Raw genomic sequence first — 57,671 nt, 5'->3', positions numbered from 1 at the left:
CTTACAAGTCCATATAATGATGTAACACTTAAGGATATCGCTCATTTATGTGACGTCTTTTATATTGGTGGCACAAAATGTGGGGCGCTTTTTGGTGAAGCGGTTGTGATTAGTTCCAATCCATTAAAAAGAGACTTCCGCTATATTATGAAACAACGTGGTGGTGTACTTGCAAAAGGAAGGCTATTAGGGATTCAGTTTGGTACACTCTTTGAAGACGAGCTATATTTAAAAATTTGTGGAAGTGCTGTAGAGTACGCATTAAAATTGCGGCAGGCATTTGAAGAAAAAGGAATCGAGCTTTACGGGAACTCGCTAGCGAATCAACAATTTCCAATTTTAACAAATACACAAATGGATGTCCTTAGAAAGAATTATGGTTTTGAGGTATGGGGTAATTTAGATGAAAATTATACGATTACCCGTTTCTGTACAAGCTGGGCAACTAAATTAGAGGATATTGAAGCACTAATTAAAGATGTAAAATTATTGTAGAATATTTAATTTTACTAAAGGATGAATATGGATATAAAACAGTTCCGATTGATTCATATTCCATTAGCATATAAAAAGTGAAAATGAAGTGGGGTGAAAAGAAATGGGGTAACGGTAAAAGATTTGCTACAATTGCCATCATTTAGAGGGGCAGAAGTGTTGACCGGTAAAAATAATCTTAATCGAACTGTCTCCTCTTTATCCGTGTTAGAAGTTTCAAATGTAGATTTTTTCTCTCAGATTATTCAATCTGTTCAGGATGAGTGGTACGCGGAAGAACTAGTTATTAGCTCATTTTATTCAATTAGAGATAGTGTTGAAAAACAATGTGAAGCGATTCAGCACTTACATGATCTAGGGGAATTAGGGCTTATCTTATATTATGTGGGAATCGTCCTGCCAGAGATACCTGAGGAAGTTCTGCAATTAGCAGATTCCCAGGGCTTTATAATCATTTGTATGCCGAAAAACGATTATTCACTTCGTTATAATGAAGTGATTTATGAAGTAATGGAATCGATTGTAAGTAATCAAGCTGTGAATGATCATTTTGTTAAGGAGACACTAGAAAAGGTTTCCTTGTTGCCAGAACATCTGCAGAGTGTGGAAATCACACTTAAAATGTTATCGGATCGTCTGAAGGCGAATATCCTTTTGACAAATACCAATTTTGAGATTGTGAATCAAGTAATGTGGCCGCGTAATTCTTCTTTAGACGTGTCGGAAATCATTCAAGAATATACTCGATCGGATCTGAATGGGGGCAAGGGGACACAAGAATTAGAAAGAACGGTTCCCAATGGTTTTGTAGAACATAAAAGTATTCATCAAAAAAATGGAGAGATGCTTCATCTATTTCTTATTAAAGAGAATACGAGATTGCAGGCGAAAATTATAGAAAAAATCAGTGAAATCGTACAAGTTGCAATCAATTTATGGGGAGACAAGCATGATGAAGTGAGCGAATATGCCTTGGTAAAAGCGATTATTAATGATGAAAGTGAAAAAATGCGTAGATTAGCAAAGAAGCTTCATATTGATGTCTCCGCTATTCAAATGATGTGGTTAGTTTATATAAACGATTTGTCGGAAGAACGGGAGATTAGAGAAGAGCTGGAAGAGCAGCTTTCGAAATATTATAAAACGAGAGTAATTCAAAACATCGATCAATGTATTGTAGTCCTTCTAGGAAATTGCTTATATAAATACAATGAGTTTGACATTGCTAGTGAGTTTATCGAAACGACGAATTACTTCTCTCAATTGTCGGAAATAGTCTATTCTCCAAAAATGAGACATACAACTGATGTTCGTCGTATGTATCAATTGGTCAATCAAGTAGGAAAAAAAGTACATTCAATCTATCCTAAGAGAAAACTGTATACAGCTGCAGAGGTTCGGTCAATGAAGCGTGCCATTGACTTCAGTAAGCAGGGAGAAGAAATGATTGAAGAATGTTTTTCAGTTATTTCTCCTATTCTAAATGATGAAGAATCTATGAGAACTTTGATGACCTTCCTCTTAGATGCAAATGGAAATTTTGATACATGTGGAAAGCTTTTATATATTCATAAAAATACAGTGAAATATCGGATCAAAAAGATTAGTGAACAGATCGGAAATGATGTAACGATGTATTCTGAATTTTATGATGTGTATATCGCTTGCATGATTTATCGATTAATTAACAATGACATTTTTTAAACTTTCAAGCCATCATTGGTTATATCCGGAGTTTTGTCAGAAACGACAAAATTTCGGATTTTTTTTTCATTTTTGAAAAAGACTCACCCCCATTGTTTCTTTTATAATGGGAAATAAATTTACTAGTCACTTTTCAAAAGGATGTTTTCGTATAGTTTTGTTGCTTTTGTAAATACGTTGCTGTCTAATTTTCTAAACAAAAATCGGAGTGTGATTTTTAAGATTGTTAACAGTTGAACAAAGTAGAAAATCAGATTTATTTAGGTTTTTAATACTTACGAAAATCAACACTTTATATGAAAAGAGGAATGAATGGAGTAAAGGAGGGGCTACAATATGAGAAATAATGGCGAGCATCAATCATGGTATAGTCTAGGAATTGTCTGGGCTGGTGCAATGATTAGCATACCAAGTCTATTAGTAGGAAATACACTTATTTCTGGTATGAGTTTACCTAAGGCATTATTCGTAGCATTTGTCGGTTATTTCATTGTCGTCGCCATCATGATTTTGCAAGGCATGCAAAGTAGTGATCTGGGAAAGCCAACTGTTCATATTGCCGGACAAGTATTTGGTAAAAAGGGCTCACGAACAATATTATCAATTATTTTAGCCATTGCTTGCTTAGGATGGTTTGGAATTCAAGCCAATGTTTGTGGGGCTGCATTAGCGAATTTACTGGCGAATTATGATATGAATATGCCAATACCATTAGCCTCTTTCCTTTGTGGTTTGGTAATGGTGGTCTCAGCTATCTATGGAATTAAGGTGCTACGCGTAATAAGCTATATTGCAGTTCCATTATTGGTCATCATTTCTATAGTTGGTTTAGTTCAAACATTGAGTGGAGATCATTTACAAGCAATTCAGAACTATAAACCTAGTGGTAATATGAGTTTTATGGATGGGCTTTCAGTCACAATGGGGTCATTTGCATTAGGAGCAGTGATAGCGGGTGATTATTCCCAATTTTCCAAAAAACGTTCAGATGTTTTTAAAGCAGCCATCTTTGGAATTATTCCAGCTGGAGTTCTGATGATTGGCGTAGGTGCAGTTTTAACGATTGCATATCAGACGAGCGATATTACTGCGGTCTTTTTGAATATAGCAACCCCATTCATTGGTGGTGTCATTTTAATCTTAGCTACATGGAAAACAAATTTGGTTAATGCAATATCTGGTGGAATTGCCTTGATTAATGTTTTTAACATTTCTAAGCAAAAAGAAAAAATGGCAGTTGGAATTGCTGGTACGGTGGGAACTTTACTTGCCGTGGTGGGAATATTAAATTATTTCACACCTATCATGTCTATATTATCAGCAATGATTCCACCAGTTGCAGGGGTAATGATTGCCTCCTATTGGATAATGAATAAGGGCAATATGAATAATTGGAGACAAGTGGAGGGTGTGAACCGTTTAGGCGTTTTCTCTTGGCTAGTAGGTGCTGTCATTGCTAGTATTCCAGTTGTTTTTTCTTTATTCCCTAGCTTGCCTCAAGTACCTAATCAGCCATTAACTGGGATTATTATTTCATTTGTAATTTATTATTTTGGCAATCGTTTTTCTATACAGAAATCTATCATGTTGGAGGAGAATAAATGAGATATTTAGATAAAGATGCGATTGAACGAATTGCTATTGGAGCAGCCTTTTTAGGAACAGGTGGTGGAGGAGACCCTTATATTGGGAAAATGATGGCTCTTTCCGCTATTGAGAAAAATGGACCAGTACGACTATATTCAGTTGATGAAATCGAGGATGAGGACTTTTTCATTCCAGCCGCGATGATGGGGGCACCATCAGTTTTAGTAGAAAAGTTTCCACGTGGAGATGAGTTTGTAAAAGTTTTTCAAAAGCTAGCGAAATATATAGGGAAGGAAAAGATTACAGGAACTTATCCAATGGAAGCAGGTGGGGTAAATTCGATGATCCCGATTGTGGTAGCTGCACAATTGGATTTACCTCTCATTGACTGTGATGGAATGGGGCGGGCGTTTCCAGAACTCCAAATGGTGACCTTTAACTTGGATGGGATTTCAGCAACGCCAATGGCCATCACTGATGAAAAAGGAAATATCGGGATATTTGAAACAATAGATAATAAATGGACAGAACGTTTGGCTCGAACAGAAACGGTTGAGATGGGTGCTAGTTCCTTGGTTAGTTTGTACCCAACGACTGGTGCACAGATTAAGAAGAGTGGCGTCCATCATATCATTACACTTTCCGAAAAGATCGGTGAAATTATTTCTTCAAAGGAACAAAATGCAAAAGAAAAACTTCAGGAATTGCTAAAGTTAGTCTCTGGATATGAGTTATTCCAAGGGAAAATTGTGGATGTGATTCGAGAAACCAAGGGTGGCTTTAACCTTGGGAAAATGAACCTTGAAGGTATTGAAGAAAATAAAGATGAAAATATGAAGGTCCATTTTCAAAATGAAAATCTTATTGCAGAAAAAGATGGTCAAGTAGTTGCTATGACTCCGGACTTAATTTGTTTAGTGGATTATGAAACCTTATTACCAGTAACAACTGAAAGTCTAAAATATGGGAAAAGGGTACGTGTGATTGGGTTGCCAGCACATGAAAAATGGAGAACGGATAAAGGAATCGAAACAGCTGGTCCAAACTATTTCGGATACGATTATGATTATGTTCCAATTGAGGAATTGGTTAAAAAGGTGGTAGTAAAACATGTATAAGATTGGTATAGATGTTGGTGGAACAAATACAGATGCTATTATTTTAGATGAACATCGTCATCTAATTCATAGTGTAAAATCTCCTACAAGTTTAGATATTAAAACGGGGATTGAAACAGCTTTAAGAAACGTTTTAAAAGAAGCAAATATTGATAAAACGAAGATCACTCATGCGATGCTAGGGACAACCCAGTGTACAAACGCAATAGTAGAACGGAAGAAATTAGCCCGAGTTGGTGTCATTCGGCTTGGCTATCCAGCAACTGCCTCTGTTCTTCCTTTTACCGCCTGGCCGAAAGATATGGTTGAAGAACTTTCTGGAAATTATGCATTAGTACATGGTGGTTATGAATACGATGGTCAATTATTGGGAGCGCTTGATGATAATGAAATTAAGAGTCTACTAGAGGAATGGCAGGAAAAAGTAGAATCGATCGCTGTAGTTGGTGTATTCTCTTCGATCAAAAATGATCAAGAACTAAAGGTACGTGATCTCATCCAAGAAGTATATGGAGAAGAATTCCCGGTTTCTTGCTCTTCATTGATTGGTTCTGTAGGGTTAATTGAACGTGAAAATGCAACCATTCTCAATGCAGCCTTATGTAAAGTAATTGAAACAACAACACAAGGATTTATTCATGCATTGGAAGAGGAAGGGATTGCTAACGCGGAAGTCTATTTATGTCAAAACGATGGAACCTTGATGTCAATCGAATATGCGAAACAATTTCCTATTTTAACAATTGCATGTGGACCAACAAACAGCATCCGGGGTGCTTCCTATTTAGCGCAAATCAAAAATACAATGGTTCTTGATGTAGGAGGTACGACCTCTGATATTGGGGTTTTACAGGACGGATTTCCGAGAGAGTCTTCTGTAGCAGTTGAGGTTGGAGATATCCGCACCAATTTTAGAATGCCGGATATTATTTCTGTAGGTCTGGGTGGAGGAAGTATTGTTCGTGTAAACAACGGCAAGATTACCATTGGTCCCGATAGTGTAGGATACAAAATTAGTCAGGAAGCACTTGTATTTGGTGGAAGTACCCTGACTACAACCGACATTGCGGTTCGTCTAGGCTTAGCTGATGTAGGTGATAAAAACTTAGTCGAGCACATTGATGAAGCTTTCGCTAAAGATGTGCTAATAGAAATTTCCTCATTAATTGAGCAGGCCATCGATAAAATGAAAACCTCCTCAGAAGATGTTCAGCTTGTTATCGTAGGAGGAGGAAGTATTATTGTTCCTGATACGATTCGTGGGGTATCGAATATGATTAAAGCGGAAAATGGTACAGTAGCCAATGCAATTGGTGCATCAATTGCTCAAATTAGTGGGCAATATGAGCAGATCTATATCTATTCTAAAGAATCACGTGAGGATTCCTTGAAAGATGCTCAGGAAAAGGCAGTGAAACAAGCTGTATTAGCTGGTGCGGTTGCTGAAACGATTGAGTTAGTTGAGGTAGAAGAAACCCCGCTTGCGTATCATCCGGAAAATGCAACAAGACTAAGAGTGAAAGTGGTAGGGAAGATGGAATAGACGCCAGTATCTTGTAGGTTTGTCTACCAATAAATTTTTATATCATATTGGTAAAAAGAAAAGTAGACCTTAATTTAAAACGGTTGTGAGACTAATTTGATTCAATAAAAGGGTTCAGAATATACCCATTCTGAGCCCTTTCATTTTTACTGTTTCGTATAGAATGTTGCTTTTATAAAAGCCCAATTGCTTAGCTTCTAAACCCAAAAGGGATTTATCCATATGTGAGCCTACCATCTACAATAAATTTAGAAATCATGCGTTGTTACAGTTAATTGAATAATTATTCCAAATGGATCTTTCACCACTCCGTAACCGGGGCTAAATGAATTTTTATTAAAAGGGATGAGAGTATGGACTTGATGATGTCTAATAAGGCTATGAAAGATGGTTTCAATTTCTGAGTAATCCTTAGATTGGAAACATAATGATGAACTATTACCTAATTGCCAAGGACGTGTTGAGTCCATTTCTTCTTCTGCAATCATGATTTTATTTCTACCAATTTGTAAGACAGAATGCGTAATATAGTCGTCCTGGCCGTTGTCATAGGTGAACTCCGGATCCATTTCTTTCATTTCTTTATAAGTTTTTTTAAATAATACTTTAGCTCCTAGATACTGTTCATAAAATGAAATTGCCTCAGCCCCCTGCCCCTTAAATGATAAAAATGGAATAACTTCAATATTCATTGTATTGCCTCCTTCGTTATGATCTTTTACACTTTAAGTATAAATTTAAAAGGTGACAATAAATGGCACCTATAAGGAGAGTCCTATGAAAAAAAGTGAACGTTTAAATCAGATGCTTCGCTTTATTAATAAAATGCAAATGTTCACATTGAAGGATTTAATAAATGAATTTGAAATATCAAAACGGACAGCACTTCGTGATATTGCATCACTAGAGGAAATGGGTGTCCCATTATTTGTAGACTACGGTAGGTATGGTGGGTACCGGTTACTGAAACCAATGGCATTGCCTCCAATATCGTTTACAAGCCAAGAGGTCTTTGCGCTTTATTTTGCTATGCAAGCATTAAACAGTTTTGCAAGTACTCCATTCCATATATCACTTGCTTCGATTAATAGGAAGTTTTTAGAAGCCGTTTCATTAAAAGAACATGAGCAAATTGAAAATTTAAAAAAGAGAGTAGCTTTTTACCATACAGAACAAATACATGAATGTGTGTATCTAGAAGAACTTCTGTTAAACGCAGTTCAAAATAAGGGAATTAAAATAAAGTACGAGACACCGAAACAAACGACCGTGAGGAGTATTCAACCACTCTCCATATATGCAATGAAAGGGTATTGGTATTGTCAAGCATTTGATTTGGATAAATCTGCTTATCGTGTTTTTCGTTGCGACCGCATTACTGAATTAGAGGAAATAGAATATGATCATCGTCTTGATCTAAATGAAGTAACCATTCATAATACCCATTCCTTATGGAAATCAACAGATCAAGCCATTTCATTTAAATGTTTACTTACTGAAACTGGAGTAGAAAAATATAAGCAACAACCATTTCCTTCTATGAAGGTGATAGATGAAAATGAAAAGAAGTATCTAACGGGGACATATGAGCCTAGTGAAATGAATTTCATGATTTCCTACCTAGCCAGTTTCGGAAAAACTATAAAAATAATTGAGCCGTCTTCCTTAAAAGAGCAGATGAAAGAATACTATTTAGACTTAATTAATCATTTGTGATGAATATGAAAGTGGGTCTATGATTCACATGATTGCTGTTTATTAGTTCGAAGAATTGTTATGAATGAAGAACAATATAGCTTAAAAATAACGAGTAGGGATTCAATTAAAAGTAAAAAAGAGGAAAATGGCGGAATTGTTCATTTTCCTCTTTTTAAGTTATGAAAAATTATTTAGACTAGATTGCCCAGTCTCCATTTCGGAAGATAGGTACAATCGTGCCGTCTTTTTTGATTCCATCGATATCCATTTGGTTAGAGCCGATCATGAAGTCAACATGAACGTTTGAAGTGTTCATCCCATTCTTCAATAATTCTTCTTCGTTCATTTTTGTTCCACCTTGAATGGTCGTTGGATATGCTGCCCCAATGGCCAAATGATTGGATGCATTTTCATCAAATAGTGTATTAAAGAAAGTAATATTGGATTGAGAAATTGGTGATGGGTCTGGTACTAAGGCAACTTCACCTAAGCCTGTTCCACCGTCATTGTCGAATACTAGCTTTTTGATTGCTTCATTTCCTTTTTCAGCGGAAATATCCACGATTTTTCCATCTTTAAAATGAACTTCAATGCCCTCAATGAGCGTACCTGCATAACTAAGTGGCTTTGTGCTGCGAACAACACCTTCCATACGATGTGTATCAGGAGCAGTGAAAACCTCCTCTGTAGGCATGTTAGCAATAAATTCTTCCCCTTTTGGGTTATAGCTTTCAGCACATGCCCAAATATGGTTCTTCGGTAAGCCTAATGTTAAATCAGTCCCTGGTGCTGTGTAGTGAAGGGCATCAAATTGAATTTCATTTAATATAGCTGCTTTCTCATTTAAAATCTTTTTATGCTCATCCCATGCGGCGATTGGATCTTCTTCATAAACACGGCATGTTTTGAAAATTTGATCCCATAAGGCATCCACTTGTTCTTCAGATGTTGATAAATCAGGAAACACTTGCTTTGCCCAGCCAGCTCCAGCAGCAGCAGCTACCGTCCATTTCAAATCATCATTCTGCGTTGCTATTCGCTGTGCCTTGAATGCTTTACCGGCTACATTTTGATAAGCTGCAACTTTAGAAGGATCCACTTCATTAAGTAATCCTGGATCACTGGATACAATCGAAAGTCGGCTAACGCGATGATTTAACACATGGTCTTCTGATTCTTGGATTTCATATTCAGGAATGTTGGTTAATACTTCTACAGGTTGATGTATGTAATTCAGCTTGCTGATTTCATCATCAGACCATTTAATAATGACCTTTTCAGCCCCTAAATCATAAGCCTCTTTCGTGATAAGACGTGCTAAAGGAGCTTGATCAACTGTGATCGTCATTTTCACCCAGTCACCTGGCTGAACATTGATCCCTTTTGCAACTAAAAGCTTTGCATATTTTTGTAAGTTTTCTTCGAAATTTGGCAGCACCATTTTATTACCTCCTAAATAGTAAGGGAAAAATTATCCCAGTAATTATTCTTATGTAACAATGAAGTTATGTAAGTTAGTTTAACCTTGATAACTAATGGTATTATACTCTACCTTGTTCCTTGAATATACTAATTTGTTTTTCAATTTTGACAGAAATTTTCTCACTTCAAAAAACATGTAAAGAGAAGCGGAAAAATTACCTTTCTAATAACAAAAAAGTATGAATATGTTAAGAGGATTGATGCCTTTACAAAAATTACAAGTATAATAGATTTAATGATTCACAAGTTGGAATGTAATAAGAGCAATTTCTGATTAATAAAGGAATGGTGACTAGTATGAGTAAAACTAGAGAAAAAAGTCAATTTGAAAGTCGATTTAAGGAACAGGTGATGGAAGTAATAGCTGTTACAGGAGCTTCGGGAATTAGTGCGGGAAGAGCCGGAGGAAATCAAATGTGGAATGCCTCAATCCCGTTAATTGCCTGGAAAGCCTTGGGGAGCAATGAACCTTCTATAAAAGAAGAGCTGCGACTTGAATGGTTGGTAGATGATGAGGAATGGGAAAAAACAAGAGACCTATTGGGTATGAATTCAATCGCAAGACTTCAGGTACGTAAGGCTGAAAAGTCGATGATGCTTGTTAGCGTAATCGAAAAGGATTATCGCGATGATGAATTAGAAATCATCTTACAGGAATCGCTAAAGCCCGTTTTTTATAATGATGATGTATTAGGTATTTTTGAGCTTAATAAGGGTATAAAGGTTTTTGAAAAGGATATTTCCTGGGCTGTTGAAGAGGGATATTTATATTTTGATTGGAATGAAGATAGGACGGTTATGCATTCTGCATTGAAAACTGCCTATGAGCTTTTTAAGGAGCAGGATAAATGGAATAGGAAAATTAGAGGTTATGCTGCTGAAGAACTGGTTGAATTGGCAAATGAATGGCTCGAGGATAATGAAGAGGCAGAAATGAATAAGATTACAAAGGAAATATTTGTTGGGCTTATGAAATTAAGTAGTATTAGTGTTTATCCAGATGGTGATTTTGACCTATTTTTTGATGATGGAGATATGTTTTGGGGGCATTCAATTATAGTAACTGGAAATATTAATGGGGAATTTAGTTCTGCTGAAATTGCTGGGTAAATAGAGATTCTACTGTAGTTTAACTGATGTTTGAAATGGAAAAAACGGAGATTTTTTGAGAGGTTATCCACATGTTAAAACAATGGGTCTCAAAGCCTTGAAGCATATATGAAACAGGTGTAATATAGTCTTGGGATATGAAAACGGAATCATTGTTTTAAATTGCTGTAGATGTTTTGGACAAACTGATAAATTGGAAGCAGGTCAGGAGTCCTGTATCCCGCTAGAAAGTGATTGAACGATTCCTTTTAATAGGATGATTAATGAGTATACTATTTTTTTAGTTTTTTCTATTTAATAGAGGAGAGAGATTAATATGTCAACGATAAAAGAGCATATTCGAATTGAGAAGGATTTTTTAGGATCAAAGGAAGTACCTGTTGATGCTTACTATGGGGTTCAAACTTTACGTGCAGTTGAAAATTTCCCAATCACTGGGTATAGAATACATGAAGAATTAATTAAAGCTATGGCAATCGTGAAAAAGGCAGCGGCACAAGCAAATATGGACGTGAAACGTTTATATTCAGGAATTGGAGATGCGATTGTACAAGCGGCGGAAGAATTGATGGAAGGGAAATGGCATGATCAAATTATCGTAGATCCTATTCAAGGTGGAGCAGGGACATCGATAAACATGAATGTTAATGAAGTCATTGCCAATCGTGCCATCGAAATTCTTGGGAAAGAAAAAGGGGATTACTTCCATTGCAGTCCGAATACTCATGTGAATATGTCTCAATCAACCAATGATGCATTTCCGACAGCTATTCATATAGCCGTATTAAATCTACTCGAAAAATTACTGAAAACAATGGAAGATATGCATAGCGTATTCCAACAAAAAGCAAAAGAATTTAATCATGTAATCAAAATGGGGCGTACCCATCTTCAAGATGCTGTACCGATTCGTCTTGGTCAGGAGTTTGAGGCATATGGACGCGTCATTGATCGTGATATTAAGCGGATTAAACAATCCCGCCAACATTTATATGAATTAAATATGGGAGCGACAGCAGTCGGAACCGGATTAAATGCAGATCCACGTTATATCGAATTAGTAGTCAAACATCTCTCAGATATTAGTGGTTTACCACTAGTGGGTGCAGAGCATCTTGTTGATGCAACACAGAATACGGATGCTTACACAGAAGTATCTGCAGCATTAAAAGTATGTATGATGAATATGTCAAAAATCGCAAATGATTTACGTTTAATGGCATCTGGCCCTAGAGCTGGATTAGGAGAAATTACGCTACCAGCACGTCAGCCAGGTTCATCAATTATGCCTGGTAAAGTAAACCCAGTTATGGCGGAGTTAATCAATCAAGTAGCATTCCAAGTAATTGGTAATGACCATACAATTTGTCTTGCATCAGAAGCAGGTCAGCTTGAATTAAATGTCATGGAGCCAGTACTTGTATTTAATCTGCTTCAATCAATAAGTATTATGAATAATGCCTTCCGCGTCTTCACAGATAATTGCTTAAAAGATATTAAAGCAAATGAAGATCGGTTAAAGGAATATGTAGAAAAGAGTGTGGGTGTGATTACAGCGGTTAACCCTCATATTGGTTACGAGGTGGCTGCTCGAATTGCCAGAGAGGCAATTTTAAGTGGGGCTCCAATCAGAGAACTTTGTCTGAAATATGATGTTTTAACCGAGGAAGAGCTTGACTTAATTCTAGATCCGTATGAAATGACACATCCTGGAATTGCCGGTGCAGCATTGCTAGATAGAGAGTAGATAGTGGATGCTAATAAATGATGAGTTATAGGATCTGAGATTTAAAATATCGATAGTAATTGCTAAAAGAATGACCTATGTATTGAAACGGGGTCATTCTTTTCTATTAAAATTTAAATGGATGTTAAAGGAGCAGTTTGAACATCAAGTGAAATGAACGGTTATCGTAACAGAATGCTTGAAAAAGGTAATCGTTTCGGTCAGCTTTTTTTATTGAGTAATTAGGAAAAAATAACATAAAAAATAAATCTTTACTTTTAGCGATGAGTTCTATATAATACTTACTAAGAAATAGCTAATAACTTTTAGTAACTTAATTTTACAATGAATTTACTAATATATTTTTTTGTATTATATCTTGAATTCAAGATTTTTATATTCCGAAATAAAAAAGAGGGTTGATTAAATGACTCAATTTATCGATTTGGTGAATAAAAGAAGATCTGCAGGTAACTTTCTTGATAATATTCCTATCACTAAAGAGGAACTTAATGAAATTTTTGAACTTGTAAAACTGGCACCATCTGCGTTTAATCTACAACATACTAAGTATTTTGTTGTCATTGATTCTGAGATAAAAGAAAAAATGAGAAAAGCAGCTAATGGACAATATAAAGTTAAAAGTTCATCTGCGGTTATTTTAGTATTAGGTGATAGGAATTCGTTTTATGAAGCTCCGAAAATCTATGAAGGTTTGAAAATGTTAGGGATTATCAATAAGCAAGAATATGATCATTTGGTTTCAGACACCATATCCTTTTATGAATTAAGGGGACAAGAATTTCAAAAAGAGGATGCGATAAGAAATGCATCTTTGTCAGCTATGCTCTTTATGTTAGCTGCTAAGGAAAAAGGTTGGGATACTTGCCCGATGATTGGATTTGATCCAAAAGCAGTAAAAGAATTGTTAAATATTGATGATGAACACGAAGTAGTTATGATGATCACAATAGGAAAAGAGAAAGTAGAAAGCAGAAAACCAAGGGGCTATCGAAAACCTGTTAGTGAATTTGTATCTTATTTTTAAAGAAATATTATTCGAAATTGCTACAGTTCCTCCAGGTTTCACTCATGATGAATCATACGGAACAATGGGTGAGAAATTAATGTTGCCACCTCAATATGAAATGTACCGAAGTCGTCTAAATGATGTATTGATTACGTTACAAGTAAGAAAAATAGATTAGTTCTACGAAAGGAATGATTTTCTAATGTTGTCAATTGACCCATCCTTAAATACTGAAAGAGAAAATTACAAACTTTTAATTGGAAGCATCATTCCAAGACCAATCGCGTTTGTAACGTCGCTTTCAGACAATGGGACCTTAAATGGTGCACCTTTTAGCTATTTCAATATTGTCTCATCGAACCCACCGATGATTTCTCTTTCTATACAGCGTTCTGGAGGAAACCAAAAGGATACAGCCCGTAATATTATCCATTCCAAAGAGTTTGTTGTTCATATTGTGGATGAACAAAATGTTGAAAAGGTAAATCTTACGGCTGCTAGTCTTCCACCAAATCAAAGTGAAATTAAATTAGCTGAGTTAACACTAGTTAATAGTGAAAAGCTAAAGGTGCCAGGGGTGAATGAATCTAAGGTTCGGATGGAGTGTACTTTGGAACACTCCTTAGAGATAGGAGAGAACGGCTCAATAGGCTGTGACCTTATTATTGGGAAAATAGTTCATTTTCATATAGATGAGGAAATTTATGAAGATGGAAGAATCAATCAAGCAGGTTTAGCAGCGGTGAGTAGATTGGCTGGTACAAACTATTCTAAAATCGGAAAGGTTTTTTCTATAAAAAGACCAAAGTAAAGGGAGGTGTACAGATGTTAAAAACGGATGGGATCCATCATATCTCAGCAATGGTGAATGATGCTCAAAGAACTATTGATTTTTATACGGGTGTACTAGGATTAAGGCTGATAAAAAAAACAGTCAATTTTGATCGTCCAGAAGTTTATCATCTTTACTTTGGAAATGTAACAGGAGATCCTGGTACAGTTATTACCTTCTTTCCATGGGCCAAACAATTGAAAGGACGTATAGGAACAGGACAGGTCGGTGTTACAGCATATATGATCCCAAAAGGTTCTATCTCCTTCTGGGAAAGTCGCTTGCAAAAATATCAAGTATCTTATCAATCTTCTTCTCGATTTGGTGAAACCTATTTGGAATTAAATGATCCTGATGGACTACAAATAGAGTTAGTGGAGCGAGCAGAGGGAGAAAGAAACAGATGGAAATTATCAGACATCCCTGCTGAATATGCAATTAAAGGATTTGCGGGAGCGACTCTATTATCAAAATTCCCTCATAAGACCGCAGAAGTTCTAGAAAATGTATTAGGATTTACCTGCCTTGGTCAAGAAGGTGAATTTCTGAGGTTTAAGGCTGACGGAAAGTTTGGAAATATCATTGACACTAAGTTATCAGCATCTGTAAGAGGGCTGATGGGTGCGGGAACTGTCCACCATATCGCCTGGAGAGCTAAGGATGAGGAACAACATCAGAAGTGGAGAGAATTGCTTGAACAAGAAGGATATTTTCCAACTGAGATTTTAGACCGTAACTATTTTAAAGCATTATATTTTCATGAAGGCGGAGGGATTCTTTTTGAAATCGCAACGGATCTACCTGGATTTACTGTTGATGAACCACTGTCCGAACTAGGGAATAAACTTATGTTGCCTACATGGCTTGAGGATAAACGAGAAGAAATGGTAGAACTACTTCCGCATATAGAGGTTAAGAGTTTGAAAGGAGAATAAAAGATGAAGCATTTCTTTCAAAAAGGGAAGGATCCCTCAAGACCCACGTTACTATTGCTCCATGGTACAGGTGGTAATGAATCAGATTTATTACCAATTGCAGGGAGAGTTGACGATCAAGCATCCGTATTAAGTGTAAGGGGAAATGTACTGGAAAATGGAATGCCTCGATTCTTTCGTAGATTAGCTGAAGGGGTTTTTGATGAAGAGGATCTAATTTTTCGAACAAAGGAGTTAAAAGACTTCCTCGATGATTCAGCTGAAAAATATCAGTTTAAGAGAAATAATGTAATTGCAATTGGTTACTCCAATGGTGCTAATATAGCTGCAAGTTTATTATTTCATTATCAGAATGCTTTAAAAGGAGCAATTCTTCATCATCCTATGGTTCCAAGAAAAGGAATTGATCTACCTAATTTATCAGGGAAATCAGTATTTATTGCTGCAGGAACAAACGATCCAATTTGTTCTCCATTAGAATCTGCAGAATTACAATCATTATTGCAGAATGCTAATGCTGATGTGGAACTTCATTGGGAAAATAGAGGTCATCAGTTAACAATTGATGAAGTTGAAGCAGCTGCTCAATGGTATAAACAAAAATTTAATTAGTAACATTTCGTATCCTAGGTGGGATTGTGTTCTTCTTAATTTTTACCAGTTCGAGCCTTATTTATTGTCATTAATAATGTTTGGCGCAATTGTGAAAGTGTTATGGATCCAATTTTAATAGGTTTAGGGGAACTTTCTTTAGCTATATTACTAGGATAAGATATGTCTGCTAAGTAAAGAAATCCTTTAAAGTTAGACATGTTATTTCATAGATCCTTGGGCATGAGTATGGTACTAAACCGGACTCATGTCTTTTAATTTTCACTCATTATATTGTGATTATAAGTATTAATTACTTCTTGAATTTGTATTTAAAATACTGCATACTAAATAGTTCTAAAATCATTAGTTTAGTCGACCATTTTTTTAAAATATTTTTTCATAAGCCGATTTATAATTTTACTCCCCAATCTGTATCTATTAAATCTAAGTAGGTCAATTGTTATAATAATCTACATATGATTGCAAGATATCATCCGTAAAACTTATCATTGACAAACCTAATAAACTTGTATTAATATACCTTTAAACTTCAATACATAAAAGCATAAAAGCATAAAAGCGTTGAACTAATAAAGTAACTGATTGTTTAGGAGTATAAGAGACTTAGTGGGTGGTGTGAACTAAGCCAGGCATTTAGTGAATTACAATTAGGGAGCTGACATTTTGTCCGGCATTGTCGTTAATCGAATGAGTGAACAGTTAATTATTGTTAATCAGGGTGGTATCGCGGAGCTTCCGTCCCTTTATAGGGGTGGAAGCTTTTTTTATTTAGGAATTTTGCCGAATTTTAAGAAATCTTACTATTGCACTTGCAGCATATTTAGTAATAGAAAAAGTGCATTGATAGATAGGCATATTAAAAAAGGAGACATTTATGATGAGGAAAAACATTTCAATTAGTTTAGCTTTTTTACCTATTTTAACTTTAATTGCTTCAGGAGCTGCATCTATTTTTATTTGGAAAGCAGGGATGTTCATCCCATTAATAATTGGGATCATTACAACAGTTCTTGTTGGCTTGATAAGTGGATATAAATGGGATGATCTCCAGCAAATGATGGTAAATGGTGTTTCAAAAGCTTTGCCTGCCATTTTTATTTTATTGGTGATTGGGTTGATTGTAGGGACGTGGATTTCTAGTGGGGTGATTCCGACAATGATTTATTATGGCTTATCATTTATTCATCCATCGATCTTCGTTCCAGCAGTTGCCCTTGTTACAGGAATCGTTGCAGTTACTCTGGGAAGTTCATTTACTTCTATTGCTACAATTGGTTTAGCATTTATAGTGATCGGTGAGGGGATGGGGTTTCCCCCAGGCATCATTGCTGGTGCAGTTATGTCCGGTGCATTTTTTGGCGATAAATTATCACCTTTATCAGACACGACCAATATTGCACCTGCGATGGCAGAAACAGATTTATTTAGTCATGTTCGTCATATGCTGTGGGATACGATTCCTGCATTTATCATTTCATTGATTTTATACGGTATATTTAGTGGTGGTTCTCATCAGCATACGATTGATACAGACAAAATTGATATGATTTTAACAGGGATTCAGAAGTCATTTTTTATTCATCCATTACTGCTTTTATTACCTGTTCTTACTATTATTCTTATGATGAAACGTTTACCTTCTTTACCTACATTAATGATTGTTGGATTGTTTGGTGGTGTCCTCGCCTATTTCATACAGGGCCAGTCTCTCACTTCTATTGTAAATACAATGACGAATGGCTTCCATGCTGAATCTGGTATAAAGGAAGTAGATGCCTTGTTAAATAGTGGTGGAATCGCTTCGATGTTGAATACAATTGGATTGTTAACGATTGCTACCGCTTTAGGTGGTCTTTTAGAAGGAACGAGTGTTTTTCAAACACTCATACGACCGATCGTTAAAAAAATCAAGTCTGCTAGTTCATTGATTGTTACAACCATTGTATCAACATTTGTCGTGGCATTTGCAAGCGGTGCACAATTTTTAGCGATTATCCTGCCGGCAAGAACGTTTGTTGAAACATATAAAGATTTAAAAATTGATACTAAAAATTTATCTAGATGTGTGGAAGCTGCAGGAACAGTAGGGATTACTTTGGTTCCTTGGGGAGTGCCTGCTGTTTTCGCAGCGAATATGTTAGGGGTAGGCGTTGAGCAATTTATACCTTATCTTTTCTTTGCATTCCTTGTGCCAGTTATTAATATCATTTATGGGATTACGGGATGGACCATTACGAAAAAAGATTATCAAGAAAAGTCGCTGCAAGAAACCGAATCATTAGGAGGAAATTAACATGTGCGATGTGATCGTGAATATTATTGGTACTGCACAAGATGCGGGTATCCCCCATCCAAATTGCTTTTGCAAAAACTGTATGAGAGCAATAGAAGATAGAAGATATCGGAGGTTTGCTGCCTCTTTAGCGATTATTCTACCTCACTCAAAGGAATGGCATTTGATAGATGCTACTCCTGACCTAAGAGAGCAAATGACAGCTATTCAATTGAAATATCGGCTACAAAAACAATTGATGAACAATATTTGGCTCACACATGCACATATTGGCCATTATCCCGGATTAATGTTCTTAGGGAGGGAGGCTATTGGAGCAAACGGAGTAGCGGTTTATTGTGGTGGGAAAATGAAGCAGCTAGTAGAAACACATGCCCCATGGAGGCAGTTAGTGGATCTAAACAATATTAACCCGATAGAAATTATCCAGGATGAATCGATGGAACTTTCTTCTGGTATAGAAATAATTCCTGTTGAGGTTCCACACCGTAATGAATTTTCAGAGACGTTTGGTTATTGGATTAAAGGACCAACTCGTAAACTCTTATATATCCCGGATATCGATAGATGGGAGGAATGGGACCGTGATATTTATGATATGGCGAAGGAAGCAGATATTTGCCTATTGGACGGCACGTTCTATTCAATTGAAGAAATTGAGCAAATGGGAAGAAGCTATAACGAAATACCTCACCCAATCATGACAGAAACCATGGACCGTCTCCAAAACCTAGTAGAAGAAACAGACATATATTTCACCCATTTTAATCACTCTAACCCGGCAATCGATTCAAAAAATGCCGAATTTAAAGAAGTAAAAAACAGAGGATTCCATATAGCGGTGGATGGAATGGAAATTCGATTATAGGTGTATAGTTGGGGTCAGACCCCCAGTGCGTTAAAGCTTTAAAGTAGTGGGGGTCTGACCCCACTTATTTAATTTTTATAACAATTTTCCCTTTTGCATGATGGGATTCGCTGAGTGCATGTGCCTCTCGTACTCCTTGTTCACTAAATTCAAAAATTGAACCTACCACGGGTTTTAATTTCCCTTTTTCCATTAAATCCGCCAGCTTTTTTAGTTGTTCACCATTTGGAATTAACCAATGGTACTTTGCGTTAACCTCCAATTTTTCTGCCTTTTTTTCATCTGGAGGCTGAACGATTGAAACAAGGGTTCCCCCTTTTTTTAACACTTGAAAACTTTTATCCTGGATGTCTCCTCCCATCGTGTCTACAACGAGATCGTACTCCTTAAGCTCCTGTTCAAAATCCTGTTGATCATACTTAATTACAATATCTGCACCGATGGATTTCAGAAACTCTTCATTTTTTTTGCTCCCAGTCGTTGCAACGAAGTAGCCAAGACTTTTTGCTATTTGAATGCCTAAACTTCCAACACCACCAGAACCCGCATGAATAAGCACTTTATCACCTTTATTTAAATGTGTAAAATTAACTAGACATTGATAGGCAGTCAAACCTGCAAGTGGGACTGCTGCAGCTTCTTCAAAAGTGATATTGTCAGGAATTTTTGCAAGAAGTTTTTCCTCAGTAACGATATATTCTGCATAGGTACCTTGAGCAGTAGTTTCAGGTCTAACAAATACTCGGTCACCGATGCTGACTGTAGATACATTTGAACCAATTTCAGAAACGATTCCTGCTGCATCCCAACCTAAAATGATAGGAAAGTCAAATGGTAGCATTTCCTTAAGATAGCCTTCTCGAAGTTTCCAATCAATAGGATTCACGGAAGTGGCGTGCAACTCAATTAATACTTCTCCTTCCATAATAGTAGGTTTTGGCATTTCTCTTTCCTTTAATTCTTCTTTACCGCCATATTGATCAATAACAATTGCCTTCATTTATTAGTCAACACCTTTTTTTAGTTTCCCTTATAACTTAATGATTAGTGTGTATTGAAAAAATTCTTTTATACGAATGAGTCAAGAGCTTTCAACGATTACACATTATTTTGCGTAAAAAGTATACAATAAGTAAAGGATGCACCCTTCTGTTAGAAGGGTTTATACTAGTAAAAAGATGTTAGATTTTATTAGAATATCGTTATTTTTTATAGAAAAAAGGTGACATAATGGAAAATAGTAAAGAGATGGGATGGAATTTGGAAAATAGCTATTCACGCCTTCCGAATTCCCTTTTTACTACTCTAAACCCCACTCCTGTTCGTTCGCCAAGGTTAGTTATATTAAATCATCATTTGGCAAACTCATTAGGGTTTAGTGTAGAAGAGCTAAAAAGTGAAGAGGGTATAGCAATTCTTGCTGGAAATCAACTACCCGAGGGTGCATTACCGCTTGCACAGGCTTATGCAGGACATCAATTTGGCCATTTCAATAGATTGGGTGACGGTCGAGCAGTCCTTCTTGGTGAGCAACGATCTCCTCGTGGAAAACTGCTTGATATACAACTCAAGGGTTCTGGACCAACCCCTTATTCTCGCGGTGGTGACGGTCGAGCAGCACTTGGTCCGATGTTACGTGAATATATCATCAGTGAGGCGATGCAAGCTTTGGGCATTCCTACGACACGTAGTTTGGCTGTAGTGACAACTGGAGAAGCAATTATACGTGAGAAAGTTTTGCCTGGTGCGATATTGAGCAGAGTAGCGTCCAGTCATTTAAGGGTAGGAACCTTTCAATATATTGCTCAGTGGGGAACAGTAGAAGAATTGAAGGAATTGGCGGATTATGCTATCGAGCGTCACTACCCGGAATTAAGTACAGATGGTAATCAATATTTGTTTTTTCTTCAAGAGGTAATCAAACGTCAAGCTAAACTAATTGCCAAGTGGCAGCTCGTTGGGTTTATCCATGGAGTCATGAATACGGACAATATGACGATTAGTGGAGAGACGATTGACTATGGCCCTTGTGCTTTTATGGATACGTACGATCCTGCTACTGTGTTTAGTTCGATTGATACGCAAGGTCGCTATGCTTTTGGGAATCAGCCGTATATAGGTGGGTGGAATTTAGCACGATTTGCTGAAAGTCTTTTGCCATTATTAGATAAAAATTTAGAACATGCTCTAAAGCTAGCACAGGATGCAATTTCAAATTACTCTAAGCAATATCATGACTATTGGCTTGAAGGAATGAGAGCAAAGCTAGGATTGTTTAACATAGAAAAAGAAGATGAATCACTAATTGAGGATTTACTTAACTTGATGCAAAAGTATCAAGCAGATTATACAAATACCTTCCGTGCTTTAACGATCCAAATAGAAGATGAATCGAAGTTGTTTAAAGCACCAGAATTTATAAAGTGGAAAGATGTTTGGGAATCAAGAAGAGACAGACAAAAGGAATCAAAAGATTCGTCGCAGGAATTAATGCAAAGAAGCAATCCAGCCATTATTCCCCGAAATCATCGAGTTGAAGAAGCACTAGACGCAGCAGTGGAGAGGGAAGATAACAGTGTAATGGAGAAGTTGCTCAATGTTCTCTCAATCCCCTATGCCTATACAACAGAACAGGAGAAATATGTATCACTTCCTGAGCCTAATTGCCAACCTTATCAAACATTTTGTGGTACATGAAATAGTGGGGGTCAGACCCCCACTACTGTAAAGCTTTAAAGTGATGGGGGTCTGACCCCAAAAAAAATCGTGTGGTACGCACGATTTTTTTATTATTTTTGGTGTAACTTTTGACTATTTTATTCGTTGTTTAAGTGAGTGGTAAAGGGGGAGGGTCTTGGATAGGCAGAGTTATAATGAGCTGGATCAGATTTACCGGCGATATGCGGAGGGATTGTATTATTATCTTCTTCATTTGTCTGGTTCTCCTTCTTTATCAGAAGAGCTGGTACAGGAAACTTTTTATCGAGCAACAATTTCTTTAGGAGTTTTAAACATCAAGAGGTTAAACCGTGGCTCTATAAAATAGCAAGGAATACTTATATTGATGAGTGGAGAAGGAGAAAAAGATGGAAGTGGGTTCCTTTCTTTGAGAGAAAAGAAATGGTTAGTCCGTATGGAATCCCTGAAGTAGAAATGGTAAATAAAGAAAATATACAAGAACTAGAGGAAATACTGCAATTATTGCCTGAGAACTATCGAACGATTATTTATTTAAGAGAATACGCAGGGTTTTCTTATGAAGATATACAGGAAGCAATGGATCTAAGTGAAGGACAAGTCAAGATCACTCTTTTTCGCGCAAGGAAAAGGATGAAGGAATTAAGTAAGCGGTGGAGGGGGTAAAAAACATAATGCAGGAATGGACAAAGGATAAGGAAAAAAAGGTGTTATGGAAATATAGGTTTTTACTAACTGTCAGGATTATTAGAATTATTTTCATCCTTTTATTTATATATGCTATTTATATGATGATTTTGTCTATTATTTATGATCAAACAAATTGGGGAAGAAAGCACGAATTTCAAATGAAGCTAGCATTAGATTGGACTCAGGCTGGGAATTATGGAGAAGTTAGTGAAGTCACTTCCGGAAAGATTACACCTTTTCTCACTCAAAAAATAGAATTTCCACTCTATCAAACCATTGGAAAAGAAGAGCAACCGGTAGGAACAGTGAAAATGAAGAAAACTCTATTTAATTCCTTTTCCAATTATGAAATAAACTATTTAAATCCATCTGATTCAAAACGGTTTACTTTCTATTTACCAGAAGACCCTCGAACAGGGAAGACAATAAAATTAGCAGATACAGCCGAAGTGTGGGATACATTGGATAAAATTCATGAAGGAACAGTGGCTAATTTAGCCTTTTCGACTACTTCATTTTTAAAACCCAAAGAGCTTCTTAAGCAATTGGAAAACGTTGATGTTGATGTTCTTTGGATGCCTCTATATGCAGGTGAGCTTAAATCAATAAAAAAAGTAGATTATATGGAAAGCGGTAAGGGGAATGTGTCTGTAGAAACATTAGGTTTATCTTGGGCACGGAAAACGGATGATTACCATTCTTCTTCTTTAATGAATATTAGTAAGGAAACAATAAGCGAGAATGAAAAAATTATGCTAGCAAATATGAAAAATTTATTAGACCATGAGAGTGATACCTATATAGATAGAGTTTTAGGCTTGTCTCATTTAGAGAAAAGATATAATTATTTAAAGAAAAATGGCTTTCAGGTATATGGTGCAGTTGTTACTGGTCCTGTAAAGGAATTATTAAAATTAAAAAACTATCCATTCATTCAAGGTGCTGAATTAGGTAAATTTGAATATTGGAACTGGGAAGGGTGACTCTAAGAAAACAGTATCAGCATAATCAGAGCAAACATGCAAAGGGAGTGGTATTCTGGAAAGGAAGAAGTAATTTTGTTTTGCAAAATAAGTACCGTGCTCCTTCTAAAAAATGAAACTTTTTATAAAATAAAACAGTATAGTGTATTAATAAGTTTTTCTATATCTATTTTACTAATAAAAATAAGGGATTAGATTACGAAAGACGAATGCTGAAAAATATTGGAGGTATGTAAAAGATGAGTATTATTACAAGATTTAAAGATATTATGTCCAGTAATATTAATGCATTATTAGATAAGGCAGAAAATCCAGAAAAAATGATCGATCAATACTTAAGAAACTTAAATAAAGATTTAGGAAAGGTTAAATCTGAGACAGCATCAGTTATGGCAGAGGAACAGCGGGCGAAAAGAGTATTAAATGAGTGTCAAGAAGAAATGGAAAAAATGGAACGCTATGCAATAAAGGCTTTAGAAGCAGGAAATGAAGGAGATGCTAGGAAGTTTTTAGAGAAGAAGGGAACCCTGGCAACAAAATTATCCGAATTAGAAGCAGCGTATCAATTAGCAGCAACAAACTCAAAGCAAATGAAACAAATGCATGACAAGTTGGTTGGTGATATCGGAGAATTGGAATCCAGAAGAAGTATGCTGAAAGCAAAATGGTCAGTTGCTAAGACACAAGAAAAAATGAATAAGCTTGGGGCTTCTGCTGCGGACTCAAGTAATACCATTTCTGCATTTGGACGAATGGAGGATAAGGTGAATCGTGCGCTAGATGAAGCGAATGCGATGGCAGAATTAAATGCTGGTCCAAAAGATGATATCGAGGAGCTAACTGCTAAATATGACGAAACGAGCAGTGTGGATAATGAACTTGCTGCATTGAAGGCTAAAATACAAAATAATGGATAGGTGAATAACTAAAGGGGTTGTCTTATTGTAAGGAGTCAGACTCCTAAATAGACAACCCCTTTGGAACGCTATCTCTTTTCATTTTACCCTTTGCTTGATAAATAAGAGGTGAGTAAAACATGATACTTCATTATAAATGCCCTAGCTGTGGCAGTGATATGAGTTTTGATAGTGAATCAGGAAATTTATCCTGTCAAAGCTGTGGAAGTCAAGAAAATATAGAAAATTACCCCGAAGAGCTGATTACCGCGAGATTTTCGGAGGAAGAGGCAAATGAATACCATTGTGAGAATTGTGGTGCTGTTTTAATTACGGAAGCGGAAACAGCTGCAACGACTTGTAGTTTTTGTGGAGCGGGTGTAGTCATTGCGGATCGATTGTCAGGCCATCTTGCACCTAGGAAGGTGATCCCTTTTACGATCAGCAAGGAGGAGGCAGGAAGTGCCTTTCAAAAATGGTGTAGAAAAGGTCTTTTAACCCCAAAAGGTTTTATGACTGCGGATCGAATAAAGAGTGTAACAGGGATGTATGTTCCTTTTTGGCTATTTGACTTGAATAGTAAGGTCCAAGTAAGTGCGGAGTGTACAAAGGTAAGGACATATACACGGGGAGATTATATCTATACAGAAACGAATTATTATGATGTTTATCGTGATATTAACTTGGAGTATGACAAGGTTCCTGTTGATGCATCAGAGAAGATGGATGATAAATTGATGGATAAATTGGAACCATTCCCATATGATCAACTAAAAGATTTTAAAACCCCGTATTTGGCAGGATATATTGCTGAGAAATACAATTATACAGATAAAGAACTACTCCCGCGGGCAGAAGATAAAATTAGTGGCTATATTGAATCCTATATTTCTTCGACACTATCAGGCTATCATTCCGTTCGTTATTTGAATAAGCAAATTCATACGAGAAATATAAATAGCGATTATGTGTTACTGCCTGTTTGGATGGTCAGCTATAATTATAATAATACTATCTATACATTCGCGATGAACGGACAGACAGGAAAAATTGTAGGAAAACCGCCAATCAGTACTGGAAAAGTGGCGACATGGTTTAGTGGTATCGCAGCGGGAACCTTCCTCGCCTTAAAATGTGTTTCCTATTTTATGGGAGGTGGCTTCTGGTGAGTACAATTCGTATGCAAAAGCAGGGCTTCCTTTTCTTATTGATGTCTCTAGTGCTTATCTTGTCCATGGGTATCACCGCTAAGGCGGAAACCTTTGACCGCCATAAGTATATTTATGATGATGCAGGTCTGTTGACAGATCAAGAAGAGTCAAAGCTTCAAGAATTATCTAGTCGGCTAAGTGAGGAAAGAGATACTGCTTTCATGATAATAACGGTAAATGGAACTGATGGGAAAGATCCTGAACAATACGTAGAGGATTTTTACGATAAGAATGGCCCTGGATATGATCAGCCGTTTGGAAATACTGCTATTTTATTTCTAGATATGCAGGGTCGGGATATATATTTAGCAGGCTATAAAAAAGCAGAGGATTATTTGACTAAGGAACGTCTCGATCTCATTCGTGATGAAATTACCCCTGCTCTATCAGAGGGGAACTATTTTGAAGCATTTTCGGACTATATCACTACTTCTCACGAGTATATGGGTGAAGAGCCAAGCAGCGGTTCGGAAGAGTATAATGGATATGATTCTGATGCGGACCATCAGGAGTATGCGAATGAAGACACGAATGTTGATTCAGAAAATATTCTTTTTCAATGGTGGTTTCAAGTCATAGCTGCTTTAGTTGTAGCTGGCATTGTTGTTGCTATCATGATTTATAGCTCTGGTGGTAGAGTAACAGTAAATGGTCAAACCTATATAAATAATAAACATTCAAAAGTGCTTAGCAGGTCTGATAGATTTGTAAGACAAACTGTAACGAAACAGAAGAAACCTTCAAATAATACAAATAACACAAGTGGTGGAGGCGGAATTTCAAGAGGTGGTCATTCGCATAGCGGAAGTGGAGGTAAGTTTTAAATATATTTGTTTAGCCAACGATTGTTGAAAGGAGCACAAGCTAGATGTCTTTTTTTAGAAACCAATTTGCTAATGTTGTAGAATGGGAAGAATTTAGAGATGATATGATCTTCTATAAATGGAGTAATCGTGAAATTAAAAAGGGAAGTAAATTGATTATTCGCCCAGGTCAGGATGCTATATTTTTAAACAATGGAAAAATCGAAGGGGTGTTCGAGGATGAAGGGGAGTATGATATCGAATCTCAAATCATCCCCTTTCTATCGACTTTAAAAGGCTTTAAGTTCGGCTTTAATAGTGGTATGCGGGTAGAAGTGCTATTTGTAAATACGAAAGAGTTTAATGTTAAATGGGGAACTAGAAATCCGATTAATATTCCTTCTCCTGGATTTCCGGGTGGGATTCCGATTCGAGCAAATGGCACGTTTAACTTTAAAGTAAATGATTATATCGCATTGATTGATAAAATTGCTGGTGTGAAAGATCGTTACTTAGTTGAAGATGTCAGAATACGTATTACGTCTATTCTTGATCAGTTACTCATGAAATGGATTTCGAAGGAAGGAAGGGATATGTTTAATCTGCAGGCCAACTCCTTCGAAATATCCAAGGGGATTCAAGAGGACTTAGATATGCAGCTGATGGAAATTGGTATTTCAATTACAGGATTTAATGTCATGAGTTTCAATTATCCAAAAGAAATTCAAGACATGATTAACAAAAATGCCTCATATGGAATGGTTGGTAATATTGATAAATATCAGCAGATTTCAATGATAGATGGTATGGCATCTGGAAAAATGAAGGGTGGTGGGACTGCAACTGATATGGCAGGGATGATGATGGGAATGAATATCGCTAATCAAATGATGAATCAAATGAATCAAAATACCCCAAATCAGCCTGCAGTATCACAAGATGATCAATCCCATTCGCCACAGCAGACAGCTGAACAAAAAAGGCCTAACTTTTGCCCGAATTGTGGGACAAAAACAGGAAATGCGAATTTCTGTTCAAACTGTGGGCAAAAGCTTATTTAAAAATCATCTGTTAAAGGCAATACTAGTGTATTTTTATCAATATATGGAAAAAGGGACTTGTTTCTTAATGAAATAAGTCCCTTTTTCCATATAGCTTCTTTTTTTCAAACATTGAGTTTTAATTAATAACTATCAGCTAAAGATCACTACACCTTTCATTTTACTGAGAAAAGAGCTGCAATCTCCATAAGAACCGCTGGAACCCTTTATTGTGTGTTTGTAAAATCCGGCAGTTGGGCTTCTACAAAAGCAACAAACGATAAGAAAACAGCCTTCATATGAATGATTAGTAAATATCCATAGATTTCTGTCTACATATCGAAATTCCTACTAACTCCCAATGTACAAAGCAAAAGGGGATAGACGTTTGCATGAATTTTGAAATAGGAATTGACTTTTTGATTCATTACATGTATGGTTAATTACATAAGTAACTAACCAATCAGGTGGTGAGGGAATGAGCATGTTAATCGATGATAGTCGTCCTATCTTTGTTCAAATAGCTGAACGGATTGAGGATGACATCATTAATGGAGGGTTACTTGAGGAATCACAGGTACCATCCACTAATCAATTCGCTTCCTTTTACCAAATCAACCCAGCAACAGCGGCGAAAGGTGTCAATCTCTTAGTAGATCAAGGAATTTTATATAAAAAACGCGGCATCGGAATGTTTGTCGCAGAAGGGGCACGAGCAAAGTTGATGGAAAAAAGAAAGGAACAGTTTTTTGAACAGTATGTAATTAAAATGTTGCAAGAGGCGGATAAGTTAGGGATTTCGGTAGAAGAGCTTACGGATATGATCAAAAAGGGGGATAAGTAAAATGGGGAATGCGGTAGAGGTTAAGAATTTAACTAAATCATATGGAAATATGAATGCTGTGAATAATGTTTCATTTTTATTTGAGCCCAATAAAATATATGGGCTACTTGGGAGGAATGGTGCAGGAAAAACAACAATCATGCACATGATCACTGCCCAACTATTTGCAACGAGCGGAGAAGTAAAGGTTTTTGGAGAGGTTCCTTATGAAAATAATCAAGCACTTAGTAAAATTTGCTTTATCAAGGAAAGTCAAAAATATCCACCAAATTTTACTGTACAGGATGTATTAAACATTTCTTCGGAACTCTTTCCTAATTGGGATCAATCTTATGCTGAATTATTGATTAATGATTTCCAACTGCCACTATCCCGAAGAATAAAAAGGTTATCTCGAGGGATGTTATCGTCGGTAGGAATAATCATAGGTCTTGCAAGTCGTTCACCCCTTACAATTTTTGACGAACCCTATCTCGGTCTAGACGCAGTATCCAGAACATTGTTTTATAATCGTTTAATTGAAGATTATGCAGAACATCCACGTACAATTGTTTTATCCACACATTTAATCGATGAAGTAAGTAAAATACTAGAGCATGTTATTGTCATAGAAAAGGGCGAGCTTATTATTAATGAAGATGCAGATATGCTGCGGGGACGTGCTTTTACGGTTACAGGTTTGGCTAACAAAGTAGACACATTTATTTCAGGGAAAACAGTGATCAATCATACACCATTAGGTGGGTTTCATTCAGCTATTATTATGGGTAGCCTCGGAATGGATGATCGCAAACAAGCTGAATCACTTGGTCTTGAACTTACCCCAGTATCTTTACAACAATTAATTATCTACCTTACAAATGGTAATTCCCAAGGAAGGGCGGTCGGTTACGAATGAGTCAAGTAATGGGTGTTATGAAAATGCATGTTCGTGAAAAGTGGGGATGGATTTACACTCCGTGGATCATATTATTCTTCAGCTTTTTCGTCAACCTAGTTATTAGCTCACTAATAGATGGGAACGACCCAATGTACACCGGGGGCTTGATGTCCATTTATATATACATGCTTGTAATGGGAATGGTTACGATATCTCAGATGTTTCAATTTGCGATTGGTTTAAGTATTAGTAGAAAAGACTTTTATCTTGGAACGTTGGGAATTTTTGTTGCAATGAGTGCAGGTATATCCATTGTTTTGTTAATACTTAATAATATTGAACAGTGGAGTGGAGGATGGGGAGTTAACCTGCATTTTTTTCATCTTCCCTATTTAAATGATGGCTTACAAATTGAACAAATTTCCATCTCCTTTATTGTCATGTTGCATATGTGTTATTTGGGTTTTGTAATATCAAGTGTGTTTCAACGATTTGGACGTAGCGGATTACTCATTTTTCTTGGGGTGCTGTTTGTATTGTCCAGCATTCTTGCCTTTCTTTGTACTTATTATGAATGGTGGATGGATATATTTTATTGGATCGCTAAGCATACTGCATTCGAACTTGCATTATGGATGATACCTTTAGTAATTATTTATATGGTGGTTTCTTATTGGTTGCTTCGAAAAGCTACAGTATAGCCTTAGGGAGTTTAAAGAGCAATCCACAGAAGTTCATACTAACTTCTGTGGATTGCTTTTTTATATTAAAAATTGACTATAATATTTTGATTATGCTAAAATTTGATTGAACAATCAATCAAAAAAATAAATAACTATTCAATAGGTGAGTAAGTGAACAATATTTTTTTAAATATTACGATGAATACAAAGGAGAACTGAATAATGGAAAAGGGAAAGCAATCCTTTATAGCAGAAGCACGACGTGATCAAATTATTGAAGCAGCAATTAAAACACTGGATGAAGTTGGATATGTTAAATCAAGCCTTTCGCAAATAGCTAAGCGAGCAGGGATCAGTACAGCATTGATTTCATACCATTTTTCCAATAAAGAGGACCTAATGAATCATCTGTTGACAAAGCTTTTGGAAGAATCCACTTCATATATTATGGATCATGTACTTGCGGCAAATTCAGCACAGGAGAAATTAAATGCATTTATAAAGGCAAGTCTATCCTATCAAAATACACATCCTGCACATAATACAGCGCTTATAGAAATCGTTTTTAATGCTAGAACACCTGAAAACATTCCCTACTATAAATTAGTGGATGATGAGGAAGAAGATCCGATTTTGGCAGAGCTTAAACTAATTTTATATGAAGGACAGAAAAGTGGGGAATTTAAATCCTTTCATGTAGACGTGATGGCAAATGTTATTCAAGGGGCAATTAACGAATATATGTTTACCAATCCTGTCCTTACTAAGAAAGTTGATTTAAGTACGTATATAAATGAAGTGGTTCACATCATTAGCAGCGCAGTAAAAAAATAAAACTATATCATAGCTGGTTTCAAACAAGTCAATCAAGACTTTACGAATATATGATGGATGAAAGGAAGTGTTCTATTTGATGTCAGGTGAAATAAATTCTAGTTCGAAAACTATTCTAGGATATTCAAAAGCTCTTGGAATCTTACTATATGGAGGATTTAGTATACTAGGTTTACTATTAGGATACTTTTTGCCAAGGATTGCGGATTGGGCATTAAAACTTCCTTGGCTGCCGTTTGAAGGACCAATAAAACTAATCCACGCTTTGAATGGTCCGTGGTTACCAATTATTTTAGCAGCTCTTGGTTGTATTGCTGGTATAGTGATTGCGTATATAGCGATTAAAGAAATTCTGATTATCACATTGACAGATCAAGAGATCTTATTGGAAAAAGATGAGCAAAAAACTAGGCTATTAAATGAACAAATCGAATCAGTATTTTTAGATGGAAGGGAACTAGTGATACTCGGAAAATCAGGACATGAATTAGTAAGGGAGAAACATGATGATTCCCCCAAAAAAATATGTGATGCATTTATCAAGCACGGCTATTCTTGGTTAGCAGAAGGTGATCCATTCAAAGACGAATATAGAAGGTGGGTACCGGATTCACCAGAATTATCATTATCAGCCAATGCATTAATGAAAGCAAGAGAAATGGCATTAAAAAATAATGAAGTGAAGGATGTTAAAGAATTAAGAAAGGAACTTGAAAAGCTCGGCTATATCGTTCGTGATGAAGAGACATGTCAATACTGGAGAAAAGTGGAGAAGATTGGATAATAACTTTTTAGAGGGGGCCACAGGTTATGAACCCGCATATTACTGTCATTACTTTGGGTGTAGATGATTTAGAAAGATCGCTGTTATTTTATCGAGATGGACTGGGACTACCTACAAAAGGTATAGTTGGACAGGAATTTGAGCATGGTGCAGTCGCCTTTTTTGATTTACAAGCGGGTGTAAAGCTTGCTATTTGGAACCGGAAAGATATAGCTTATGATACAAAGATCAGTCAAAGCGCACCAAGTCCAACTGAATTTACGATTGGGCATAATGTTGGAAGCAAGGAAGATGTAGATAGGGTAATGGAGCAAGCAAGGAAAGCAAATGCAACGATAACAGTACCTCCTCATGATACTTTTTGGGGTGGATACTCTGGCTATTTTCAAGATCCAGATGGTCATTTATGGGAGATAGTTTGGAATCCTAATATGGAGGGATAGCATAGAAGTGAAGAGGGAGGATTCATTAGTTATCACTTGATTTTCTTCGAATTTCTTATTCCTGTCCCATTAAAAAGCACACTAAACTTTATATTAGTGTGCTTTCTATATACAGATTTATCTTACCTTTTTCATTTCCTTCAAGTTACTTTCATAACGGTTGATACGTATAAAAGTTTTATCTTATTTCTATTTAAGTGAATTGATGAAACAATTGCCAAATTTTCTACAAATGGTATAGTAATTTCTGAATATGAATTTACGAAACAAAAAGCGGCTCCTTTTAGTTTTTTAGAACGAGGAGAACCGTTTCATTTCTTGTTGGAGGTGCACGATGTACAATAATGAACCGATTTTTTTACAGCCGGTCTTTCAAGAACGAATTTGGGGAGGGCAGAAATTAAAAACAGAATTTTCTTATGAGATCCCGTTTGAGAAGACGGGTGAGGCATGGGCGATTTCTGCGCATTTACATGGGCCAAGTGTCATTACTAATGGTCCTCTAACTGGGAAAACATTAGCTGATGCATGGAATGAACATAAGGAGCTTTTTAATAGGGAGACCGTCGATTCTGGAGAGTATCCATTATTAGTTAAAATTCTTGATGCAGCTGATGATTTATCTGTTCAAGTTCATCCAAATGATCAGTTTGCACGTGAAGTTGAAGGTGTCCCCTTAGGTAAAACAGAATGCTGGTATGTATTAAGCGCCGAAGAAGGGGCGGAGCTTGTGCTAGGCCATCATGCTAAAACATCTGAGGAATTTACTCGAATGGTCGATAAGGGAGAATGGGATAAGCTCTTAAGGCGAGTAAAAGTAAAAGCAGGAGATTTTGTCTATGTTCCAAGTGGGACAATTCATGCGATTGGAAAGGGGATTGTCATTCTAGAAACTCAACAGAGCTCAGATATTACCTATCGCGTATACGACTATGATCGTATGGATTCCGATGGGAATAAAAGAGAGTTGCATTTGGAGCGCGCAAAGCAAGTAACGACTATTCCACACCAAGATGCTTATGTTAAGCCAGTAGAAACGATTCAAGGTGGTCTATGTGAAAAGAAGCTGGTACAGGAACAGTATTTTACCGTTCATCACTGGCAATTGAATGGACAGGCTACTTGCAAAATGACTGCGAATTTTTTACAGGTGAGTGTTATTAAGGGGCATGCAGTTCTCGATATTGATGGAAAGTCTTTCGTGTTAACAAAGGGTAGTCATTTTATCCTTCCATACGGAATTCGGGAGTATACGTTAGATGGGGAAGCAGAATTTATAGTATCACATGAATAAAAATAAACTGTTATACGTTTAATAACGGTGAGTACTTCTCCGGAAATTGTGCTTGATTTGTACGTAGATAAAATACTATTTTAGCAGCGATACTATATATTTAGGGTGATAATTTTTATGAGTTCGATACAAGTATCTAGTGAATATGCGAAGCCCAATTGTACGAAATGTCTTTAGTTTATAAATTCCCATTATGCTCCAGGATATCATTTAAAACATTGGGCCAACAGTTGATACGACCTATCATATATAAGCAATTTAAGAAGAATGCTGGAGCTACACCCCATGAAAACAATACATATAATGAGAGAAAACAGTAATAGATTATTGTAGAAGGGGTGATGAACGTTGCTAAATAATTTACAAGGTACGAAAGAAACCTATCGCTTTCCAAAGAATTTCTGGTGGGGAAGTGCTGCATCAGGTCCACAAACAGAAGGTGCCTCACAATGTGACGGTCGAAAACCGAGCATATGGGATTATTGGTTCAGTGTCGAGCCAGGGTGTTTCTATAATGAAGTGGGCCCAGAGCATACATCTGATTTCTATCATCGGTATAAGCAAGACATTAAACTAATGAAAGAAACGGGACATAATTCCTTTCGAACGTCTATACAATGGTCGCGATTGATTCCAGATGGGATCGGACAAGTGAACCAGAAGGCGGTTGATTTTTATAATAACGTCATCGATGAACTAATTGCTAATGATATAGAACCTTTCTTGAATTTATACCATTTTGATATGCCTATGTGTATGCAGGAGAAGGGTGGCTGGGAAAGTAGGGAAGTCATTGAGGCATACGTGAAATTTGCAGAAAATTGTTTTCAATTATTTGGGGATAGAGTGAAGTATTGGTTTACATTTAATGAACCTATTGTCCCAGTCGAGGCAGGATATTTATATGATTTACATTATCCAAGAGTAGTAGATTTCAAAAGAGGAGCACAGGTTGCTCATCATACCATTGTCGCTCATGCAAAGGCAGTTGAGGTTTTTAAAAAATTAAATATAGATGGAAAAATAGGTATTATTCTTAATTTGACCCCATCTTATCCACGCTGTTTGGATGCTGTCGACGTAAAAGCTGCTCATATTGCGGATTTATTCTTTAACCGTAGTTTCCTTGATCCTGTAACAAAAGGAGAGTATCCGAAAGAATTAATTGATATCTTACGTGAAAGAGAACTACTACCAAACGTAGAAGCTGAGGATTTATCTGTCATAAAAAACAATCCAATTGATATTTTAGGAGTGAACTATTATCAGCCACGCCGAGTAAAAGCAAAGGAATCCCCCGTACCAGAAGATGAAGCCTTTATGCCTGAACATCTATTTGATCCTTATATTATGCCTGGAAGGAAAATCAATCCTCATCGTGGCTGGGAAATATGCGAGGAAGTTATATATGACATAATGATCGATCTTCGTGACCATTATGAGAATATCCCATTTTTTATTTCAGAGAATGGAATGGGTGTTGAGGGAGAAGAAAAATTCCGTAATGATGAAGGGTATATTGAGGATGATTATCGGATTGAGTTTATCCAAGAACACTTAAAGTGGGTGCATAAAGGTATTGGTGAGGGAGCGAATTGCTTAGGTTATCACCTTTGGACGTTCATGGATAACTGGTCATGGACAAATGCCTATAAGAATCGATATGGATTAGTCGAAGTAGATTTGAATAATAATTTAAAAAGAACGATTAAGAAATCAGGGAAATGGTATAAAGAAGTCTCACAAAATAATGGATTTTAAACTAAGGCTCTTTTTTCAACTATTATTGTTATTTAGGTAAAGATTTAACAAATATCGTTGAAGACTGTCATTCCCTTCATTTGTTCGAGAAAAGATCTTTAGCACTATTGAAGCGTGTCAGTTCGAGAATGATGCAAATTTAATTGGTGCCCTGTTTCATTTCCTACGGGTATTTGACAAAACATCAATATAAATAAGAAATAGTGGAGGAAGCTGAAATGTTTGGTGCAATTGAAGCTGGTGGAACAAAATTCGTTTGTGCAGTAGGAGATGAAAGGGGGAATATTATTGACCGGTTGCAGATCCCAACAACAGTGCCTGAAGAGACAATGACTGAGGTCATCGGATTTTTTAAGAAACATTCATTAAATGCTATCGGGGTCGGTTCATTTGGACCAATTGATGTAAATTCTGAAAGTCCAAACTATGGAATGATCACCACTACACCTAAACTACCGTGGAGAAACTATCCAATTGTACAAGCATTAAAGGATGCATTTTCTCTTCCGATTGGTTTCAATACTGATGTAAATGCAGCTGCCTTAGGGGAAGCGACTCTTGGAGCGGCTAAGGGATTGGACAGTTGCATATATATTACAGTTGGTACTGGAATTGGTGCAGGTGCTGTTGTTCAGGGGAAACTTCTTCAAGGTCTATCCCATCCTGAAATGGGACATATCTTAGTAAGGCGTCATCATAATGATAAGTATCATGGGAAATGCCCTTATCATAAAGATTGCTTAGAGGGGCTCGCAGCCGGACCTGCTATTGAGGAGCGATGGGGCAAAAAAGGAATCGATTTAGTAGATCAGAAGGAAGTATGGGATTTAGAAGGTTACTATATTGCACAAGCTCTTATGCAATATATTTTAATCATATCACCAAAACGAATCATTTTAGGTGGTGGAGTGATGAAGCAGAAGCAAGTGTTTGCTTCTATATATAAGTATCTTCAGGAGTTGCTAAATGATTATGTCACCTTACCTGATCTAAAGACATATATCGTAAGTCCAGGGCTAGGAGATCACGCAGGGATTACAGGCGCTCTTTTGCTGGCATATCAAGCTGTCAAAGAAGAGATTCAGAGCTAATGGGGAAAAAATATAAGTAAAAAATACGAGAAATGAAAAGTCCATTTCTCGCTACCGTCAAAATAATGGTTAATAAATATAAGGATGGGTTCCATATTTCTTATAAAATTGGAACCCATTTGAATTTATAATTTATTACTTATTTTCTTCGCTTTCATAGCTTAACTGCCATGGGATACCAAATTTGTCTGTTACTTGTCCGTAGCACTTACTCCAAAATGTTTCTTGGAGCTCCATATCCACCGTTCCTCCTTCTTTTAATCGATGAAAATATGTTGTAATTTCATCTTTACTTTGACTAATGATGGATAGATTAATATTGTTTCCAACAGTGAATGGCATACCAGGAAATGTATCAGAAAACATGACAGTACTTCCGTTTATAGTAAGACGCGCATGCATGACTAAATTTTTTGCTTCCTCTGGTAATGGGTATTCCGGATTCGGTGGTGAATCCGCAAAACTCATTATTTGTGGTGTTTCTGTATCGAAAACTTTCGCATAGAATTCGACTGCTTCACGACAATTTCCATTAAAGACTAAATATACGTTAAGAGACATTAACTTCACTCCTTTAGTGAATTCATGATCATTCAGAAGACTATTTTCGATTAAATTGTAAGTATGTATATCCAATTAAAATAGTAGACACAAAATAGTAGATAACATTCATAAAAAATGATGTACATTTATTTTAACCAGTAGTTTGCGGAATTAAAATATTTTTCAGAATAAATATCTGCCATGATATAAAAAACTTTTCGACATTTGTACAGTAAAATAGTCGAATGATTAAATTGACTTTGGGTTTGATATGAAGTACTATTTTATTATACTTTTTATACATTTTAATATAAAAAGTATAAAACATAATATTGGAGGTAACTGGAGAATGGGGAAATATGAACTACCAAAATTAAAATATACATTTGATGCATTGGAACCATACATAGACAAGCAAACAATGGAAATTCACTATGGCAAACATCATCAAACATATGTAGATAAGTTAAATGCTGCACTAGAAGGGAAAAGTGAGTTACAAAGTAAATCATTAAAAGAATTACTTAGTGATTTAGGTTCATTACCTGAAGATATTAGAACAGCCATTAGAAATAATGGTGGAGGACATTTTAATCACACACTTTTCTGGGAGATTATTGCTCCGTTTAAAGAGGCATCTGCCCCTTCAGGAAAATTAGCAGAGGTGTTAAATGAAACGTTCGGAAATATTAGCATCTTTGAACAACAATTTGCTGATGCTTCAACCACTCGTTTTGGTTCTGGTTGGGCATGGCTTGTTGTTAATAAGAATGGTCAATTGGAAGTAATGAGCACACCAAATCAGGATAATCCGATTATGGAAGGCAAAACACCTATTCTTGGTCTTGATGTCTGGGAGCATGCATATTATTTAAGCTATCAAAATAGAAGACCGGAATATATTGAGAGTTTTTTCAATATTATTGATTGGGATGTAGTAGCTGAAAAATATGAGCAAGCCATAAACTAATAGAAGATGAATGGAGGAGGGAGAATATGGCCTTCGTTATTACAAGTCCATGTGAAGCGGAGAAAGCAGGAGAATGTGTAACCGTTTGTCCAGTCGATTGCATTGAGAAAGGTCCTGACCAATACTTTATCAATCCAGATCTATGTATTGATTGTGGGGCTTGTGTATCTGTATGTCCGGTAGATGCAATTTTTGAAGAATATGATTTAACTGATCAACAACAACCTTATTTAGAAAAAGCAGAAAGGTTTTTTGGGATTCTTTGATTAAACTGTAAAGTTTTCTATGTGGAGCGAAGGTGTCTATAGAGACACCTTTTAATTGCTTCCTAATTGTTATTATAATTTTTGAAATAGATTTGGGATGTCCTCTCCAGGTATCGGACGGCTAAAAAGATAGCCTTGGCCAATTGGGCAGGAAACGTCCATTAAAAACTGTAATTGTTCTTTCGTTTCGATACCTTCAGCAATAACATTTAATCCTAAATGAGTAGCCATCATAATAATGGTTTCTACAAGTACTCCATCATCATTTTTAATATCCCCAATAAAAGATCGATCAATTTTCAACGTATCTATAGGGAAACGTCTTAAGTAGGAAAGAGAAGAATATCCTGTACCGAAATCATCAATTGAAAGTGAAACTCCTAGGGATTTGAGTTCTTTTAATATAAACAAGGCCCTATCGGGATCTTGCATAATACTCTCAGTAATTTCAAGTTCAAGTAATTTGGGTTTAATTTCATATTGCTGAATCATCCTTTGAATTGTCTTGGCTAGTCCATCTATTTCGAATAAATAGGGAGACAGATTTAGGGCGATATTGATAGGAGGTAAACCTGAATTCTGCCAATGCTGAATTTGCTGACATGCAGCATCTAGAACCCATTCGCTTATTGGAATAATGAGCCCTGTTTCCTCAGCTATTGGTATAAACTCTGATGGTGGAATAATGCCCAATGTTGGGTGATTCCAACGGATTAAACCTTCTACGCCGATGATTGCTTGATTATTTAAGTCAACAAGGGGTTGATAGTGTAGAATAAATTCTTTTTTTTCAATTGCCTGTCTTAATGCCGATTCGATTTTCATATTTTTAGATAAAGCTTCATGTGCTTCATTTTTAAAAAATTGAACTGAATTATTTCCAGCTTCCTTTGCTCTATACATAGCAATATCTGCCTTTTTAACTAATGTTTCGATATCCGATCCGTCCTGTGGTGAAAGGCTAATGCCAATACTTACACTAAAGTAATATGGATTATTATGTAATGTAAATGGTTTTTTAAATAGTGCTTTTACTCGTCGAGTAATTTCTTTTACTTCATCTAGTGATCGATTTTTTACAACAATGGTAAATTCATCACCACCAAACCGATAAACATCTGCAATCCCATTAAAATGCCGGGATAAGCGCTTAGAAATTGATTTTAGTAGATAATCTCCTTTCGAATGCCCTAATGTATCTGTGACATTTTTAAATCGATCAATATCAAGAAAGATAATTGCTAGTTGGTTTGTTTGGCTTTTCATACTTAACCAAGTATTGAGTTCTTCATTGAAATAGCGACGATTGGGTAATCCGGTTAATTCATCATGATATGAATGATAAATCAATTGTTCTTCGAGTTTTTTTAGCTCAGAAATATCATAACGTATGGAAATATATTGATAAGGCCTCCCTTTTTCATTTAAAAAAGGGACGATGGTCGTATGAACCCAATAGAAGGACCCGTCCTTTGCCATGTTTTTAATTTCTCCAGACCAAACTTCACCAATACCAATCGTTTTCCACATGTTTTTAAAAAAGCTTTTTGGGTGGTACCCAGAATTGAGTATTCGATGATTTTGCCCAATTAGTTCTTCCTTCTTGTATTTTGAAATGTCACAGAATTTCTGATTAGCATAAATGATCGTTCCTTTTTGATCTGTAATTGCCACAATAGTTGATTGGTCTAAGGCAAATCTGATATCAATCATTTCTTTAATTAATTCGGGAGAAGGTTGGTTACTAAGTTTATTTATGTTAAGATATTGCATTTCGTGGTTTCTACGGTTGGATTCATTCATAAAAGATCCCTCTCTCCATTTATATAACGTAAACATTTATATCAATATGCTTAATTATACTTAATTTTCACTTAGGATAAAGTGATTAAAATTATGCATGATGTGCTAATGTGGGTGAGGGAAGTATGTATTCTATAGTTTTAAAATGGGTGTTTCTTTAAAAAAGTGATACAATAATGTAAATCATTTCTTGGAGGAACATATGAAAATAGTTAAGACGAATGCCATGCGGATATTGGATAAAGAAAAAGTTCATTATAGGGTGCTATCCTATATGGCCGATGATGGAAAAATTGATGGTCTGTCTGTTGCATGTAAAATTAATAAGGAATCTAAAATGGTTTATAAAACCTTGATTTCACAAAGTACAAGTGGATCATATTATGTTTATATTATTCCCGTAGAATTGGAGCTTGACCTAAAAAAAGCTGCTAAAGCTGTCGGAGAGAAAAAAATAGAAATGATACCTGTTAAGGATATTATGAAAGTTTCAGGATATATTCGTGGTGGATGTTCCCCCATAGGTATGAAAAAACGATATCCTACTTGTGTTGATGAAAGTATAAGAAACTTAGAAACAATTATTATTAGTGGTGGGAAAATTGGTGCTCAGATTGAAATGAATATAGAAGATTTCATAAAAGTAACAAATGCTCAAGTAGATCATTTAACTAAGTAAAGGTGATTTATTTGAGTTTTTTTAGTTATAGCGATTATTTTATATTTTTACTTTTGCCCCTTAAATGATTAAGATTTACAGTTACATTCTCCATCATGTTGACCTATACGCTATTTTATCGTAGGAATGTAGAGAAAATGTAGAGTTCAACATGTCATAGTACAAACTAATATCATATAAGGGGAGAAAGATATTGAATATTTCTTCAATAAAAAATCAAAGCAAACAAATTTTGGATAATGTAGCGGTATTATCCGCATTGGAAATAAATTTAGCGATGGTTGAATTCAATATGAAGGGCGAAGTGATCTGGGTAAATGATAACTTTGCACAAACATTAGGTTATCAACCTTATGAAATGATACATATGAAGCATAAACAATTCTGTACACTTGAATTTAGCACCAGTAAAGAATATGAGGAATTATGGGAGAAACTCAGTAAAGGTGAAAAATTTCAAGGAAAGATTGAACGTGTTGGGAAAACAGGAAATCGATTATGGCTTGAAGCGACATATGTTCCTATTCTAGATGAAAAAGGTCAAGTGGAAGCTGTCTTAAAAATAGCTACAAATATTACAGAAAGGGAAAACAAAACAACTGAAATTGTCTCAAAATTAAAGGCGATGCCTGAAAATCTAGTAAATAAAGTAATGGCGAATTCTCAGGAAAATATGAAAGCACTTCAATCATTAAAAAGCCAAACTGAGCTAATTAGTGAAGTATCTAGGTTGATTCATAAAATATCTTCACAAACAAATATGTTAGCTCTGAATGCAGCAATTGAAGCAGCAAGAGCGGGAGAGTACGGTCGAGGGTTTAAAGTTGTTTCGGATGAAGTCCGTAAATTATCGGGTCAAGTAGATGATGCAATTAAAATGGTCAATGAGAATGTAGAAAACATATCAAATGAAGTAATCAAGGTAAGCGAAATCACTCACAACTTAGAGGATATTGTAGTAACTACTCAATTAGAATCTAATCAAATAATGCAGGAACTTGAAGATATGTAAATTTAATAATATTTACCTAATTTCACCCTTTTTGAATTTGTCATAGTGTTGTATAGATATTGTATAGTTGTGTATGTCATAATAATTGAATAAATCTTAAATCACCTATTAAAGGCGGATGAGAAAAGAAATGTATTTAGAGGGAAGTTATAACTTCTATATTGTAGCTCTTTCAATTGTTATAGCAGTATTGGCATCATTTTCTGCACTGAATATCGTAGGGAAAATTTCATATACAGAGGGAAAGGCGAAATTTTTTTGGCTGTTAGCAGGGTCTTTTGTCATGGGTAGTGGTGTGTGGTCCATGCATTTTGTTGGGATGCTTGCTCTGGATTATCATATGAAAATGGAATATGATGTACGGCTCACCCTGTTTTCTATGTTAGCCAGTTTCCTTTCTTCACTTATTGCTTTTTATATTATGAAGGAAAAGGATATTAATTGGTATAAAATTGTCATTGGTGGCGTTTTTATGGGTGGCGGGATTGTCACCATGCACTATATGGGAATGGCAGCGATGAAAATGAATGTTGAACCCTCATATGACAAAGTTCTTCTGACCTTGTCTGTTGTTATTGCTCTAGTTGCTTCATTTGCTGCTTTATTCTTATTTTATCGTTTTCGAAGCCAATCTTCATCTATTTGGTTAAAATGGTTGTCTGCTATTGTAATGGGTATTGCCATTTGTGGAATGCATTATACAGGAATGAAAGCGATGAGATTCCACGTTCATTCCCACATAATGATGGATGGAGAGCAAATAACTGATTCTTTTTTGTTATATGGAGTTACTGTAACGATATTTATTATTTTATTTGTATCCTGGGGGGCAGTTTTCTTTGACCGAACTGTTTTAGAGAAGTTAGCCTATCAAGATACCATTACACGCTTACCAAATCGTAACGAAATGAATCGTTTTTTTGATACGTATAGTGGAAATGAAACCATTGGGGTTTTATTTTTAGATCTTGATCAATTTAAGTTAATAAATGATACTCTTGGCCATGATTTCGGTGATTTACTTATACACGAAGTGGGGAACCGTTTACGAAAGTTTATTAAAAGTGACCAACAGGTGTTTAGAATTGGTGGTGATGAGTTTTTAATCATTATAAAAGAATGTGATCAAGAACGAGCGGAACATTTGGCCGAAAAAATCTTGATGAGTGTGAAAGCTGTCTATCCTATTGATGGAAATGAATTGTATGTGACTGGCAGTATCGGAATTAGTATCGGCTCGATTAAAGAATCCAATCGTTCAATGCTTCTGAAGACCGCAGATACTGCCATGTATCGAGCAAAGGAATTGGGGAAAAACCAATATTGCGTATATAACGAGATCATGGGTATGAAGGAAATCCGAAAAATGGAACTCGAAAAGGATTTACAAAGAGCTCTAGAGGATAATCAATTTTATCTAGTCTACCAACCAAAGTGGAATGTAAAAACTAACAGTCTAGTAGGTTTTGAGGCATTAATACGATGGAATCATCCGCGGCTTGGGATAGTTTCTCCAAATGAGTTTATTCCGATAGCTGAGGAGACAGGCATCATTGTGCCAATCACAAGATGGGTTTTAGAAGAAGCATGCCATCAATGCAAACAATGGCAAACTCCAGGGAAAGCTCATCCTGTATCAGTCAATCTTTCTCTTAAACTTTTTCAAACAGATAATTTAACCGACTTTGTTCAACTAGTGTTAGAAAAGATAGAATTAGATCCACAATTGCTAGAGCTGGAGATTACTGAATCGATGGTATTATACGATATTAATGACATTATTCGACAACTGGAAGTGATTCGAGGACTTGGAGTCAAGATTTCAATGGATGATTTTGGTACAGGATACTCTTCAATTGGATTATTAGACCGAATCCCCATTGATTCACTTAAATTAGATCGTCTTTTTACAAATGATTTAGAAACACCTAGTAAGCGTGCAATTATCCATGCAATCCTTTTAATGGCTGAAACTCTGCAATTAGATGTCATTGCTGAGGGAGTAGAAAATAAAGAACATATTGAATCATTAACTCAACTAGGATGCACGATTATGCAGGGGTATTTTTACAGTAAGCCAATGGAAAATAAAGAAGTTGATAAATGGATTCAATCGAATGAATTGGTTCCATTAAACTAGTTATATTAGTATAGTTAATAGGGAAGTCTGCTTTTTTGAATGGTATGTTTTATGAACATAGCAATTAAAAGCAGACTTATTTTATTATTGTCAATTTATGATATCTTTATTTTGTTTAAATCCTTAGAATAATAGTAAAATAGTATGTACCATGTTTTAAAATACCTTTTTACCTAATATCATGATGAAGAGTGCTAATGGAGGGTGCAATGAAGGCGATTATAATTGATGATGAACAGTTAGCATTAGATTATTTAGAGCAACTCCTACTAAACATAACAGACCTTCAAATAGTAGGTAAATATTTAGATCCCTTTAGAGGAAAAGAAGCTATCGAAAATAATAATGTGGATATCGTTTTTTTGGACATTCAAATTCCAGAAATAAATGGAATTGAACTAGCAGAACAGCTGTTAGAAATGAAACCTAAATTAAGCATAGTGTTTGTTACTGCTTTTGATAATTTTGCGATTAAGGCATTTGAATTAAATGCTCTTGATTATATTTTAAAGCCTGTGCGAAAAGAACGATTATTAAATACGGTTGAACGGATCAAACAAAAATTTCCTGACCAAATTTTAGGTAAATCAGAGCTTTTGCACATATGTATGTTCCAGCAAGGAATCATTACAGATTCGAGCAATAATGTATTACAGCTTCAATGGCGAACAAATAAAGTTCTCCAGTTATTCTTATACTTGGTCCATCACAGAGGAACAATCATTAGTAAAGCACAACTAGTAGAGTTACTTTGGCGTGAGTATGAGCCCAAAAAGGCATTTGCACAGCTATATACTGCTATTTACCATATACGGAAAACGCTTGGAGCTATTAGCAATTATATATCAATAAAAAATATATCTGAAGGATACTTAATAACCTTGGAGAATGTAGATGTTGATGTTGATAGGTTTGAAAACTTTATACAAACTGGAGTGCCCATTTCTAAGGATACGATTGGGGAATATGAGCGAGTACTTGGTTTATACAAGGGGGAGTATCTACAAGGTTATGATTATTTATGGGCGGAAAGTGAACGTCAAAGATTACAATTACTGTGGGTAAGTAATTCGCTGAAAATAGTAAACTGGTATTTTTCTAATCATGAACTAGAAAGAGCAGTGGAAATAGGATTCGATATCATTTCAAGAAACCCTTTAGTGGAAGAAGCTTATTTTCTGCTCATGAAAATATTTGCCTCAATGAATAATCGCTTATTCGTTCATCAGCAATACCAACAATTAAAAGAAGTATTATATAAAGAATTAAATGAAGAACCTAATCAATCCATTACATATTGGTATAATCAATGGAAGGAAAACAGGGCTATTTGAAAGACAAATTTTCAATTAGCCCCATTAGGAATATGAAAGGTTATGCAAGTTCCTTCATCGGGTTTACTATGGATCTTGAGTCCTCTTCCATAAAGCTGCTTTAGTCTTCGGTCAACATTCTGTAGTCCTATACCGGTTCTTTTCTTCGAATAATCTTTTCTTATAAGGAGTTTCCTAACTTCTTCTTCGTTCATCCCTATTCCATTATCGATAATAGAAACCTCTGTATATTTAGCTTCTATTTTTATCCGAATGCATACCTCTCCGCCTTTTACTTTTTTTAGAATTCCATGCTTAACGGCATTTTCTACCAATGGCTGTATTGATAGGGGGGGAATAAATAGATCCGTTGTATGATCTAGCTCCCATTGTAATCCGTGTACTCTTGCCTTTAGTTCCCAAGAATCAACGGGTTTGGTTACATAATCATTTGCCCCAGATTGAAAGCCTGTTACTATATCTTCTGTTCGGGATCGGGCAGTTAATAATAGTACAGGTAGTTCAGAAATGGAAAAACGTTTCCTAATCATCTGAGTTAATTCATAACCTGATACTTGAGGCATCATAACATCTGAGATAACAAGATCAAATTGTTGAACCTCAATCTTCTCCATTGCCTGACGGGCACTTGTTAATGTAGTAATATCAAATTCTTTTTCGCCGAGAATAGTAGTAAGTACGTTTAAGTTAATCGTGTCATCATCTACCGCTAGAATCCTTGGTTTCGAAAGGGAGATATTTTTTTCAGTAAATATTTGAGTTGCATGTGTTTCCTCTGCTGCTGCGATTGTATCCAGATGATCATTTACAAAGAATAAATTGCTGCTTTCCCCTTCATTATCCTCTTCTTTGAATAAAGGTAGGGTAAGAATGAAAGTGGAGCCTTTACCTGGAACTGAATGAGCGGTTATTGTCCCACTATGCAACTCAACTAATTCCTTACAGATACTTAACCCTATACCAATTCCACCACTATCCCTAAAATTATTGATGGATGCTTGCTCATAAGGTTGGAATATTTTTTGTAATGCTTCTGGATCAATGCCAATTCCAGTATCTTCAATATAAATCTGAGCTTTTCCGTTGGCTAATGTTGCACGAACGGTTATGGAACCTTCATCTGTAAATTTTATCGCATTATGAATTAAATTAAATACTATTTGTACGAGTCTATTTTCATCAGCTTTAATCGGAGGAAATGTATTGCTAATACTCATTTGTAAGCGAACCGGTTTTCCTTCAACCATTTGTTTCGTCATATCGATAACGCCTATCACTACTGCTTGTAGATGAACCTTACTCAAATGCAGTTGAATGGTTTTTTCTTTTAGTCTAGCAACATCAAGAATATCATTTAAAAGAAAAGACATTCGTTTACTTACATTTATTAATATTTTTAGACGATTTCTATGTTCGGTACTGATAGAATGCACATTATCATCTAAGATTGACTGAATCATATTCATGATTACATATAATGGATTCCTAAGTTCATGTGAAGTATTAACTAAAAAGTCATCTTTTCGTTTATCCTCTAGCTGTAATTTATCTGCAAGCTGTTTCACTTCGGATGAAACTCGGAAAAACCGTTTAAACCAAAAAGCAGCAAAGCAAAGTAATGCTAATATCATGTCAAAGGGATAGTGCATCAATTCTATTGAAACATTCGTTTTGATAGTGGACCAAATAATATTGATCCCAATGCTTAAGCAAGCAAGAATTAGAAAGATAATTTCATCTATATCCGTTGTTGCTTTTCGTAAATTTATTGCAGGTATAAGAACAGAAAAAATTAATGCTGAGCTAAGCAACACTTTTGATGATTGTAAAATGAAATCTTGTGGTACTAATATGACAAATAAAGAATACAAGACACAATAAGATATAAAAATGCGTAAAGCCCTTCTGTTGATGTATGAAGGGAATAATTGATTAATGACAAGTGGAATAAATGCACCGACACCAATATAAGATAAGAAAAGAATCTTAATTGACCACTTATAGTCGAAGGAAAACCATTTAAAAAGTAGTTTATCATCCGAAACAAGGACACTGAAAATAGCACATATGAGTAACAGTGAAAAATAAATTAATCCCTTATTTGGGGAAGGACCTATAAAATACAAAATAACTGCATACACACTATGTAATAATAAAACAACGCATAGTAAAAGCTGTAATCCTATTGATAAATAGTTTCGAAAATTGATTGCTTCCATCAAACCAAAACGAATGGGCTTAATGATTCCTCCCTTTTCTCTATTGCTTGAAACATGTATGAGCAATTCAATTTCCTTTTTCTCTGGGGTAAAGGATACTGAATATGGGATGTTTTTTCCTTTATGATCTTCAAGCGTATTTGCAGGTTGTCCAGTTTTCCCAATTAAATGTCCATTCACATATATAGCAGAAGCATTATTCAACTCACTTACTCGAAATCCAAAGTCTTGTTTATGTTCGTCAAGCAAAATTCGAAGTCTATAAGTGCCATACTGTAATGAATTTTTTTTATCATTCTCAAATAGTGCATCCCATTTTTGAGGTACATGTAAATAAACTTTTTTGCTTTTTTCAGCCTGTTCTTTTGTAGTGATAAAAGTGTTGGGGAAAAATTCCCACTCTCCGTTTAACTGAAGGGTTTTTCTGTCCGAAAACTGCCATCCGCGTAAATCTAAAATGCCATGATTTGCTGAGGGATTATCTGGGAAGTCTAAACGTGTTAGAAAGCCTATCCATAATAAGCGAATTGCTGTTATTGAAATAAGAAATATAACGATAATTAAGGCCCATTTATATTTTTTTATTTGTTTCATTGTAGTGATTCATTCCCCATGTCATTATTCCATTTTTGTATAAAAAAGAATGAAAAGAACCATATTTATTAAATATTGTAATAAGATGATAGCACATAAATCTGTGATAATCCTATATTTACATAATTGGATATAATAATTAGGCTCTTTTATCAAAACATTGTTGCTATTTAAGTAAAGTGCTTATTTATACATATCCAGTCGAAAACGTTTCACCCCTTTATTTCACTGAGAAAAGAGCTACAATCTCTGAATCTTTTACCAAAGCAACGTTCTTTACAAAAAAAGTCAATAATTAATATAAAAATCTTACTATAGTAGTTAAGTAGGTTTTTTATGTAAAAAATAAGCATATTATAAAAATTTGGAAAAAACTTAAAGTTCATGTAAAGTTTAAATATAAGATAATTGAAGAATGGAGGTGAATAAAAAACGTAGTTAACTTAATTAATGCTTAGTGTTACTTCAATGTTTGACAGATGATTAAGTGAATATACTAATACACGAGGTAAGACGATGAGAGTATTATTGATTGATGATGAAGTACTTGCATTAAATGTATTAGCATCTATGTTAACTAAACTTGATGATATAGTAATTGCAGGAAAATATACAGACCCAGAGGTAGCTTATCAGGAATTATCCAGCTTGCAAGTAGATGTTATTTTGCATGATATGGATATGGGGCCGATCCATGGCATTGGATTTGCTGAAAAGCTATTGGCAGAATATAGTCATCTTGAAATCATCTTTGTCACTGCCCACCCACAATTTGCCTTAGAAGCCTTCAATGTGAATGCCATCGATTATTTATTAAAACCTGTAAATATGCCACGGTTAAAAAAAGCAATGGAGAAAACGAAAGAAAAAATAGATTTATATTATGAAAAAAAAGCATCCTTGATGAGAACAAATTTAAAACTCTATGTCTATACTATGAATGGCTTTAGACTATTAGACTTTCAGAATAACGAAGTAAAATGGCGAACAAGAAAGGTTAAAGAGCTATTTGTGTTTTTGTGGAATGATCGAGAAAGGCAAGTTCATAAAACAAAAATTATCGAAGAACTATGGCCAGAAGTAGAGATAACGAAAGCAATTACCCTCCTTCATACAACAGTTTATCAATTACGTAAAACATTAAAGGAGATAGGGGCTCAACACTCTATTAAATTAGTAAATGATCATTATCAATTAAATATTTCTATAAATAGCGATATAGAAGAGTTGGAAGCTATCATAAAATCAGGAGAGTTAACTCCAGTAACTATTGAACGAGTACTTGAACTTTATGAGGGCGACTACTTAGAAAAGGATGGCTATACATGGGCTTTTCATGTTCAGCATCGGATTAAACAGTCTGTATTAAGTTTTTTAAATCAATATATTAATTTAGCAAAGAAAACTCAAATGCCCAGTTATTTAATTGAAAAATGTTTAGAAAAAATGCTGACCTTAGATATGTATAATGTCAATTACATGTATCAGTTTATTGAGTACTATGGTAGAACCAATAACATCATAAAGATGAAGAAATTGTACGAGTGGATTGTTGAAATATTTGAAGTTGAATTAGGGATTTCTGTTCCTTCAAGATTAGTTCACTTGTATGAAAATTATATGAAATGATTCAAAAAACTGCTTATTTTTATAACAAAATAGGCAGTTTTTTTCAATTTATGCTGAGTAATTAATGTAATTATCAATAAGTTCAGAATTTGTTCAGAATGAAAGGTTACTATTTTCAAGGCATTTCCTATTTAGGGGAATGTAAAACAAACAATTGAATCAATGAAGGAGTGAATGGAAGGCATAGATAGAAAATGAATGGAGAGGCGACATAGTTATGAGGAGGATCATTTGGGGGCTTGTGTTCATTTTATTAGGACTGGTTTTTCTTTTTTATCCTTTGGCACAAAATAAAGCGTTTCAAGATAAACAGGAGAAATTAATTGCAACGTTTGAGCAATTAGGCAGCTATGAAGAAGGTGAAGATTCTATTTCTACAACAAAACTTGAGAAAACTCCTACGGATGATGAGATCAATGAGATTTCTGGTGCGAGAGGTGTAATTGAGATACCAAAAATCAATCTAAAAATGTTGATATTTGAAGGAGCCGATGCCCAAGCACTTAGTAATGGTGTTGGCATGATTGAGCCAAATAAAAAGCTTGGCGTACAAAATGTTGGTTTAGCAGGACACCGTGGGGCAGCATATGGTAAACAATTTAACCGTTTAAATGAATTAACTAGTGGTGATGAAATTACTATTAAAGCAAATTCTAATGTTTATACATTTATTGTTGACCAATCGTTTATTGTTCACCGTACAGAAGTAGGAGTATTAGCAGATAAAAAAGAACCATACCTAACATTGGTCACTTGTACACCCATAGGTAAAAAAAATCCTCCAAAACGATTAATCGTGCAAGCAAAATTAAAAAGCACAAATCACTAATAAGGAGGTTACTATGAAAAAAATTGGTATTAGTATACTAATGGTTATGTTAATCATTCAAAGCTTCATTAGCCCAATAGCTGCAAGTGCAAATAGTGGTCAGCAATCGTTTTCTCTAAATATAGGAGAAGTAGAGATGGACCCATCGGACGAATCGAAGGGTAAAGTACAGTTAAATTGGGCGTATGTTTCTAATGGAAGTGATAAGGAAGAATACTTTGAGTTTTCCCTTCCAGAAGGTATCAAAGTAGAGGAAGCACAATCCGGTGACCTATTAATTGATGGAGAATCTATTGGTACGTACGTAATTAACCCTGATGGTTCTATTCAAGTGACAATTTTACCGAAACAAGAGAAAAATGGAGTAGGGACGATTGAAGTAGCTGGGACTATAATCGTGGAAGAGCCTATACCAACTAGTGAAGAAAAAGAGGATGCATTAAAGGAAGAGGTTCAAGAACCACAGGAAGAACAAGAACATCAGGAGCCTAATTCGGTTATTGAACAGACGGAAATAACGCAAAATATTCTTACTAGTGCAGATTTAACTTTTTATAATAGTAATAATGAAGAAGTTGATCGTGTTAACCGTGAATCGATTATTTCTGTAGTGTATACATGGGAGATTCCAAATGGGCATGGATATAAAAATGGTGCCACATTTCATTTTCAACTGCCTGAAGAGTTAAAGGTTTATGAAAGTATTAATAATGTTCCAATTAAATTTGGAGAGGTTGAAATTGGGAATTTTAGTGTTGATATGAATGGGGCAGCTACCATTGTTTTTAATGAGTTTATTGAAAATCACTCGAATATTAAGGGAAAGTTAGAGGTGTTAACAAGAATTAATGAAACGATCACTGTGACAGAGGATCGAATCGTTAAAGTGACCCCAATTCAGGGAAAAGACTCTATTGATATCCCTGTTGATTTTCAATCAAATGGTTCTACGATAGATAAAAAAGGGATTCCGAATAAAGAATATAATACTGAAAGCATTGAATGGACGGTTGATTTTAATAAAAACCTTGCAGAGATTAAGAATGCTATTCTAACTGATCCGATTCAGGAGGGACAAGAGCTAGATAGGGACTCTTTGAAAGTGTACAAGCTTATAACTAAATTAGATGGTAGTGTCACTCAAGGTGAGGAAGAAACAGAGATACACCTAGAAAAAATAGATGATAACAAGGATTTTAAGCTCTCATTAGGAAACATCAAATCTGCCTATCGTGTGATTTATAGAACAAAGATCATTAACCAGGATAAAAATAGCTTTAGTAATGAGGCTATATTATCAGGGGAAAATTTCTCCGAGCAGAAAGCTAGTGCGACAGTAGGTGTAAAAAGAGGGACTCCACTAGAGAAAAAATCCATAAAATATAACCCGGCAACTCAGACCATCACATGGGAAATTAAGTATAACTATAATGAAAAGTTAATTTCTAAGGAGAATGCAGTACTAACAGACTTTTTCAATGGAACACAGGACTTTATTGAAAATACTTTTGAAGTGAAAAATGTAATAATTGATAAGGACGGTAAGGAGAAAGAAGGAGATCCTGTTGGTAAAGATACCTATTCTGTGCAACATAAGACGGAAAATGGAAAAAATGGGTTTGAACTAAGATTTAATCAAGATATCAAATCTGCCTACAAAATTGTCTATCAAACGAAAGCAAAGGACCGAATATTTAATAGTGAAGATATTACAAATACAGTAACAACAGGAATCCATACATCAACAGGAAAACAAACAATTTCACAACAAATCCTGTTTAAGTCATTTGTAAAAGCTGATTATAAAGATAAAACAGCGACGTGGAAAATTAACTTTAATAACGATTGCAAACCAATGAAGGAGATTGAGTTAACTGACCAATTTACAAACAAAGGGTTAACTTTATTACCAGAGACACTAACAATTAAAATCGATCAGGAAGTATTGGAAGAAAATAAAGATTATCAATTAAAAAATAATGATAAAGATAAGTTTGTTATTACGTTTACAAATGAGATCGATCAACCAGTTAGCATCGAATATCAAATAAAGTTTAACTATGAGGAACGAGAGGATCAAAGTAAGAACTACTTAGAAAATAGCGTTTACCTTGTATGGAAGGATTCCGAAGGATCAGTACATGAGAAGAAAGCAACCGCAACATTCAAGCCTGATACGTATACGCAATCTAATGGATTTAAAAATGGATCGTATAATGCAGAAGATAAAAAAATCACTTGGAATATCGGTGTGAACTACAATCTTAAAACAATTACAGAGCCAAAAGTAGTTGATACCATATTGGATAACCAACAATTTATTGAAGATTCACTGACCGTATTTAAAATGAAATTAACAGGTGAAGAAAATGGGACGGAAGTCAAAGAGCTAATAGAAAATGTTGACTATAAAATTAATTGGAATCCAGAAAGAAAGGAAATTACCGTTACCTTTACAAAAGAAATTGATTCTCCATATTTAATCACCTATCAAACAAGTCTTGAAGGTCAGCAGATTAAGAATAATTATTCAAATACAGCTATTGTTCTTGATAACAATACAAAAGTAACCAAGCTAGATGCCAGTGTATCGATTCCATATGGTGGCGAGTATACGAAAAAATTGGGAGAACAAAACGGGAAAATTATTAATTGGAATGTAAATATTAACTTTAGCCAATCGTATGTGACTAATGGCAAATTAATAGATCATCCAAGTCCTAATCAATCACTTTTAAAGCAATCCTTTCACTTATATTCGACAACTGTTAGTGAAAATGGGGAGGTTGCAAAAGGGAAGGAATTAGAACAAGGGAAGGATTATACTCTTAGCTTCTTAATGAACGAAAAAGGGGAAGAGTATTTTGAGATTAGTTTTCCGAATGCAATTGATATACCATATATACTTGAATATCAATCTCTTATTTTGGCGAAAGTAGGAGATACTATTAACAATGAAATAAACTTTACTGGTGATCAATTAACAACAGAAAATACTAAATCAGAAAAATCGCTTGTAGTGAAAAGAACGACTGGATCCGGTGAAGGTGAAGGTAAAGTTGGAAGTCTCACCGTTAAGAAAGTTGATGCTGAGGATGAAAATAAGTTATTGGAAGGTGCTACATTTACTTTAATTGACAAAGATAGTGGAGCGATTATTGATACTGTCACGACTGGCAGTGATGGTGTAGTTAAATTTGAAAAATTACTTTACGGAAGCTATTTATTAAAAGAAGACAAAGCGCCAGAGGGATATGTGATAGGGATTAATGATACGAAAAAAATTGAAATTACTCAAGAATCACAAGTGGAAACAATTACAAATGAGAAAATCATCCAAGCTGTCGAGTTAATAAAGCAAGATAAAGAACATCCGGATATCAAACTCCAAGGAGCTGAATTCGAACTTCAACGTAAGGATGGAACTGATTTTAAGACAATTAGTACACATACAACGAATGATGAAGGAAAAATCATTGTTAATAATCTCGAGCCAGGTGAGTACCAGTTTGTTGAAACGAAGGCTCCGGAATATTACTTGCATGATAATCAGCCTGTTTCATTTTCAATTACTAAAAATCAAACTTCTATTGTTGAAGTAAAGAAGGAAAACAAGAGAGGCATTGGAGAACTCACTATTATTAAGGTTGATTCAGCAAATAAAAAACCTTTAGAAGGCGCAGAATTCGAACTGTATAATAGCCAAAATGAGAAAATTGCTTCAGTAATTACCGATGTGGATGGTAAAGCAATTATAGAAAATCTGCCATTCGATCAATATACAATAAAAGAAGTGAAATCACCTGAAGGCTACTTAATCGACAGCAAAACGGATTTTGTTATCAAAGTTGATAAAGAAAAAACTCAAACAACGATCGAAAACAATAAGCTAATACATGCATTTAAGCTGAAAAAGGTAGATGCAAGTAATCCACTAATTGTATTAAAGGATGCAGTTTTTAAATTATTGTTTAAAGAGAACGCTGCTGATAAATACACAGTAATAGAAGGAAAAGAACAATTAAAAACAGATGAAAATGGAGAAATTTATGTAGAAAAACTTACTCCAGGTCATTATCAATTAATTGAGGTAACAGCTCCTCCTGGTTATTTAGTTGATAAGACACCAGTTGAGTTTATCATTGAAAAGGATCAAATTAGTGTCCTGCAGCTAATAAAAACAAATAAGCACCAACCTACTAATCCAGGTGGCCCGATTGATCCAGGAGATCCAAGTAAACCGGAAGATCCAAGCAAACCAGGGGATCCAAGCAAACCAGGAGATCCAAGTAAACCGGAAGATCCAAGCAAACCAGGGGATCCAAGCAAGCCAGGAGATCCAAGTAAACCGGAAGATCCAAGTAAACCGGAAGATCCAAGCAAACCAGGGGATCCAAGCAAGCCAGGAGATCCAAGTAAACCGGAAGATCCAAGCAAACCAGGGAATCCAAGCAAACCAGGAGATCCAAGTAAACCGGAAGATCCAAGCAAACCAGGGGATCCAAGCAATTCAGGAAAACCTAACAACTCAGGTAATCCGAATAACTCGGGGCATCCAAGTACTTCAGGAAAATTAAATGATTCAGATATAGGTAAAACCTTGCCATTAACTGGTGAAGAAGTTAGAACGAAACCACTTCTTTTTGGAATCACTTTAATTGTATTAGGGATATTGATCATGGGATACAGAAGAAAAAATAAGCAAATGTAAGAGAATAAAAGGCTATTGATTCGATTTTATGTTTCAATAGCTTTTTATTTTTGATTATTAATGGTCTGAAAAATGCCCCTAGGCTTTTTTTCTACATTATTGCTATAGGTAAAGTTTTAATGAAAGGCTGTTTTCGTATAGTCTGTTGCTTTTGTAAAAGCCCAATTACCGGCTTTTATGGTGATTGCAGCTCTTTTCTTAGTAGCCATCCTCAGTAGATAATTATTAGTTTTAACTTTACTTAAATAGCAATAATGTTTGAGAAAAGAGCCTAATGGAAAAATATGGGTATCCTTTATTTTACTGGAAAAAAGAGCTGCACACTTAAAAGAACGGTTCTCAAAAAAACGAAAACAACTTTTTTTAAATATGAATTTACCATTATTTTCTTTTTTTATAATAAATGGACTGATTATACAGAAATTGTTCAGAAGCCTATGGTAACCTATCACCAGATTTGCTTAAAGGGGTATAAAGATAAGAGGGTGGAGAAAATATGAAGTAGCGGGAGGAATGGATAGGAATGAAGGAAAAATTAGATAAAGATTGGGTAAGCATGTTATTAGAGGCTAAGCAATTAGGATTGTCTATAGAGGAAATATCCAGGTTCTTTCAACAAAAATCCCTATCAAAGTATTTGTACCTAAATCAAGAAAAAGAAAATAAGGACCATATAAGAAATAACTAATTTTACTTAAGAAGGATAGAGATTAATAAATGTATAGAGTGCTTTATAGTAAATTAATATGGTTGTTATCTTAAGGAGCTATTGACTAAAACCAAGGTTAATAGCTTTTTTTATTGCATTTTAATATTATTCGACAAAATCATGCAAAATTTGGAGAATGATAGCGTTTTCGAAAAAATATGCTATAATAATATCAGGCTATTTTCATCTGAATGGTTAAAATTTTGTTGCTTTTCAAATATAGATTAACTCTTAGGTTACGTTCTCTTTTTTTCAGCAATTCACAAAATTACCTAGTATTAAACAGTACATCTCTACTATATTACTAATTGCAACAGGTTTAAGAAAAGAGCCTTATATACAAAAAAATCATATATTAGTAAGGAGTAATCGCTATGTTGAAAGATCTTTTTATTGGTTTATCCCAAAATCAATTTCTGAATAGTGCAGCTAAAAAGTATGGGTTAAAACTGGGAGCACAAAATGTCGTAGCGGGGACGAATATAGAGGAGACAATCAAGAGTATTAAGGAGTTAAACGCTCACGGAATCTCTTGTACGGTTGATAACTTAGGTGAATTCGTTTATCAAAAAGAAGAGGCGACTGCAGCAAAAGAACAAATCATCGCAGTTATTGAAGCCATTCATGATAATAAAGTTGATGCACATATTTCTTTGAAACCAACACAATTAGGGTTGGATATAGATTATACATTTTGTTTAAATAACCTAGAAGAGATTGTCGCTAAAGCTAGTGATTATGACATTCATGTCAATATTGATATGGAGGACCATGGACATCTTCAACCATCTTTCGATATTTTAGATGAGCTTTCTAGTAAATATACTAATGTAGGAACGGTCATTCAGGCTTACTTTTATCGAGCAGAGGAAGATATTCAAAAATATAAAAATTACCGTCTGCGTATTGTTAAAGGAGCATACAAAGAGCCTGAGGATTATGCATATCAAGATAAAAAAGATATTGATAAAAACTTTATTAAATTAATTGAATATCATTTATTGCATGGTAAATTTACATCAATTGCTACCCATGATCATAATATAATTAACCATGTTAAAAAATTTGTTAAGGCAAATCAAATTCCTAATGATAAATTTGAATTTCAAATGCTATATGGATTTAGAAAAGACCTTCAATTACAACTAGCAAGTGAAGGCTATAATTTCTGTACTTATGTTCCTTTTGGTAATGACTGGTACGGTTATTTTATGAGACGTCTTGCGGAAAGACCACAGAATTTAAATCTTGTCGTTAAACAAGTATTTAATAAAAAAACAAACACCGTAATCGGTGTTGCTGCAGGCGCATTTTTACTTGGAAGATTATCTAAGAAGAAAAAGTAATCAAAACTAAAAAATATTATTAAAATAATTTCGAAGAGTCCGATTCCTAAGGGGAATTAGGCTCTTTTTTGTGTTTAGAAATATTCAATTTAGGTTTTCGACGATTTCTAGTGTGCCATCTTTCATGGATGGACTGCTTTTTATACTTAGTACAGGGAAAATAAATGTCCATGGCATACTTGTTTGTTGTTCCACGATCGGTATTGGCTGCTGAAAAGTATGCTCCGCAATGAGGTGATTATTTTCAATATATTGCAAGTTTTTATTATGAAATGAAAATGGATATTCGCTAAAGTTATGTACGAGAACAGTTATGAGTAGCTCACTTTTATGATTTATTGCTTGCCATATGGGAGTGAATTGAATGTCTTCTCTACTATTCATACTTGTACTAACAAAAATTTGTTCTATATAATTGCGATCCTTGGTAGATAGTGTTTTATCCCATGCAGATTCAAACATTAGCTTTTGCATATTGGCACCTCTTTCTTATAAGTATCCTTATATTAACATAATAGAGGCGGGATATCATAAGCAGAAATATTAAGTTTAGTTAAGTTCACACACTTTACACAGAATTTACTGTCAATTATAATTATTGCAAAAAAAAAAAGGAGGGGTATAGTGGAAAAGAGGATATCAAAAAAGATTCTTGTTGCAAGTTTAGTAGGAAGTTCAATTGAATGGTTTGACTATTTTTTGTATGGAACAGTAGCCGCGTTAGTATTTAATGAATTATTTTTTCATAGTGAGGATCCGACTGTCGGTTTAATGTTGGCCTATGCTTCTTTTGCATTATCTTTTTTTATTCGACCGCTTGGAGGAATTATTTTTAGTCATATTGGAGATAGAATAGGAAGAAAAAAAACACTGGTCCTAACTCTTTCATTAATGGGTGGTGGCACTGTACTCATGGG

General features: G+C 35.2%; 49 protein-coding genes, 1 pseudogene and 1 other annotated feature (2 of these 51 only partly in view). Of the genes and pseudogenes, 43 read left to right on the top strand and 7 right to left on the bottom strand.

Annotated features, from left to right (window positions below; all coding sequences use genetic code 11):
• The 5 genes from MHI39_RS23575 to MHI39_RS23555 form a co-directional block, all read left to right on the top strand.
• Positions 1–495, top strand: the 3' portion of a protein-coding gene (locus MHI39_RS23575) for an aminotransferase class I/II-fold pyridoxal phosphate-dependent enzyme (protein WP_342540334.1). Its footprint begins 540 nt before the window's first position; the window shows 495 of its 1,035 coding nt (coding positions 541–1,035); its start codon lies off the left edge, out of view; its stop codon occupies positions 493–495.
• Positions 496–588: 93 nt separating this feature from the next.
• Entirely contained in the window at positions 589–2,199 is a 1,611-nt protein-coding gene (locus MHI39_RS23570; RefSeq protein WP_259548221.1) for a PucR family transcriptional regulator, read from the top strand.
• Positions 2,200–2,535: 336 nt separating this feature from the next.
• Positions 2,536–3,804: a cytosine permease gene (locus MHI39_RS23565; RefSeq protein WP_342540333.1), complete on the top strand. Its 1,269-nt coding sequence runs from the start codon at positions 2,536–2,538 to the stop codon at positions 3,802–3,804.
• Positions 3,801–4,904 carry a DUF917 domain-containing protein gene (locus tag MHI39_RS23560; RefSeq protein WP_342540332.1) on the top strand — a complete coding sequence of 368 codons (1,104 nt, stop codon included), beginning with the start codon at positions 3,801–3,803 and terminating at the stop codon, positions 4,902–4,904. The genes MHI39_RS23565 and MHI39_RS23560 overlap by 4 nt, the downstream gene beginning before the upstream one ends.
• Positions 4,897–6,447: a hydantoinase/oxoprolinase family protein gene (locus MHI39_RS23555; RefSeq protein ID WP_216385899.1), complete on the top strand. Its 1,551-nt coding sequence runs from the start codon at positions 4,897–4,899 to the stop codon at positions 6,445–6,447. The genes MHI39_RS23560 and MHI39_RS23555 overlap by 8 nt, the downstream gene beginning before the upstream one ends.
• 248 nt (positions 6,448–6,695) lie before the next feature.
• Here the strand turns inward: MHI39_RS23555 and MHI39_RS23550 are convergent, their stop codons facing one another.
• Positions 6,696–7,139, bottom strand: a complete 444-nt coding sequence (locus MHI39_RS23550; RefSeq protein ID WP_259548220.1) for a VOC family protein — start codon at positions 7,137–7,139, stop codon at positions 6,696–6,698.
• 85 nt (positions 7,140–7,224) lie between these two features.
• Between MHI39_RS23550 and MHI39_RS23545 the strand changes: the two genes are divergently transcribed.
• Positions 7,225–8,163 carry a YafY family protein gene (locus MHI39_RS23545; protein WP_259548219.1) on the top strand — a complete coding sequence of 313 codons (939 nt, stop codon included), beginning with the start codon at positions 7,225–7,227 and terminating at the stop codon, positions 8,161–8,163.
• A 178-nt stretch (positions 8,164–8,341) separates the two neighbouring features.
• On the opposite strand, the gene MHI39_RS23540 is transcribed toward MHI39_RS23545, so the two are convergent.
• Positions 8,342–9,586, bottom strand: a complete 1,245-nt coding sequence (locus MHI39_RS23540; protein ID WP_180213095.1) for an aminopeptidase — start codon at positions 9,584–9,586, stop codon at positions 8,342–8,344.
• Between the two features lie 338 nt (positions 9,587–9,924).
• Here MHI39_RS23540 and MHI39_RS23535 point away from each other — a divergent pair, with 338 nt between their 5' ends.
• From MHI39_RS23535 to MHI39_RS23495, 9 genes and pseudogenes are all read left to right on the top strand, one after another.
• Positions 9,925–10,737: a DUF2262 domain-containing protein gene (locus MHI39_RS23535; protein ID WP_259548217.1), complete on the top strand. Its 813-nt coding sequence runs from the start codon at positions 9,925–9,927 to the stop codon at positions 10,735–10,737.
• A 316-nt stretch (positions 10,738–11,053) separates the two neighbouring features.
• On the top strand, positions 11,054–12,484 hold the full coding sequence (gene aspA / locus MHI39_RS23530; protein WP_058004544.1) for an aspartate ammonia-lyase: 1,431 nt from the start codon (positions 11,054–11,056) through the stop codon (positions 12,482–12,484).
• A gap of 406 nt (positions 12,485–12,890) precedes the next feature.
• Entirely contained in the window at positions 12,891–13,511 is a 621-nt protein-coding gene (locus tag MHI39_RS23525) for a nitroreductase family protein (protein WP_180213093.1), read from the top strand.
• Position 13,512: 1 nt separating this feature from the next.
• A pseudogene (locus tag MHI39_RS23520) lies at positions 13,513–13,671 on the top strand (ring-cleaving dioxygenase); the annotation flags it as partial.
• Positions 13,672–13,695: 24 nt separating this feature from the next.
• Complete coding sequence (locus MHI39_RS23515; RefSeq protein ID WP_342540331.1) at positions 13,696–14,304, top strand: flavin reductase family protein; 609 nt, start codon at positions 13,696–13,698, stop codon at positions 14,302–14,304.
• A 14-nt stretch (positions 14,305–14,318) separates the two neighbouring features.
• A complete protein-coding gene (locus MHI39_RS23510) occupies positions 14,319–15,260 on the top strand; it encodes a ring-cleaving dioxygenase (protein ID WP_071977466.1) in 942 nt (313 codons plus the stop codon).
• 3 nt (positions 15,261–15,263) lie between these two features.
• Positions 15,264–15,872 (top strand): alpha/beta hydrolase, encoded by a 609-nt coding sequence (locus tag MHI39_RS23505; protein ID WP_259548214.1) that lies wholly within the window; start codon positions 15,264–15,266, stop codon positions 15,870–15,872.
• A gap of 555 nt (positions 15,873–16,427) precedes the next feature.
• Positions 16,428–16,621 (top strand) — a binding site (T-box leader).
• Positions 16,622–16,752: 131 nt separating this feature from the next.
• Entirely contained in the window at positions 16,753–18,168 is a 1,416-nt protein-coding gene (gene nhaC, locus MHI39_RS23500; protein ID WP_259548212.1) for a Na+/H+ antiporter NhaC, read from the top strand.
• A gap of 1 nt (position 18,169) precedes the next feature.
• Positions 18,170–19,036 carry an MBL fold metallo-hydrolase gene (locus MHI39_RS23495; RefSeq protein ID WP_342540330.1) on the top strand — a complete coding sequence of 289 codons (867 nt, stop codon included), beginning with the start codon at positions 18,170–18,172 and terminating at the stop codon, positions 19,034–19,036.
• A gap of 64 nt (positions 19,037–19,100) precedes the next feature.
• On the opposite strand, the gene MHI39_RS23490 is transcribed toward MHI39_RS23495, so the two are convergent.
• On the bottom strand, positions 19,101–20,036 hold the full coding sequence (locus tag MHI39_RS23490; RefSeq protein ID WP_058004551.1) for an NADP-dependent oxidoreductase: 936 nt from the start codon (positions 20,034–20,036) through the stop codon (positions 19,101–19,103).
• A 230-nt stretch (positions 20,037–20,266) separates the two neighbouring features.
• Between MHI39_RS23490 and MHI39_RS23485 the strand changes: the two genes are divergently transcribed.
• The 16 genes from MHI39_RS23485 to MHI39_RS23410 all read left to right on the top strand — a co-directional run bounded on the left by MHI39_RS23485 (position 20,267) and on the right by MHI39_RS23410 (position 35,970).
• Positions 20,267–21,733, top strand: a complete 1,467-nt coding sequence (locus MHI39_RS23485) for a YdiU family protein (RefSeq protein WP_342540329.1) — start codon at positions 20,267–20,269, stop codon at positions 21,731–21,733.
• A gap of 201 nt (positions 21,734–21,934) precedes the next feature.
• A complete protein-coding gene (locus MHI39_RS23480) occupies positions 21,935–22,399 on the top strand; it encodes a sigma-70 family RNA polymerase sigma factor (protein ID WP_342541481.1) in 465 nt (154 codons plus the stop codon).
• Positions 22,400–22,407: 8 nt separating this feature from the next.
• Positions 22,408–23,406, top strand: a complete 999-nt coding sequence (locus MHI39_RS23475) for an anti-sigma factor C-terminal domain-containing protein (protein WP_058004554.1) — start codon at positions 22,408–22,410, stop codon at positions 23,404–23,406.
• A gap of 239 nt (positions 23,407–23,645) precedes the next feature.
• Entirely contained in the window at positions 23,646–24,323 is a 678-nt protein-coding gene (locus tag MHI39_RS23470; protein WP_058004555.1) for a PspA/IM30 family protein, read from the top strand.
• A 119-nt stretch (positions 24,324–24,442) separates the two neighbouring features.
• A complete protein-coding gene (locus MHI39_RS23465; protein WP_180213086.1) occupies positions 24,443–25,471 on the top strand; it encodes a TFIIB-type zinc ribbon-containing protein in 1,029 nt (342 codons plus the stop codon).
• Positions 25,468–26,337 (top strand): TPM domain-containing protein, encoded by an 870-nt coding sequence (locus tag MHI39_RS23460; protein ID WP_180213085.1) that lies wholly within the window; start codon positions 25,468–25,470, stop codon positions 26,335–26,337. Before MHI39_RS23465 ends, MHI39_RS23460 begins: the two co-directional genes overlap by 4 nt.
• A gap of 44 nt (positions 26,338–26,381) precedes the next feature.
• Positions 26,382–27,377, top strand: a complete 996-nt coding sequence (locus tag MHI39_RS23455; RefSeq protein ID WP_216385874.1) for an SPFH domain-containing protein — start codon at positions 26,382–26,384, stop codon at positions 27,375–27,377.
• A 457-nt stretch (positions 27,378–27,834) separates the two neighbouring features.
• Positions 27,835–28,200: a GntR family transcriptional regulator gene (locus MHI39_RS23450; RefSeq protein WP_058004559.1), complete on the top strand. Its 366-nt coding sequence runs from the start codon at positions 27,835–27,837 to the stop codon at positions 28,198–28,200.
• A gap of 1 nt (position 28,201) precedes the next feature.
• Positions 28,202–29,098: an ABC transporter ATP-binding protein gene (locus tag MHI39_RS23445; protein ID WP_251345836.1), complete on the top strand. Its 897-nt coding sequence runs from the start codon at positions 28,202–28,204 to the stop codon at positions 29,096–29,098.
• Positions 29,095–29,781, top strand: a complete 687-nt coding sequence (locus MHI39_RS23440) for a hypothetical protein (RefSeq protein WP_180213082.1) — start codon at positions 29,095–29,097, stop codon at positions 29,779–29,781. The genes MHI39_RS23445 and MHI39_RS23440 overlap by 4 nt, the downstream gene beginning before the upstream one ends.
• A 204-nt stretch (positions 29,782–29,985) precedes the next feature.
• Positions 29,986–30,597 carry a TetR/AcrR family transcriptional regulator gene (locus MHI39_RS23435; RefSeq protein ID WP_342540328.1) on the top strand — a complete coding sequence of 204 codons (612 nt, stop codon included), beginning with the start codon at positions 29,986–29,988 and terminating at the stop codon, positions 30,595–30,597.
• A gap of 79 nt (positions 30,598–30,676) precedes the next feature.
• Complete coding sequence (locus MHI39_RS23430) at positions 30,677–31,381, top strand: DUF308 domain-containing protein (protein WP_342540327.1); 705 nt, start codon at positions 30,677–30,679, stop codon at positions 31,379–31,381.
• Positions 31,382–31,407: 26 nt separating this feature from the next.
• Positions 31,408–31,824 (top strand): VOC family protein, encoded by a 417-nt coding sequence (locus MHI39_RS23425; RefSeq protein WP_078110833.1) that lies wholly within the window; start codon positions 31,408–31,410, stop codon positions 31,822–31,824.
• Between the two features lie 334 nt (positions 31,825–32,158).
• Positions 32,159–33,118 (top strand): mannose-6-phosphate isomerase, class I, encoded by a 960-nt coding sequence (manA, locus tag MHI39_RS23420; RefSeq protein WP_342540326.1) that lies wholly within the window; start codon positions 32,159–32,161, stop codon positions 33,116–33,118.
• Between the two features lie 348 nt (positions 33,119–33,466).
• Entirely contained in the window at positions 33,467–34,879 is a 1,413-nt protein-coding gene (locus MHI39_RS23415) for a glycoside hydrolase family 1 protein (RefSeq protein WP_071975426.1), read from the top strand.
• 218 nt (positions 34,880–35,097) lie between these two features.
• On the top strand, positions 35,098–35,970 hold the full coding sequence (locus MHI39_RS23410; RefSeq protein ID WP_259548195.1) for an ROK family protein: 873 nt from the start codon (positions 35,098–35,100) through the stop codon (positions 35,968–35,970).
• Between the two features lie 135 nt (positions 35,971–36,105).
• On the opposite strand, the gene MHI39_RS23405 is transcribed toward MHI39_RS23410, so the two are convergent.
• Positions 36,106–36,531, bottom strand: coding sequence for a VOC family protein (locus tag MHI39_RS23405; protein WP_259548194.1), 426 nt, complete (start codon positions 36,529–36,531; stop codon positions 36,106–36,108).
• 331 nt (positions 36,532–36,862) lie between these two features.
• Between MHI39_RS23405 and MHI39_RS23400 the strand changes: the two genes are divergently transcribed.
• The gene (locus tag MHI39_RS23400) at positions 36,863–37,483 is read left to right on the top strand and encodes a superoxide dismutase (RefSeq protein ID WP_259548193.1); all 621 of its coding nucleotides are present in this window, start codon (positions 36,863–36,865) and stop codon (positions 37,481–37,483) included.
• Between the two features lie 26 nt (positions 37,484–37,509).
• Positions 37,510–37,749: a 4Fe-4S binding protein gene (locus MHI39_RS23395; RefSeq protein ID WP_342540325.1), complete on the top strand. Its 240-nt coding sequence runs from the start codon at positions 37,510–37,512 to the stop codon at positions 37,747–37,749.
• A 72-nt stretch (positions 37,750–37,821) separates the two neighbouring features.
• Here the strand turns inward: MHI39_RS23395 and MHI39_RS23390 are convergent, their stop codons facing one another.
• On the bottom strand, positions 37,822–39,552 hold the full coding sequence (locus tag MHI39_RS23390; RefSeq protein WP_259548191.1) for a GGDEF domain-containing phosphodiesterase: 1,731 nt from the start codon (positions 39,550–39,552) through the stop codon (positions 37,822–37,824).
• 202 nt (positions 39,553–39,754) lie between these two features.
• On the opposite strand from MHI39_RS23390, the gene ybaK reads away from it, so the two are divergent.
• From ybaK to MHI39_RS23370, 4 genes are all read left to right on the top strand, one after another.
• The gene (ybaK, locus tag MHI39_RS23385) at positions 39,755–40,231 is read left to right on the top strand and encodes a Cys-tRNA(Pro) deacylase (RefSeq protein WP_180213080.1); all 477 of its coding nucleotides are present in this window, start codon (positions 39,755–39,757) and stop codon (positions 40,229–40,231) included.
• 193 nt (positions 40,232–40,424) lie between these two features.
• A complete protein-coding gene (locus tag MHI39_RS23380; RefSeq protein ID WP_342540324.1) occupies positions 40,425–41,243 on the top strand; it encodes a methyl-accepting chemotaxis protein in 819 nt (272 codons plus the stop codon).
• Positions 41,244–41,361: 118 nt separating this feature from the next.
• A complete protein-coding gene (locus tag MHI39_RS23375) occupies positions 41,362–43,383 on the top strand; it encodes an EAL domain-containing protein (RefSeq protein ID WP_342540323.1) in 2,022 nt (673 codons plus the stop codon).
• A gap of 209 nt (positions 43,384–43,592) precedes the next feature.
• Positions 43,593–44,717, top strand: a complete 1,125-nt coding sequence (locus MHI39_RS23370) for a response regulator (RefSeq protein WP_180213078.1) — start codon at positions 43,593–43,595, stop codon at positions 44,715–44,717.
• Positions 44,718–44,728: 11 nt separating this feature from the next.
• Here MHI39_RS23370 and MHI39_RS23365 read toward each other — a convergent pair whose 3' ends face one another.
• On the bottom strand, positions 44,729–47,530 hold the full coding sequence (locus tag MHI39_RS23365; RefSeq protein ID WP_342540322.1) for an ATP-binding protein: 2,802 nt from the start codon (positions 47,528–47,530) through the stop codon (positions 44,729–44,731).
• A 516-nt stretch (positions 47,531–48,046) separates the two neighbouring features.
• On the opposite strand from MHI39_RS23365, the gene MHI39_RS23360 reads away from it, so the two are divergent.
• The 5 genes from MHI39_RS23360 to MHI39_RS23340 all read left to right on the top strand — a co-directional run bounded on the left by MHI39_RS23360 (position 48,047) and on the right by MHI39_RS23340 (position 56,754).
• Positions 48,047–49,159 carry a response regulator gene (locus MHI39_RS23360; protein ID WP_342540321.1) on the top strand — a complete coding sequence of 371 codons (1,113 nt, stop codon included), beginning with the start codon at positions 48,047–48,049 and terminating at the stop codon, positions 49,157–49,159.
• A 217-nt stretch (positions 49,160–49,376) separates the two neighbouring features.
• The gene (locus tag MHI39_RS23355; RefSeq protein ID WP_342540320.1) at positions 49,377–49,988 is read left to right on the top strand and encodes a class D sortase; all 612 of its coding nucleotides are present in this window, start codon (positions 49,377–49,379) and stop codon (positions 49,986–49,988) included.
• 13 nt (positions 49,989–50,001) lie between these two features.
• Positions 50,002–54,699, top strand: coding sequence for a collagen binding domain-containing protein (locus MHI39_RS23350; RefSeq protein WP_342540319.1), 4,698 nt, complete (start codon positions 50,002–50,004; stop codon positions 54,697–54,699).
• 523 nt (positions 54,700–55,222) lie between these two features.
• Positions 55,223–55,387 (top strand): anti-repressor SinI family protein, encoded by a 165-nt coding sequence (locus tag MHI39_RS23345; RefSeq protein ID WP_342540318.1) that lies wholly within the window; start codon positions 55,223–55,225, stop codon positions 55,385–55,387.
• Positions 55,388–55,782: 395 nt separating this feature from the next.
• Positions 55,783–56,754 carry a proline dehydrogenase family protein gene (locus MHI39_RS23340; protein WP_058004580.1) on the top strand — a complete coding sequence of 324 codons (972 nt, stop codon included), beginning with the start codon at positions 55,783–55,785 and terminating at the stop codon, positions 56,752–56,754.
• Positions 56,755–56,838: 84 nt separating this feature from the next.
• On the opposite strand, the gene MHI39_RS23335 is transcribed toward MHI39_RS23340, so the two are convergent.
• Positions 56,839–57,228 carry an SLAP domain-containing protein gene (locus MHI39_RS23335; protein WP_071975421.1) on the bottom strand — a complete coding sequence of 130 codons (390 nt, stop codon included), beginning with the start codon at positions 57,226–57,228 and terminating at the stop codon, positions 56,839–56,841.
• A gap of 150 nt (positions 57,229–57,378) precedes the next feature.
• On the opposite strand from MHI39_RS23335, the gene MHI39_RS23330 reads away from it, so the two are divergent.
• Positions 57,379–57,671: the beginning of an MFS transporter gene (locus tag MHI39_RS23330; RefSeq protein ID WP_342540317.1), read on the top strand. 994 nt of this gene lie beyond the right edge of the window; only the first 293 of its 1,287 coding nucleotides appear in the window; it begins with the start codon at positions 57,379–57,381; its stop codon lies off the right edge, out of view.

It is taken from the genome of Heyndrickxia sp. FSL K6-6286, assembly GCF_038630395.1.
GTDB lineage: Bacteria > Bacillota > Bacilli > Bacillales > Bacillaceae_C > Heyndrickxia > Heyndrickxia oleronia.
Note: the sequence above shows the minus strand (reverse complement) of the source record. Positions and strands in the feature narration are given on the sequence as shown.

Excerpts from the sequence above, each read along its gene's own strand:
- MHI39_RS23565 (WP_342540333.1), top strand. The coding sequence starts at position 2,536 with ATGAGAAATAATGGCGAGCATCAATCATGGTATAGTCTAGGAATTGTC.
- MHI39_RS23560 (WP_342540332.1), top strand. The coding sequence starts at position 3,801 with ATGAGATATTTAGATAAAGATGCGATTGAACGAATTGCTATTGGAGCA.
- MHI39_RS23555 (WP_216385899.1), top strand. The coding sequence starts at position 4,897 with ATGTATAAGATTGGTATAGATGTTGGTGGAACAAATACAGATGCTATT.
- MHI39_RS23550 (WP_259548220.1), bottom strand. The coding sequence starts at position 7,139 with ATGAATATTGAAGTTATTCCATTTTTATCATTTAAGGGGCAGGGGGCT.
- MHI39_RS23545 (WP_259548219.1), top strand. The coding sequence starts at position 7,225 with ATGAAAAAAAGTGAACGTTTAAATCAGATGCTTCGCTTTATTAATAAA.
- MHI39_RS23540 (WP_180213095.1), bottom strand. The coding sequence starts at position 9,586 with ATGGTGCTGCCAAATTTCGAAGAAAACTTACAAAAATATGCAAAGCTT.
- MHI39_RS23535 (WP_259548217.1), top strand. The coding sequence starts at position 9,925 with ATGAGTAAAACTAGAGAAAAAAGTCAATTTGAAAGTCGATTTAAGGAA.
- aspA (WP_058004544.1), top strand. The coding sequence starts at position 11,054 with ATGTCAACGATAAAAGAGCATATTCGAATTGAGAAGGATTTTTTAGGA.
- MHI39_RS23525 (WP_180213093.1), top strand. The coding sequence starts at position 12,891 with ATGACTCAATTTATCGATTTGGTGAATAAAAGAAGATCTGCAGGTAAC.
- MHI39_RS23515 (WP_342540331.1), top strand. The coding sequence starts at position 13,696 with ATGTTGTCAATTGACCCATCCTTAAATACTGAAAGAGAAAATTACAAA.
- MHI39_RS23510 (WP_071977466.1), top strand. The coding sequence starts at position 14,319 with ATGTTAAAAACGGATGGGATCCATCATATCTCAGCAATGGTGAATGAT.
- MHI39_RS23505 (WP_259548214.1), top strand. The coding sequence starts at position 15,264 with ATGAAGCATTTCTTTCAAAAAGGGAAGGATCCCTCAAGACCCACGTTA.
- nhaC (WP_259548212.1), top strand. The coding sequence starts at position 16,753 with ATGAGGAAAAACATTTCAATTAGTTTAGCTTTTTTACCTATTTTAACT.
- MHI39_RS23495 (WP_342540330.1), top strand. The coding sequence starts at position 18,170 with ATGTGCGATGTGATCGTGAATATTATTGGTACTGCACAAGATGCGGGT.
- MHI39_RS23490 (WP_058004551.1), bottom strand. The coding sequence starts at position 20,036 with ATGAAGGCAATTGTTATTGATCAATATGGCGGTAAAGAAGAATTAAAG.
- MHI39_RS23485 (WP_342540329.1), top strand. The coding sequence starts at position 20,267 with ATGGAAAATAGTAAAGAGATGGGATGGAATTTGGAAAATAGCTATTCA.
- MHI39_RS23475 (WP_058004554.1), top strand. The coding sequence starts at position 22,408 with ATGCAGGAATGGACAAAGGATAAGGAAAAAAAGGTGTTATGGAAATAT.
- MHI39_RS23470 (WP_058004555.1), top strand. The coding sequence starts at position 23,646 with ATGAGTATTATTACAAGATTTAAAGATATTATGTCCAGTAATATTAAT.
- MHI39_RS23465 (WP_180213086.1), top strand. The coding sequence starts at position 24,443 with ATGATACTTCATTATAAATGCCCTAGCTGTGGCAGTGATATGAGTTTT.
- MHI39_RS23455 (WP_216385874.1), top strand. The coding sequence starts at position 26,382 with ATGTCTTTTTTTAGAAACCAATTTGCTAATGTTGTAGAATGGGAAGAA.
- MHI39_RS23450 (WP_058004559.1), top strand. The coding sequence starts at position 27,835 with ATGAGCATGTTAATCGATGATAGTCGTCCTATCTTTGTTCAAATAGCT.
- MHI39_RS23445 (WP_251345836.1), top strand. The coding sequence starts at position 28,202 with ATGGGGAATGCGGTAGAGGTTAAGAATTTAACTAAATCATATGGAAAT.
- MHI39_RS23440 (WP_180213082.1), top strand. The coding sequence starts at position 29,095 with ATGAGTCAAGTAATGGGTGTTATGAAAATGCATGTTCGTGAAAAGTGG.
- MHI39_RS23435 (WP_342540328.1), top strand. The coding sequence starts at position 29,986 with ATGGAAAAGGGAAAGCAATCCTTTATAGCAGAAGCACGACGTGATCAA.
- MHI39_RS23430 (WP_342540327.1), top strand. The coding sequence starts at position 30,677 with ATGTCAGGTGAAATAAATTCTAGTTCGAAAACTATTCTAGGATATTCA.
- MHI39_RS23425 (WP_078110833.1), top strand. The coding sequence starts at position 31,408 with ATGAACCCGCATATTACTGTCATTACTTTGGGTGTAGATGATTTAGAA.
- manA (WP_342540326.1), top strand. The coding sequence starts at position 32,159 with ATGTACAATAATGAACCGATTTTTTTACAGCCGGTCTTTCAAGAACGA.
- MHI39_RS23410 (WP_259548195.1), top strand. The coding sequence starts at position 35,098 with ATGTTTGGTGCAATTGAAGCTGGTGGAACAAAATTCGTTTGTGCAGTA.
- MHI39_RS23405 (WP_259548194.1), bottom strand. The coding sequence starts at position 36,531 with ATGTCTCTTAACGTATATTTAGTCTTTAATGGAAATTGTCGTGAAGCA.
- MHI39_RS23400 (WP_259548193.1), top strand. The coding sequence starts at position 36,863 with ATGGGGAAATATGAACTACCAAAATTAAAATATACATTTGATGCATTG.
- MHI39_RS23395 (WP_342540325.1), top strand. The coding sequence starts at position 37,510 with ATGGCCTTCGTTATTACAAGTCCATGTGAAGCGGAGAAAGCAGGAGAA.
- MHI39_RS23390 (WP_259548191.1), bottom strand. The coding sequence starts at position 39,552 with ATGAATGAATCCAACCGTAGAAACCACGAAATGCAATATCTTAACATA.
- ybaK (WP_180213080.1), top strand. The coding sequence starts at position 39,755 with ATGAAAATAGTTAAGACGAATGCCATGCGGATATTGGATAAAGAAAAA.
- MHI39_RS23375 (WP_342540323.1), top strand. The coding sequence starts at position 41,362 with ATGAGAAAAGAAATGTATTTAGAGGGAAGTTATAACTTCTATATTGTA.
- MHI39_RS23370 (WP_180213078.1), top strand. The coding sequence starts at position 43,593 with ATGAAGGCGATTATAATTGATGATGAACAGTTAGCATTAGATTATTTA.
- MHI39_RS23365 (WP_342540322.1), bottom strand. The coding sequence starts at position 47,530 with ATGAAACAAATAAAAAAATATAAATGGGCCTTAATTATCGTTATATTT.
- MHI39_RS23360 (WP_342540321.1), top strand. The coding sequence starts at position 48,047 with ATGAGAGTATTATTGATTGATGATGAAGTACTTGCATTAAATGTATTA.
- MHI39_RS23355 (WP_342540320.1), top strand. The coding sequence starts at position 49,377 with ATGAGGAGGATCATTTGGGGGCTTGTGTTCATTTTATTAGGACTGGTT.
- MHI39_RS23350 (WP_342540319.1), top strand. The coding sequence starts at position 50,002 with ATGAAAAAAATTGGTATTAGTATACTAATGGTTATGTTAATCATTCAA.
- MHI39_RS23345 (WP_342540318.1), top strand. The coding sequence starts at position 55,223 with ATGAAGGAAAAATTAGATAAAGATTGGGTAAGCATGTTATTAGAGGCT.
- MHI39_RS23340 (WP_058004580.1), top strand. The coding sequence starts at position 55,783 with ATGTTGAAAGATCTTTTTATTGGTTTATCCCAAAATCAATTTCTGAAT.
- MHI39_RS23335 (WP_071975421.1), bottom strand. The coding sequence starts at position 57,228 with ATGCAAAAGCTAATGTTTGAATCTGCATGGGATAAAACACTATCTACC.